General features: G+C 41.5%; 32 protein-coding genes and 2 CRISPR repeat arrays (1 of these 34 cut by a window edge). Of the genes, 21 read left to right on the top strand and 11 right to left on the bottom strand.

Annotated features, from left to right (window positions below; genetic code table 11):
• The 3 genes in view from OCI93_RS16440 to OCI93_RS16450 are tightly spaced (at most 9 nt apart) and all read right to left on the bottom strand, a layout consistent with a single transcriptional unit that may run on beyond the window.
• Positions 1-605, bottom strand: the start of a protein-coding gene (locus OCI93_RS16440) for an ABC transporter permease (RefSeq protein WP_261626839.1). The gene continues 1,831 nt to the left of window position 1, outside the view; 605 of the gene's 2,436 nt are visible here — the first part of the coding sequence; it begins with the start codon at positions 603-605; the stop codon falls past the left edge of the window.
• A gap of 9 nt (positions 606-614) precedes the next feature.
• Positions 615-1,343: an ABC transporter ATP-binding protein gene (locus OCI93_RS16445; protein WP_261594463.1), complete on the bottom strand. Its 729-nt coding sequence runs from the start codon at positions 1,341-1,343 to the stop codon at positions 615-617.
• A 9-nt stretch (positions 1,344-1,352) separates the two neighbouring features.
• Positions 1,353-2,603: an efflux RND transporter periplasmic adaptor subunit gene (locus OCI93_RS16450; RefSeq protein WP_261594462.1), complete on the bottom strand. Its 1,251-nt coding sequence runs from the start codon at positions 2,601-2,603 to the stop codon at positions 1,353-1,355.
• A gap of 802 nt (positions 2,604-3,405) precedes the next feature.
• Between OCI93_RS16450 and OCI93_RS16455 the strand changes: the two genes are divergently transcribed.
• The 5 genes from OCI93_RS16455 to sbnB are packed head-to-tail and all read left to right on the top strand — an operon-like array spanning position 3,406 to position 7,278.
• On the top strand, positions 3,406-4,236 hold the full coding sequence (locus OCI93_RS16455; RefSeq protein WP_261594461.1) for a formyltransferase family protein: 831 nt from the start codon (positions 3,406-3,408) through the stop codon (positions 4,234-4,236).
• Positions 4,223-4,843 carry a LysE family translocator gene (locus OCI93_RS16460; protein WP_261594460.1) on the top strand — a complete coding sequence of 207 codons (621 nt, stop codon included), beginning with the start codon at positions 4,223-4,225 and terminating at the stop codon, positions 4,841-4,843. The genes OCI93_RS16455 and OCI93_RS16460 overlap by 14 nt, the downstream gene beginning before the upstream one ends.
• A 42-nt stretch (positions 4,844-4,885) precedes the next feature.
• Positions 4,886-5,296 (top strand): ParB N-terminal domain-containing protein, encoded by a 411-nt coding sequence (locus OCI93_RS16465; RefSeq protein WP_261594459.1) that lies wholly within the window; start codon positions 4,886-4,888, stop codon positions 5,294-5,296.
• A complete protein-coding gene (sbnA, locus tag OCI93_RS16470; RefSeq protein WP_261594458.1) occupies positions 5,293-6,279 on the top strand; it encodes a 2,3-diaminopropionate biosynthesis protein SbnA in 987 nt (328 codons plus the stop codon). Before OCI93_RS16465 ends, sbnA begins: the two co-directional genes overlap by 4 nt.
• Before the next feature lie 3 nt (positions 6,280-6,282).
• A complete protein-coding gene (gene sbnB / locus OCI93_RS16475) occupies positions 6,283-7,278 on the top strand; it encodes a 2,3-diaminopropionate biosynthesis protein SbnB (protein WP_261594457.1) in 996 nt (331 codons plus the stop codon).
• A 125-nt stretch (positions 7,279-7,403) separates the two neighbouring features.
• Here sbnB and OCI93_RS16480 read toward each other — a convergent pair whose 3' ends face one another.
• The gene (locus tag OCI93_RS16480) at positions 7,404-7,835 is read right to left on the bottom strand and encodes a DoxX family protein (protein WP_261626840.1); all 432 of its coding nucleotides are present in this window, start codon (positions 7,833-7,835) and stop codon (positions 7,404-7,406) included.
• 213 nt (positions 7,836-8,048) lie between these two features.
• Between OCI93_RS16480 and OCI93_RS16485 the strand changes: the two genes are divergently transcribed.
• Positions 8,049-8,921 (top strand): AraC family transcriptional regulator, encoded by an 873-nt coding sequence (locus OCI93_RS16485; protein WP_261626841.1) that lies wholly within the window; start codon positions 8,049-8,051, stop codon positions 8,919-8,921.
• A 74-nt stretch (positions 8,922-8,995) separates the two neighbouring features.
• Entirely contained in the window at positions 8,996-9,946 is a 951-nt protein-coding gene (locus tag OCI93_RS16490; RefSeq protein WP_261626842.1) for an ABC transporter substrate-binding protein, read from the top strand.
• 743 nt (positions 9,947-10,689) lie between these two features.
• Here OCI93_RS16490 and OCI93_RS16495 read toward each other — a convergent pair.
• On the bottom strand, positions 10,690-11,631 hold the full coding sequence (locus OCI93_RS16495) for a hypothetical protein (protein ID WP_261594453.1): 942 nt from the start codon (positions 11,629-11,631) through the stop codon (positions 10,690-10,692).
• Positions 11,628-12,785, bottom strand: a complete 1,158-nt coding sequence (locus tag OCI93_RS16500) for a hypothetical protein (protein ID WP_261626843.1) — start codon at positions 12,783-12,785, stop codon at positions 11,628-11,630. The genes OCI93_RS16495 and OCI93_RS16500 overlap by 4 nt, the downstream gene beginning before the upstream one ends.
• Positions 12,786-13,560: 775 nt before the next feature.
• Between OCI93_RS16500 and cas1f the strand changes: the two genes are divergently transcribed.
• From cas1f to cas6f, 6 genes are read left to right on the top strand one after another with little or no spacing between them, the layout of a single operon-like run.
• The gene (gene cas1f, locus OCI93_RS16505) at positions 13,561-14,538 is read left to right on the top strand and encodes a type I-F CRISPR-associated endonuclease Cas1f (protein WP_261626844.1); all 978 of its coding nucleotides are present in this window, start codon (positions 13,561-13,563) and stop codon (positions 14,536-14,538) included.
• Positions 14,535-17,966 (top strand): type I-F CRISPR-associated helicase Cas3f, encoded by a 3,432-nt coding sequence (cas3f, locus tag OCI93_RS16510; RefSeq protein WP_261626845.1) that lies wholly within the window; start codon positions 14,535-14,537, stop codon positions 17,964-17,966. Before cas1f ends, cas3f begins: the two co-directional genes overlap by 4 nt.
• 46 nt (positions 17,967-18,012) lie before the next feature.
• Positions 18,013-19,302 carry a type I-F CRISPR-associated protein Csy1 gene (csy1, locus tag OCI93_RS16515; protein WP_261626846.1) on the top strand — a complete coding sequence of 430 codons (1,290 nt, stop codon included), beginning with the start codon at positions 18,013-18,015 and terminating at the stop codon, positions 19,300-19,302.
• Positions 19,299-20,249 (top strand): type I-F CRISPR-associated protein Csy2, encoded by a 951-nt coding sequence (gene csy2, locus OCI93_RS16520; RefSeq protein WP_261626847.1) that lies wholly within the window; start codon positions 19,299-19,301, stop codon positions 20,247-20,249. Before csy1 ends, csy2 begins: the two co-directional genes overlap by 4 nt.
• Positions 20,250-20,273: 24 nt before the next feature.
• Positions 20,274-21,308 (top strand): type I-F CRISPR-associated protein Csy3, encoded by a 1,035-nt coding sequence (csy3, locus tag OCI93_RS16525; RefSeq protein WP_261626848.1) that lies wholly within the window; start codon positions 20,274-20,276, stop codon positions 21,306-21,308.
• Positions 21,309-21,314: 6 nt separating this feature from the next.
• Entirely contained in the window at positions 21,315-21,974 is a 660-nt protein-coding gene (gene cas6f / locus OCI93_RS16530; protein WP_261626849.1) for a type I-F CRISPR-associated endoribonuclease Cas6/Csy4, read from the top strand.
• A 145-nt stretch (positions 21,975-22,119) separates the two neighbouring features.
• Positions 22,120-26,470: direct repeats of the CRISPR family, unit length 28 nt; unit sequence GTTCACCGCCACACAGGCGGCTCAGAAA.
• 131 nt (positions 26,471-26,601) lie between these two features.
• A CRISPR array of direct repeats spans positions 26,602-26,989; the repeat unit is 28 nt; unit sequence GTTCACCGCCACACAGGCGGCTCAGAAA.
• Between the two features lie 584 nt (positions 26,990-27,573).
• On the opposite strand, the gene OCI93_RS16535 is transcribed toward cas6f, so the two are convergent.
• The 3 genes from OCI93_RS16535 to OCI93_RS16545 form a co-directional block, all read right to left on the bottom strand.
• Complete coding sequence (locus OCI93_RS16535; protein WP_261626850.1) at positions 27,574-29,157, bottom strand: ATP-binding cassette domain-containing protein; 1,584 nt, start codon at positions 29,155-29,157, stop codon at positions 27,574-27,576.
• Between the two features lie 282 nt (positions 29,158-29,439).
• Positions 29,440-30,459 (bottom strand): DUF4097 domain-containing protein, encoded by a 1,020-nt coding sequence (locus tag OCI93_RS16540; protein WP_261626851.1) that lies wholly within the window; start codon positions 30,457-30,459, stop codon positions 29,440-29,442.
• Positions 30,460-30,725: 266 nt separating this feature from the next.
• Positions 30,726-31,115, bottom strand: coding sequence for a hypothetical protein (locus OCI93_RS16545; protein ID WP_261594443.1), 390 nt, complete (start codon positions 31,113-31,115; stop codon positions 30,726-30,728).
• A gap of 705 nt (positions 31,116-31,820) precedes the next feature.
• Here OCI93_RS16545 and OCI93_RS16550 point away from each other — a divergent pair.
• The 4 genes from OCI93_RS16550 to OCI93_RS16565 all read left to right on the top strand — a co-directional run bounded on the left by OCI93_RS16550 (position 31,821) and on the right by OCI93_RS16565 (position 37,434).
• Positions 31,821-34,214: an ATP-binding protein gene (locus OCI93_RS16550; protein ID WP_261626852.1), complete on the top strand. Its 2,394-nt coding sequence runs from the start codon at positions 31,821-31,823 to the stop codon at positions 34,212-34,214.
• A 98-nt stretch (positions 34,215-34,312) separates the two neighbouring features.
• Positions 34,313-35,032 (top strand): glycoside hydrolase family 25 protein, encoded by a 720-nt coding sequence (locus OCI93_RS16555; RefSeq protein ID WP_261626853.1) that lies wholly within the window; start codon positions 34,313-34,315, stop codon positions 35,030-35,032.
• Positions 35,020-35,946 (top strand): hypothetical protein, encoded by a 927-nt coding sequence (locus OCI93_RS16560; protein ID WP_261594440.1) that lies wholly within the window; start codon positions 35,020-35,022, stop codon positions 35,944-35,946. Before OCI93_RS16555 ends, OCI93_RS16560 begins: the two co-directional genes overlap by 13 nt.
• A gap of 372 nt (positions 35,947-36,318) precedes the next feature.
• Positions 36,319-37,434: a type 1 glutamine amidotransferase domain-containing protein gene (locus OCI93_RS16565; protein WP_261594439.1), complete on the top strand. Its 1,116-nt coding sequence runs from the start codon at positions 36,319-36,321 to the stop codon at positions 37,432-37,434.
• Positions 37,435-37,547: 113 nt separating this feature from the next.
• Here OCI93_RS16565 and OCI93_RS16570 read toward each other — a convergent pair whose 3' ends face one another.
• Complete coding sequence (locus OCI93_RS16570) at positions 37,548-38,327, bottom strand: thioesterase II family protein (protein WP_261594438.1); 780 nt, start codon at positions 38,325-38,327, stop codon at positions 37,548-37,550.
• A 237-nt stretch (positions 38,328-38,564) separates the two neighbouring features.
• On the opposite strand from OCI93_RS16570, the gene OCI93_RS16575 reads away from it, so the two are divergent.
• Both OCI93_RS16575 and OCI93_RS16580 read left to right on the top strand, forming a co-directional pair.
• On the top strand, positions 38,565-40,607 hold the full coding sequence (locus OCI93_RS16575) for a bifunctional 2',3'-cyclic-nucleotide 2'-phosphodiesterase/3'-nucleotidase (RefSeq protein WP_261594437.1): 2,043 nt from the start codon (positions 38,565-38,567) through the stop codon (positions 40,605-40,607).
• 118 nt (positions 40,608-40,725) lie between these two features.
• Positions 40,726-42,915: a DUF6359 domain-containing protein gene (locus tag OCI93_RS16580; protein WP_261594436.1), complete on the top strand. Its 2,190-nt coding sequence runs from the start codon at positions 40,726-40,728 to the stop codon at positions 42,913-42,915.
• Between the two features lie 40 nt (positions 42,916-42,955).
• Here the strand turns inward: OCI93_RS16580 and OCI93_RS16585 are convergent, their stop codons facing one another.
• Entirely contained in the window at positions 42,956-43,708 is a 753-nt protein-coding gene (locus tag OCI93_RS16585) for an alpha/beta hydrolase (RefSeq protein ID WP_261626854.1), read from the bottom strand.
• 193 nt (positions 43,709-43,901) lie between these two features.
• Here OCI93_RS16585 and OCI93_RS16590 point away from each other — a divergent pair, with 193 nt between their 5' ends.
• Both OCI93_RS16590 and OCI93_RS16595 read left to right on the top strand, forming a co-directional pair.
• The gene (locus tag OCI93_RS16590; protein ID WP_261626855.1) at positions 43,902-44,525 is read left to right on the top strand and encodes a LysE family translocator; all 624 of its coding nucleotides are present in this window, start codon (positions 43,902-43,904) and stop codon (positions 44,523-44,525) included.
• Between the two features lie 332 nt (positions 44,526-44,857).
• The gene (locus tag OCI93_RS16595) at positions 44,858-45,439 is read left to right on the top strand and encodes a nucleoside deaminase (RefSeq protein ID WP_261594433.1); all 582 of its coding nucleotides are present in this window, start codon (positions 44,858-44,860) and stop codon (positions 45,437-45,439) included.
• Positions 45,440-45,582: the final 143 nt, after the last annotated feature.

Genomic DNA, 45,582 nt, shown 5'->3' on the forward strand with positions numbered 1-45,582 from the left:
GTATTGTCACGTAGCGGACGCCACAATTGGGCACGGCGTGGGTAGTAATAACCCTCAGGCATTACGCCTATCACTTGGTAGTTTTGACCATTAATTTTTAGTGTTTTTGAAAGCACATCTGATTTGCCGCCAAAATGATTTTGCCATAAATCATAACCAATAACGGTCACGTTTTGCGCGCCCACTTTGTCTTCCTCTGGACTAAACGTGCGGCCTAATAGTGCGCTGGTGCGAGTAAGTGAAAACATATTAGCACGAGCATCGGTGGCACTGTATCGGCGAGCTCCATCTCTGCCAGCAATATTAACAACCGAGTTTCGGTAGCTACTAAACTCGCTTATGTTGCTTAAACTTGCTTTTACTTCTTCAAAATCATGGATGTTAAAATCACCAAAATTACGTTTGCCGTTCATTGAGGTGGAGAGTTCAATCAAGTGCTCGCCATCAGTAAAAGGCAGTGGTTTAAATAGCATGGTGTTCATAAATGAGAACAAATACACGCTTAAACCAATTCCTGTGGCCATAACAAATATCGTTAATGCACTAAAGCTGGGCTTTTTGGCTAACAAGCGTATGGCATATTTTATATCGCTGCGAATACTCATTATAGACCCCTATAAGTTTACAGCTTGCGCATTATCTGCATTTGCTGGTTGGCTTTTATGGTCGCTAACGATACGTCCATCAAGTACTTCGATGTTGCGCTGTGCGCGTTGTGCCGAACGGGGGTCGTGTGTAACCATACAGATAGTTGCGCCTTCTTGATGAAGTTGGTCTAGTAGCGCTAATACATCGTGGGCATTTTTTGAATCAAGGTTACCTGTAGGCTCATCGGCTAAGATTAAACTTGGCGCACCTGCTATTGCACGAGCAATGGCTACACGCTGTTGTTGCCCTCCGGATAGCTGTGAAGGGTAATGGTTGGTGCGATGGCTCATATTAACCTTTGCCAGAGCCTCAGCCGCCATTTGTTTCACTTGTGACTTAGTTAAGTCTGAACGATAGGTGAGGGGTAACTCGACATTTTCCATTACATCTAAATCACTGATCAAATTGAATGACTGAAAAATGAAGCCTATTTGCTTGTTTCTTATTTGCGCACGCTGCGGTTTAGTTAGGTTACTTACTTCATGCCCTGCTAACTGATAGCTACCTGATGTTGGTGTATCGAGTAGGCCAAGCAAAGAGAGCAAGGTTGACTTTCCAGAGCCAGATGGACCAGAGATGGCAATATATTCTTGCTTAAACACTTGTAATGATATGTTGTTAAGTGCATGCGTTTCTAAATCATCTGAGTAAAATACTTTACATAGGTTGTTGAGTTGTAATACACATTGAGTCATGGTGCTTTCCTAATCGATTCTAAATTGAGTGTAGCTTTCAAAGCGGCTTGGGTCGGACGTAATAATTTTATCGTCCGCTTTAAGCCCTTGAATGATTTGTACATAACTGACAGACCCTAACCCCAGTTTTACACCTGTGCGCTCAGCCATTAAACCATTTGAGCTTAGTTTGTAAACACTGGATTGGGTTTGACTTTGAGAAAATAATGGCCGCGACACGTACAGCGTATTGGTTAGTTCAGCGATGGTAATTTCACCATCTACGCTCAGTGCTGGACGTGCATCTTTTGGCAGTGGCTCAGAAAATGCGACATCTACCTGTACGTTACCTTGTACTACTTCTGGGTCTATGCGGGTTACATTGCCTAGCACTTCGCTATTTTGTGTACTTATGGTAACTTTTTGACCAACAATAATTTGTTGAATTTGAATTTCTGGCACTTGCAGCTCTGCAATTAACGCACTTTGATCAGCCAGTTTGGCTATGTTGCTACCCATACTGACATGCTGACCTACTTCGACAGGAAGCGCCAAAATAATACTGTTAATTGAAGCGCGAACTGTCAGTTCATCAACTTGGGTTTGAATACGTGATACGCGGTTTTTTAACTGGTTGAGCCTAGCAAAGCGGGCATGTTGCTGGGCCTGTAGGCTTTTACTCGACTTTGTCATTTGTAACTTGGCAGAACTGAGTGCTTGTTTAGCTTGGTCTTGCGTTATTTTCGCGCGTTGAAAGTCAAGCTTTGATACTGCGCCTGTTTCGATTAATTCTAAATGTGCTTGATATTCATGCTCTGCGCCGGCCAACGCCATTTGTGCGTTAAGCATGTCAGATCGTTGCTTTGCAATGGCTGCTTGCTCGGCTAAATCGTTTGCCTTGTGTTCAGCCTCTAATGCTGACAACTCCCATTGTGCTTCTGCAAGCTCTTGCTCTAAATGTGGGTTAGTAAGACGAACAATTGCGTCACCTTTTCGTACTTGCTGACCGGGTTTATATAGTAGGGCTTCTACTTTTGCATCGCCACTGGCCGATAACCACTGTACTTTCTCTGGTACCAGTACGCCGTTACCACGTACCGTTACGGTAAAGTCGCCTTTTTGTACTTTGCTTATAACTAATGAGTTAGCACTAAGTGTGAGTGCTGCTCGGCTAAACTGCCAAAGTTGATAAATACCCGTAAATAATATGGCGAGTACTATACTTGCGATAAAAAACTTGCGAACATGCGTTTTCTTTTTGGTTGACACTGCGATGTCCATTTAAGCTCCTAATAAAATTCAGTATGAATAAGTAGAAGAGTGCAGACACTGTGCCAAAATTTAAGGATTTGAATTTAAAGGGTTTTAATTGTTTTTTGAATTTGCAGTCCTAAATATGGGATTTGTATTGAGACAGATCCTAAAAGTGGGATCAGATGACAGTGAATAGGCTTTTTTGAAAAGAATATGCTTCACATCGTTGCTTGAGCTTAATCTAAGTAATTATCTCATGCTTTAAGTTGAGTGCTTTACTGCTTCACAGTTCATTGTGGAGCAGTAATGTATGCCTATTTTTGTATATATTATTTTCACTATTAGACTTAGATTTTATATGAATTTGTTAACTTTATTAGGTTTTTTTAGTATTTGTAATGCTATATTGGCTATGTTATTCACTGCAATATTGCTCTAACGCGATATCACTGTGAGCATAAAAGTAACTAATTGTTTATTAATTGTTTGTTTTTTGTTTTTATTTCCCCCTACTTTTTATTTCTTTTAAGCTAAAAAGTTAGAATCTAAAAAAACTAAATTTTAATTTAAGTCTTTGATATTTAGTTTCTTATTTACTTTTTTTATTGTGGTGTTGCTCATCTTGCATGCTGGGCTTTAATGGTTTTCACTCTTTACTTTATTTGAATTTTGTTTTTAGAAATATTATATAAACAACAATTAATTTAAAGTTATAATTTTATTAATAAATATTGACATGTCAGGTGGTTTACAACCACAATGCGTTAGGCATTTACTGTTATAGGTACAGTTTTGCCTGCTTTTAAATATAGAATTAAAGGACTGGTCTATGAAGACGCTATACGTGCTCACTGAAGCGCTTTTTCACACTGGCTATCTTGTTGAAAAGATGCATGACAACAATAGCTTCGATAATTTCATTTTTGTTGTTCGTGATCGAAACTCTTTAAGTCGGTTGAATCTCGATAAGTTACATACAACTTATGCAGGAAGGACATCACTTGATGAAAGTGAACTACAGAAGTTTCATCAGGCATATGGAGGTTTATCCTCAGCCGAACTTAGTATGATTAGTCAATTTGGGATCCCTGAAAAGCATTGTCTAAGTGCGACTAACACTGTTGTAGTTGAAGGCTTTAATTGCAATAAATTACAAGAAAGGGTGCAAGTTGATTCCTCTTTTAAATGTGCAGCCATATTTTTAGACTGTATTTTGAGTGACTGGTGGATTGACGTATTTGATGGTCGAATCATTAATGCGCATTCTGCGGTGTTGCCCTATGCGCGAGGTATGTATGCTATTGAGCAATTCTTATTGTGCGCAACTTCGGAGCAAGTTGAGCAAGCTGCTGGAGCGACAATTCATTATGTAAATAGTGGTATCGACAAAGGCAATATCATTGATACAACACAGTTGCAAGACTTATGGAGTATGGGGTCAATTTGGGCAGTTAAGGCTGCATCATATATGGCTGCATTTAGCCTTTTAGCTAATTACTGTAATAAAAATGACTGCTTTTCATTATTAGATGCTCAGGTTCAAAATAAGTATGGTCCATTATTTCTCGCAAAAAATTTTACTGAACAAAAACGTTTACTGGCAGAGCATGCCTTTTTAACAATTAAAAATATTGAAGGCATTCACTATGGAGCAGCTTAACCTTTGGCTTTTTCTTACAACGAGCTTAGTTATTAATGCTGTGCCAGGTCCTGATGTGCTCTATGTCATTAGTAATCACAAATACAAAGGATGGCCAGCTGCGCTCCCAAGTATTGCGGGACTATTTGCTGGCTATTTATTTCATGTATTGATCACTTACATAGGTGTGTCAGCAATTATTGCTGGCAATCCAATTTTATTTAGTGCTGTGAAATACCTAGGTTCGGCTTACCTCATATGGATGGGTGTAAATATAATAATAGAGGTATTAAAAAAGCATAAAAAAGTTACAGTTGATGATGAAATAGACGTTGATGTTAATAAAAGCACAGTAAAGTACTTTAGTAGAGGCTTTATTATTAGTGCATTGAACCCAAAGGTTAGTATATTCTTTTTGTCATTTTTGCCTCAATTTATACCAAAACAAGAAGCAGATAGTTACCTTATTATAATCTTGGGTTTGATTTTTTGTATTGGTGCCACATTATTCAATTTGTTGTACTGCATGTTAAGCAGCATTAATTACAAAGGAAAGGTTAAATATAAAATATTCGACTTTTTGCCAGGCATAATTTTGGCTTCTGTCGGTGTTTATACTGCATTCTAGAAAGTGATATCAACCAAGGAACTAGGAGTAAATGATATGAAGGTGCCAGAGCTAAAACTTGGCTTTAAAGCTTTAACATCACTATTACCATCTGAAGAACACTGCGCAACTCATGCGAGTTACTTAGCTGAAAAAATTGCAAAAAATAAAGTCTGGACTCATCCTCTTTTAGTTGACAAGCATACTAATGTAATTTTGGATGGTCACCACAGATATAGTGCAGCAAAAACGCTAAAATTCACAAAAATCCCGTGCTTAATGGTGGATTATAATAGTCCATTAATTAGAGTGACAAGCTGGGAAACCGGTGAAAATATGGATAAGTCAAAGGTAATATCTAAAGCACTTTCAGGCAAGCTTTTTATGAAAAAGTCAACCAGACATGAACTTAACTTTATGATCCCTATTGAGTATGAACTTCCGATTGAACTCTTATCGGGTGCTATATCATGATATATAAATCTCATTTAGATTTGGTGTTAGATGATGTTTTCGTAGAAGAACACACAATATTACCGCATGCTAATTTATATATGAAAATAGAAGGTCTCTCGATAGGTGGCTCTATTAAAATAAAGCCAGCTTTAAAAATGATTAGTAGGCTTGAGATTCAGGGTAAACTTAAACCTGGTAGTAAGATAATTGAAAGCTCTTCAGGAAATTTAGGTATAGCACTTAGTATTATTTGTGCAGCCAAAGGCTATGAATTTAATTGTGTTGTTGACCCCAATATATTACCTAGCTCAGAGCGTCTTATAAAATCATATGGTGCAAATATTATTAAAGTCACTCATAAAGACGAGAATGGGGGCTTTTTAAATAGCAGGATCAGAAAAATACGTGCAATGTGTCAACAAGATGAATCTTTAACTTGGCTCAATCAGTATGAGAATATTGACAATATCGAGGCACATTATTTAACCACAGCACAATCAATCGCTAATCATTTTCCTACATTAGACTTTGTTTTTGTGGGGGCCGGTACAACTGGAACTTTAGGTGGCATAAGTCATTTTTTCTCTCGTAATTTGCCTCATACTAAAATCATTGCGGTTGACTCTGTGGGCTCTATAACCTTCGGTGGAGTCAGTGGTAAACGCAAGATACCGGGACTTGGTGCAAGTAAAGAGCCGCCTATCAGTCGGTTATCTTCTTTTCATGACATAATACGTGTGGAAGAGCAAAAAACGTTGGCTATGTGCCATGCCTTTGCTAGAAAGGGAATGTTGATCGGAGGATCTACCGGCACGGTACTTTCTGGCGTACAGCAGTATTCAGATCAAATTCCCAAAGGTTCGACCGTTGTCGCAATTTCCCCTGATCTAGGGGAGCGTTATCTCAATACAATTTATTCACCTCAGTGGCTGAATGAACATTTTCCTGATGAAACATTCAAGCCCAATCAGCCGTTACATACAATAATTAAAGGAATATAATCAATGAAATCATTTAAGGTTATCGGTGCAAAAGCTATTACACAATGGTTAAATAATCATGGTGAAAAGTTGCTCGATAGTGTTGCTGATTGCTATTGCCAATTTGCTTCAGGGAAAACGATTTGCCCTGATAGCTACTTTTTACGTTACCCAGAGCAACCTCAAAATCGTATCATCGCATTGCCTGCCTCAATTGAGTCAGCGCAAGCTCCTGTATCTGGCATTAAATGGATTGCGAGTTTTCCAGGTAACTTAACAGAAGGTCTTGACCGAGCTTCTGCTGTTGTTATTTTGAATGATCGTCAAACGGGTTATCCTATTGCTTGTTTAGAAGGTGCGCAAATCTCTTCATTTAGGACAGCTGCTTCAGCAGTACTTGGTGCTAAATATCTGCATACCACACCGGGTAAGATTGAGCATTTGGCTATAGTAGGAAGTGGGCTTATATCACATACTATAGTGAGTTTGCTAGAGCAAACAGGTTGGCAGATAGACAAGATGACAGTCATTGACCTAGACCTGAAAAGAGCGAACCAGTTCTGTGAAAAATTTCCACACATAAACGGCATTGGTAGTGATGATGTCTCAGTAATTGCACGCACTGATATGGTTATTTTTGCAACTTCAGCAATCAGTCCATATGTAAGCGATCAAGCATTATTTGCACATAACCCTACAGTCATTCATATGTCTTTACGAGATATTGCGCCTGAGTTGATTATATTAGGGCAAAATTTTGCAGATGATGTCGAGCATGCGATTAAAGCAAATACTTCCTTGCAGCTTGCTGAGCAGCTTAGTGGAAACCGTGCGTTTATGGCTGGTAACATAGTCAATCTCATTAAGCAGGAAGTTAAACCTGATTTTAGTAAACCTAGAATATACTCACCATTTGGAATGGGAATTCTTGATGTGATGCTTGGGTATCAAATTTACAATGACACCTCTGCGGAAGATTTACTTGAAGTTGATGATTTCTTCCCACAGCCTTACAGTTAGAACTAGTTTATCAGTTGAATATGCCAGCCAAAAAATGTGCTGGCATATTGTTATGAAGAATTGTTTTATCTTCATTAAGCTAGGCATATACTCTATTGGGTAACCTCGCTTATCTAGAGTTGAAGCTATTTAGGTATGTTTTTATTATTGCTAAGTACCTGATCTATACTCCACTGGCCAGCACCATGCGCTGCGAGCATTAAAAATCCCCCTGCAATCGCAATGTTCTTAAAGAACATAATAAACTGTATTTGGTCTGCTAAGTTAGCATGAAACAGCACTGCACTTACAATGCTAAAACCTGCAAAGGCCAGTGCGGTTACTCGACTTAACAAACCACTCAAAATCAATAAGCCACCGACTAACTCAAAGGCGATTACTAATGGGAGTAATTCAGAAGGTAAACCAGCCGAAGCCATATACTGAGCATTACCCTCAAAATATTGAACTTTATTTAAACCGGCTAGAATAAAAATTGCAGACAAACCAAAACGTGCCAAAAGTACAGATGTATTTGCCAAGATAGTGTTGTTGGAAAATGGATTAAATATGTTCATGATAATTCCTCAAAAAGTGTAAATTGTTTAAGTCAGCAATGATTGACTGATACACAGAGTTTAAATTCTTTTTTATGAATTAAAATTATTATATTTAGAGATAATCATTCTTTTATAAAGAATGATTGCAGGCAATAAACAGCAACTTCAATCAAGACAAAGCGCATTGTTAAATTCATACTAAACAATTTAAACAACTGAGGCTTAAAGACAATGAGTAATGAGGACGCGTTAGAAAAGCGGATAAAAAGGGTATGTGACTATATTAATCACAACTTGGATCTGCAGCTAGATTTAACTCTCCTAAGTGAAGTGGCAGCACTATCTCGATACCATTTTCACCGGGTATTTTTAGCGTATACCGGTGTGAGTGTAGTTAAATTTTTGCAGTTAGCGCGTTTTAAGCGGGCGTCTTTTCAACTTGCATTTGAGCTTGATACTAAAATTACCGATATTGCTTTAGGTGCCCAGTTTGACAGCAGTGAAGCTTTCGCACGCGCATTTAAGCGCACCTTTAAACAAACGCCTAGTCAGTTTAGACAAACACCAAATTGGCCCAATTGGTATCGTGTATTTGAGTTTACTTTGCCAGCAGTAGAAGAAGACAGCGTAAAGGTGTTGACGGTAGCATTTGAACAAACACCCATCGCCTATTTAATGCATCAAGGAGACCCACAAAGAGTGTACGAAAGTGCCGCGAAGTTTGTTGCTTGGCGAAGACAAAGCCGACGTTCTGCTATTGCCAACAGCCGAACTTTTGGTATTCCAAACGGCGATCCTAATATTATGGAAGAGCAAGCGTTTAAGTTTAAAATATGCGGTTCGCTTCACCATGGCAGTACAAACATTACTGAAAACGAATTTGGCGTAAAGGAAGGTATTATTCCCGCTATGCGCTGTGCAAAAGCCACGCACTTTGGCAGTCATGACACTTTAGAAACAACAATTTACGCGCTATATCAACACTGGCTGCCAAAAAGTGGCGAGCAACTAGGTAGTCATCCATGCTTTTTTGAGTATTTAAACCTCATTCACGAAGTTGACGAATGCGACTTACGAACTGATGTATATTTGCCTTTAGCATAGCTAAAAAGTTAGGTCGCAAACTCATACAAGAGCAACTATAACTTATTTATACATAAATGATGAGTTACGTGATTATGCTCCAGCGCAAAAAGTTACTTTATTGTATAACAGCGATGCTGCTGAGTTTACCTCAAGCGCTCCATGCACAAACAGTTCGCATTATACTGAATGACTGGGCCAGCCAACATGTGATCTCACATATTTATAGCCAGTTATTAAGTAAAGTGAATATTGACTCAAAATTTGTACCCTTACCTACAGATGGACAATGGTACTACTTAAAATACAACTATGTAGATGTTCAAGTTGAAGTATGGCAAGGCACTATGGAAGATAAATTAGCGCAATTAATCGCTTCTAACGACCTGCAAGAGGCGGGCAGCTATCCCATAGAAACCAGAGAGGATTGGTGGTACCCAAGCTATGTGGAGCTTTTATGCCCTAAGCTGCCTGATTGGCAAGCATTAAATGACTGTGCACATCTATTTAGTAAAGGAGATGACCCTAGAGGTGTTTATTATACGGGCCCTTGGGAGAAAAACGACCATGCGAGAGTAAGGGCATTGGGGCTTAACTATCGTATTGAAAGCTTACCTGATGATGCCGCTTTGGTAACCATACTTAAACAGGCATACAAGTTAAATCAACCTGTTTTATTATTTAATTGGACCCCAAACTGGGTGGATGTGCAGTACCAAGGGCAATTTGTAGATTTTCCTGCTTATGCACCCGAGTGCGAGACTAAGCCAGAGTGGGGAATGAATAAGCAGTTTTTACATGATTGTGGTAACCCCGCTACTGGTTGGATTAAAAAAGTAGCTGCCAAGGAGTTTCCAAAAGCACTTCCATGTGCTTTTTCAATTTTAGAAAATATGACTTTTAATAGCTCAGATTTAGCACAGTTTGCATTACAAGTTAATCAGCAATCACAAAGCAGTGAGCAAGTAAGTATTGATTGGTTGCAACACAACCCTACACGCTGGCAGCATTGGTTAACTTCCCCCAGCTGTGATAATCGCAGGTAATAGAAAAACTAGAGTGTAAACCCCGTTTACACTCTAGCTGATATGAGTGTCTAAAGATTTAAAATAAAGCAAATCAAATATGGTGCATTGTGCAAGCACACGCATTGTCATCCTGGCGCAGGTTAGGACCTTGTAAGTTACTCACATTGTCATCCTGACGAAGGTCAGGAGCTTGTTTGGTTATTGCAGGATATAAAAAATAGGCTCTGAAACAAGTTCAGGATGACAAACTCGTGACATAAATCCACCATCGCAGAGTGACCAAAGCCGACTACTCACACACATTGTCATCCTGACGAAGGTCAGGATCTTATGGGCGATTACAGAATATAAAAAATAGGCCCTGAAACAAGTTCAGGGTGACATAAACCCACTATCGTAGAGTGACTAAAGCCGACTACTCACACGCATCGTCATCCTGACGAAGGTCAGGAGCTTGTTTGGTTATTGCAGAATATAAAGAATGGGCCCAGAAACAAGTTCAGGGTGACATAAATCCACCATCGTAGAGTGACTAAAGCCGACGACTCACACGCATTGTCATCCTGACGAAGGTCAGGAGCTTATGGCGATTACAGAATATAAAATATAGGCCCTGAAACAAGTTCAGGGTGACATAAATCCACCATCGTAGAGTGACCAAAGCCGACTACTCGCACGCATTGTCATCCTGACGAAGGTCAGGATCTTATGGCGATTGCAGAATATATGCCCTGAAACAAGTTCAGGGTGACATAAATCCATTAGTCACTTAAAGGCACATTTTGCAAGCGGTAGAGCAGTTGACTAACAGGAATTTGATAATCAAACGTTTTGTTCAAATCGCCTTTTTTTAAAGATGATACCGAGGTAACCGCTAAGGCGTAAGCTTGCGCATTATCAAACTCTCCGTATAGAGCTGCTATAGTGGTTGTGTGAGTTGAGATTAAATTAAGTGCGGCTAATGTCGCTGAAATATCAGGTGAATACAGATAGGCTTGCAAAAGCTGTGCGTTATCTAAACTCAATTGACATACCTGCCAGCTGATACTATCTCGTTCATACTGCAAAGCCCAAATACCATTGCTATCGTGTAGCATTTGTTGCGGGGCAGTGCAGGGCGCAGGGAGGGCTTGCAAAGTACTGTGTTGCCATCCACCCGCTAGGCTATTACACAAATATTGACCACTGTTTAGTTTTATAACTTCTGTGCTTAAACCGTGTTGGCAAGCATTTTGATTATTTAGCCAAGAAGGTGATGCATTATTATCAAACCTAACAAACCCCAGTGTTGACTCAGGGTTGTTATCGGTAATACCAATAAAATAGTAGCCATTTAGTTGCCAATGGTTGTAACTCAGGGTGAGATTTTTAGATGGTATTAAAGGCAAAGTGGCGTGCGTTTTTTTACCATTTAACGCACAAACTAAGGTTAAGTCTTCAGTGTGCAAATCACAATGTTCTGTTACCCAATTGTAGTTTAGTGGTGTTGCTGCATTTGCATAGCTAGGTTTTTTTGCTGTGCTAGTTAAACCTTTTACTTGGCGTAACTGGCTATTGGGTGACTGCAACGCCGCACAGTCAGCTTGCTCTTGCGATGGCACAAGCGCCACTTTTTCGTTAAGCCAAGCCAATTCACAAGCATTAACACAGGCGAAGACTAGGCCACACAATAGTGGCCCATATTTGTAAGCTTTATTGATCATTTAGGTGCTACAAAGTTTAAATTAAAGTCGGTGGTTTGCAGTGTTTTTACTTGAGGAATAAAGTGGCTGACCTCATACGAATTACTGTAATCGATTAAAGGTAACCCTTCATCATCTAATACGGTTTCATCTGTGCTTAACCAAGGCTCTAAAGGCTCTGTTAAAAAACTCACATGTAGATGGTTTTTGTGGTTGGCTTTAACGTCAGTAACGCCTTTTAAGTTATCGGCAAAAATAATTTTAGTAGCACCCATTTGTACCAAGGCGTTAACAATCGCTTGAGTTGCACCACGGTGATAATGCGCATCTCCCACACTGACCGGACCAGATTTAGTACCTATTGGCCGAATATCTAATGTACCACCAAATTTGTGTGTAAAATGTGGTGGATTAATGCCTCCCCAGCGCATAGTAGCCCCAGTTATCGTTAAATAATTTGGCATACCAGCGGGCTTTGATGATACGTTTTTCCATGCAGTGCCTAGATTTTGCATTGCAGTAAGTACAGCTGGGTTTATATGTCGACCTACTAACCCTGCGGTAGTTAAACCTTGGCTGGCTCTATCTGGAATGTTTACCAAGCCCGATACTGCACACTTTACCGTAACTTTTAACTGTTGGCCTGCAGCGTTTGCCGTTAATAAGTCAGCGCCGGGTTGGTTGCTGTTACCACAAGAGTGAAAGTTATTTATGGTCACTTTTACTTGGCCTTGGCTGTCAGTTACAGCACTGCTTGGAGAAAACGGTGCTTTAAGGCGAAAAATACCTTGGTCAATGCGCAATTTTACTTTGCTTTGCGAGCTACGTGGAAAACGTGCAGCCATGGCATTTTTGTGGCGCCAGCTAGGAGCCGTTAACCAAGATGGCTGAGCGGTTATATTTACATTAACGCCGGTGGCAGGTTTACCATTGCTGTAGCGTAAAGTTAGGGTCCAAGTCGCAGTATTACCATTTTTTGGGTATAGAGTTACTTCACTGGTATTACTGAACGATTGATAACCAAAGTAGCCACTACCATTGGGTTCGATAATAAGTCCGTTATAATCAAATTCAGAGGTCATTGTAAGTGGTGAATGTTTAGCTGGCATCGCATGTAATGCCAAGCTTATAGAGCTAAATAAAAGTGCACACAGCACCGATAGTAGGTATTTCATAAGTCTTTCCTTGTTTAGTGAGTTCCTAATAAAACCACCATCACTTTAGTGTAAATTTACAATAAATAAACAAATTAGAAGGTGAAATTAATTAAAGCTTGATGTTAGCAAAAGTATTAATCAAACAGGGATATTGACCGTCTAGTCAAATTGCACTCCGCACAACCTAGTGTATATAAAACAACCACGGTCAGATTTTTTTGGTATTCAATACACTCTCTATTCTTAGCTATAACGGTAAAATAAAGCAAAAAGTAGTGCCTAGTTTCTATGAATTAAGTTCAACATGTTGTTTCGCACTAATTAAAGTGTAAAGGGGGTTAACGTTAAGTTGTATTCCCCAAATATACTGTGCATATCAAAGGTTTCACTTTAGTAGTGCGGGTGGCTTAAAGTAACTAAAAAACTATCTGTATTTAAAAGCCAATAAATGCGCGGTGAGTGGATAGCGTTCGTGCAATACCATTAAACTTACTTACTTACTTACTTACTTACTTAAGTGAGTTATTGTTAGGCAATCAAACCTTGTAGATAGCACCGCTCTTGCACCCCGCAACCGCAAAAGCAATTACACTAATATAAGTTCGGCAGAGTTTTGCTATAAATTAAGAAATGTTTAACGCCAAGGGCTAGTAAGTGATCACTTAAATTTACTCTGACTTGTTTGTTCTATCTCAATAAATGTTGAGGAGCTAATCTCGAATTGTTGTATTTCAATCGATAAGTCTTTACTGTAAAAGTTAACACTTTGTAATTTTTAGGTACAGTGGCTTACATGGAAGATTTTAGCCCGTCAGATTTAAAAACTATTTTACACTCTAAACGTGCAAACATGTATTACTTAGAATATTGCCGCGTAATGCAAAAAGACGGTCGAGTGCTCTACCTCACAGAAGCTAAGCACGAGAATCAATATTTTAATATTCCGATAGCCAATACTACGGTATTGCTGCTTGGTAATGGCACGTCAATCACGCAAGCAGCCATGCGTATGTTGGCTCAAGCTGGTGTGTTAGTAGGGTTTTGTGGTGGAGGGAGTACGCCTTTACATATGTCGTGTGAAGTTGAATGGTTTACACCACAAAGTGAATATCGACCAACAGAGTATTTGCATGGTTGGTTAAAGTTTTGGTTTGATGATGAGCAGCGCTTAGCAGCTGCAAAAACATTTCAACAGGCGCGTATTCAGTTTTTAGAAAAAGTGTGGAACAAAGACCGAGAACTTAAACTCGAAGGGTTTGATTTTAATAATGATGCAATACAAACCGCACTGAGCACTTTTAATAAGCGTACTGGCGATGCCAAAAAGCAATCAGATTTGTTACTGACAGAAGCACAATTGACCAAGGTGTTGTATAGATTCGCGGCTAATAATACTGATATAAAAGACTTTACCCGCCAGCACCAAAGTACCGACAAAGCCAATGACTTTTTAAACCATGGTAATTATTTAGCTTATGGTTTGGCGGCAAGTTGTTTGTGGGTGCTAGGCATTCCTCATGGCTTTGCAGTACTACATGGAAAAACCCGAAGAGGGGCTTTGGTATTCGACGTAGCCGACTTAGTCAAAGATGCGTTAGTTTTACCTTGGGCATTTATATGCGCCAAAGAAAACGCCACAGAGCAAGAGTTTAGACAACAAGTACTGCGAGCATTTACTGATCATAAAGCGCTCGACTTTATGTTTGAAACAGTAAAACAAGTTGCGTTGCAACATTACACCGCCGAGGCTATCGAGGCACAAAACTTATGATGGTCACTTTTGTAAGTCAGTGCGAGAAAAACGCTTTAAAGAAAACTCGCCGAGTGTTAGATGCATTTGCTAACCGTATTGGTGATAACACATGGCAAACATTGATCACCGAAGATGGCTTACTCACTGTTAAAAAAATGCTACGTAAAACCGCTAGCCGCAGTACAGCCGTAAGTTGCCACTGGATCCGCTCTCGCGCAAGAAGCCAGTTGTTGTGGGTGGTGGGCAAGCGCAGTAAATTTGATGAGCAAGGTGTGGTGCCCGTTAATTATACGCGCAGAATACAACTTAATAGCGACGTAGCAAATGATTGGCACTTTTTGCCATTAATTAAAGCGCTGGTTGGCGTGTCGGCACTGTTTCATGATTGGGGCAAAGCTACCGTAGTATTTCAAGAAAAGTTGCAACCTAACAGCAGTAATAAATATAAAGGTGACCCCATTAGGCATGAATGGATCTCGCTATTATTACTACGAGCGTTTATAGACTCCATAGAGGGTGACACAGATCAAGCTTGGTTAAGTGCTTTGAGTCACGGGGAGCTTGATGAAACTAAAATGATGACGTTTGTCAGTCAAGATAAACCCAAGCCTATTGCGGGGCTGCCGCCCGTAGCTAAACTAGTTGCTTGGTTGATTGTATCGCACCACCGTTTGCCATTGCCTAAAACTGTAGAGGCGTGCCGAGGTTACAAGTCAGAATCTGCTCAGTCTTTAGATGATGTACTTAGAGCAATCAGTAAAGAGTGGGGTTATGAAAACCGTCACGATGACCCCGCATTTGCAAAACGCTTAACCGATTGCTTTAGGTTTCCACATGGGTTAATGAGTAATTCAAAACCATGGCTGAGCCAAGTAAAAAGGTGGTCATTACGCTTACTTGATAATGTAGCGCAAGCAAAGACAGTGATAGCAAATGATAGCTATCGAGTGGTCCTTACTCACGCAAGATTATGCCTTATGCTTGGCGATCATTATTACTCATCGCAACAGGCAGATAAAAAGTGGCAAAACAAAATAGGGTTGTTTGCAAACACCGACAGCGTAACGAGAGAGTTAAAGCAAAAACTGGATGAACATTTGGTAGGTGTTGCTCGTAATGCGATTAAAACCGCGCATATGCTACCTGCATTTGAACGTGAGCCTCCACAAGCTAAAGATTTAGATAATCTACGCAAACTAAGCCCTGAAGGCTACCAGTGGCAAGATAAAGCCGTGAGCAAAATTACTCAGTGGCGGCAAACTATCACTGAACAGCAAAAGCAGTTTGGCTTTTTTGCGGTAAATATGGCAAGCACAGGGTGCGGTAAAACGTTTGCCAATGCAAAAATTATGCGAGCACTCTCTGAGGATGCCAAAAGTTTAAGATATATATTAGCTTTAGGCTTACGCACGCTCACCTTGCAAACTGGCGATGAATACCGAGAGCGAGTTGGCTTAGATAGCACTGAGCTGGCAGTACTGATTGGTTCGCGTGCGGTTATGGAACTACATAACAAAAATAAAGTGGTTGAGTCGCAAGTGCCGTTTGAACATACAGGTTCAGAGTCGTTAGCGCCATTATTAAATGAAGACGTTGATTTTGAATGTGATATTCCTGAAGAGGGCTTAACTACCGTACTAAAAGATAAGCGAGACAAGCAGTTCTTATATGCGCCAGTGCTTGCTTGCACCATAGACCACATGATGGCGGCCACAGAAACTAAGCGTGGTGGACGTTATATTTTGCCAACATTGCGATTGATGTCGTCAGACTTAGTTATTGATGAAGTAGACGATTTTACAGGCGATGACTTAATCGCAATCGGGCGTTTAATTCATTTAGCAGGCATGTTAGGTCGCAAAGTGATGATCTCGTCAGCAACCATTCCGCCTTCATTGGCAGAGGGGTATTTTAAGGCGTATCGAGATGGTTGGCTGCTTTATGCCTCAGTACGCAGTACCAGTACGGCAATAGGTTGCGCATGGGCCGATGAGTTTTCAACGCAAGTGACGACCAATCATTACAGCGAAGATGATACCCCAAAATCAATTGGCATATACCGTCAAGAGCATCAGCAGTTTGTAAATAAAAGAGCCTCAAAATTGGCTGAGCAACCTGTTAGACGTAAGGCGAAAATAAGCCATTGCTATAACATTATTGAGCGACACCAAGGGCAAAACCATCATCAGCAGCAAGTTATTATAAGTAAGCAAGCTCAGTACTTTGATGTGGTGGCTCAAAGCGCCCGCGATAAACATTTAAACCATCACTTTGTTGATACACAAACGCAGCTCAAGGTGTCGTTTGGGGTAGTGCGGGTAGCTAACATAAAACCTTGTGTAGCGCTGACTCAGCACTTACTTGAATACGATAATTGGCCTGCTGACACGCAAGTAAGGGTGATGGCCTATCATTCTCAGCAAGTATTGCTGATGCGCTCAATACAAGAGCAGCACTTAGATCAAGTATTAAAGCGCAAGGAGGCACAAGGTGAGCAGCCTCAAGCGTTGAGCCACCCTGTGGTACGTACACACTTAAATCAAATTGCAAGAATAAAGCTAGAGACTCAACACGTTATGTTTGTGCTGGTGGCCACGCCAGTGGAAGAAGTAGGCCGCGATCATGACTTTGATTGGGCGGTGATTGAGCCGTCATCTTATCGTTCAATAATTCAGTTGGCAGGGCGTGTGCGAAGGCATAGAAAAGAGGCAATAACAACGCCTAACATTGCCTTGCTGCAATACAATTGGAGGGCGATTAAGCACTATCATGAAGAGGGTAATAAAGCCTATATCAAGCCGGGGTTTGAAAACTACTGCCGATTAATTACGCACGACTTAACGCAGCTAATAGAGGTAGGGCAGGTGGCAAAATGTTTAGATGCTATACCCAGAATTTGTAAACCTGAGCATATCAACGCTCAGTATGTGTTTCGTAACACACAAGCTCAAGACTTAGCAGAGCTTGAACATGCCGCCATTTTGAGTAGCTTGGCATATTACACCACCGCAAAAGAGAAAAAACCGCAAACAAGCCCCGCAACTATGCAGGGTTGGCTTAAACACCATTGGTTTTTAACGGCCCTGCCACAGTATTTGGCTCCATTTAGAAAAGGCACACCGACCTTAAAAGTATTTTTAGTGTTTGATCAGTATTCGCAGCAAAGCCGCTTTTGTGAAAAAGACGACCAAGGTCATGCCGTCGATAGAGAGGATATTTTAAGTATAAAACGCATTGAATTAAGCCCTCAGGCTACAGCAAGGTTGTGGCTAATACGAGACTATAATCAAGCTTGTATTGATATGGCTGAGCAATCGCACCATAGCAGCTTGCCACATAGCCAGCGGTTAATATCGCAAAAATATGGGGAGCTGAGTTTTACACATAATGAAAATAAACATTACGCCTATAACGATCAGCTAGGGTTAGTAGAATTGATCAATTGATGTGAACAAACAACACGCAGACCACAGAGGTGGTTAGGAGGGAACGATGATAGATGAAGCAGTTGATGCTTTTTTTGCAGACAGAAAAGCAGCGTGGTTAAAAAAGAATGTGAAAGCATCCATGTCTGAGGATGAAGTAAAGCAACAGCATATGGAGTGTGAAGCGGTATTTAGTTTACAAAACTGGCTACCCAATGCAGCAAAACGAGCTGGGCAGATTTCGATTTCGACTCACCCGTGTACTTTTAGCCACCCCAGTGCAAGAAAAAACAAAAATGGTTACGTGAGCTCAATTATCGCCAAAACGGCACACAGTAATGATGGCTTTTTACGCTCGGGTAATGTGGATGTGGTCGCCGATGCCTTGGGTAATGCGGCTGCGTTGGATGTATATAAGTTTCTTATGTTGGTTATGGCTGATGGGCAAACTTTGTTAAACCATCTAGAGCATGATAGCGACTTAGCCAAACAGTTGTTTAGAACCACCCCAAGCCATGAAGAGTCAGACTATGCAGCTTTAAAAGACGGGTTTATGGCAATGACATCTACAAGTGATGAGGTGATCACCAGCTCTAAAATAAAGCAAGTGTATTTTCCTTTATCAGAGCAAAGCCAAGCAACGCACTATCATCAACTCTCACTGCTTACAGGGTCTGGCATTGTATTTGAACTACGTAAACGACTAGACAATATGCGCTTTGGTGATGAAATTAAATTAGCCAGAGAACAGCGCAAAGCCAACTTAGAGCACCCAAACCACCAAGAAATAATCGACTTGACCACTATTGGTTACGGGGGCACAAAACCACAAAATATCAGTGTGTTAAATAATCAAAATGGCGGTAAAGCACATTTGCTATTGAGCATGCCGCCTAAGTTACAACGCCGAGATATTCATTTTCCAACCTCTGACTTTTTTGCGCAAGTGCTGCGCTACAACCATTGTAAAGTACAGTTTGAAGAGTTAGATAAGTTATACCGTTTACCGAACGAGCATTTTAACAATATGCACACCCGTGCGCAGCGCGATGAGTTATATCAAAGTGTGATTGATTATATTATCGAGAAAATGTTTTTGGTGAGGGAAGTGGCTACGCAGCAATTTATAGCAACCAGCAGTAAGTTACCCAAGTCTCAACAAATTTGGTTGTGCGAGCACAACAAACAAGAGCGACTGACTACCGACTCTTGGTTGGATGAAATTTATGATGGCATGGTGAACTTTGTGTTTCATGGTTATGAAAAAACCTTGGGGAAAAAAGCCATTATGTTTGGTCATGAAGAGTACCGGCATATGAAGCAAGTGGTTGAAAGCAATAAGGAGATTTTACGATGATAGATGAGGTTAAAAAGCTGCTGATCATTCCTCATATTGCAGTACACAATGCTAATGCGCTTTCAAGCCCTTTTACGATTGGCTTTCCTGCCATGACTGCTTGGTTAGGCGCGGTGCATGCCCTACAGCGTAAACTTAACAGCCAAGGCATAGATGTAAAGTTTAAAGCTGTTGGGGTAGTGAGCCACGATATAGACTTGCAAACTTATAAAGGCAGTAACGACTTTGTTCACTCTATTATTGGTACTGCCAACCCGCTTGATAAAACAGGGGCAAGATCGGCTTTTATTGAAGAAGCGCGTTGCCATTTAGAGGTGAGTTTAGTGATTGAATTTGACAACCTCACACTTGAGCAGCGCGAGCCACTAGTGCAACAAGTAACGCACTTATTACATGCCAAAATGAAGATAGCCAGCGGTGATGTAAAACGTTTTGCTACGCCGTTTTGTTTAAATGTAACTGAGGGCAATGACGAAGAATTTAAAAAGCTACAACGCCATTTAATGCCCGGTTATGCGTTAATTGAACGCCGCGATTTAATGCTAGATGCTATGAATGACAAACAAGACGCCCTACAAGCGTTGCTAGAGTACCTAACTATTCATCACAGTTATGAAACTGACGATAAAGGCAGCGTACGCTGGGTTAAGTATCGTAAACGTGTAAACAATAAACCCGCAGGTTGGATTGTACCCATCGCAACTGGGTTTTATGGCATTAGCGACCTTGCAACGGCTAAAAATCAGCGAGACCCAGATACATCACACCGCTTTGCAGAAAGCTTAGTAACACTGGGTGAATTTAAAATGCCGCACCGTTTACATTTTGTAGAAGACTTACTCTGGCACTACCAAAGCGAAGGCGATTATTACCTTTGCCAGCAAGCTAAATTTGCAAAACCTGAGTCACTTGACTCGGATGACACTTCAATAGAATCAGAATTTTAATCATTAAAGAAAAGGATAATCACCATGGCTAAAAAAGAAAACACAGCATCAGTATTAGCATTTGAAAAAAAGCTCGTAACCAGCGATGGTCACATGTACGGCACAACTTGGCAAAATCGCCTGTCTGAGGTTAAGCCACTGGCATTAAATGAAAAGTCTGTACGAGGCACTATTTCTAACCGCTTAAAAAAAGCCATTAAAGACGACCCTGCCAAACTGAACGCTGAAGTTGAAAAAGCCAATTTGCAACGGGTTGATGCGTGTGCGCTAACACCCGAGCAAGACACCTTGAACTTGAAATTTACCATCAAAGTACTGGGTGGCATTACCGAGCCTGCAGCCTGTAACAACGACTTATTTAAGCAAAGCTACCGCAATGCAGCGCGCACTTATATTGAAGTGCATAAATTTACTGAGCTTGCGCGTCGCTATGCCATTAATATTGCCAATGCGCGCTTTTTATGGCGCAACAGAGTTGGTGCAGAGCAAATAGAAGTGCAAGTGTCGGCTAAAAATAACCAAGTTGAAAAATCATGGACCTTCGATGCAGCGCAATACAACACCAAACATTTTGACCATCAAGACGAAAAAATTAATGAACTGGCAACTTTGATTGCTCAAGCACTGAGCAGTGACAATGACTTTTTAATGTTAGATATAAACTGTTACGCCCAAGTTGGCCGCGCGCAAGAAGTGTACCCAAGCGAGGAGTTGGTACTTGATAAGGGTAACGATAAAAATAAGAAAAGCAAAATACTTTATCAAGTGCAAGGTATTGCTGCCATGCACTCGCAAAAGCTGGGTAACGCGTTGCGCACAATTGATACTTGGTATCCAGAGTTTACCGACCCAGAAGCCAGTGCTGGCCCAATTGCCGTCGAACCTTATGGTGCTGTAACCAACCGGGGCAAGGCGTATAGAACACCCGCAGAAAAACAAGACTTTTATACCTTTTTTGATGCATGGGCGCGTGGTGAAAAGCTAGCAGAAGCAGCGCAAGAGCACTACGTAATGGCGACTTTGGTACGCGGTGGTGTATTTGGTGAAAGTGATAAATAAGGGGGTATGATGAACTATTACCTCGACATAACTTTATTACCCGATGCCGAAGCCAATTTGGGGTTTTTATGGCATAAGGTTTATCAACAAATACATCTATTGCTGGTGGAGCACAAAGTGGCTGATAAAGATTCAGCAATAGGCTTGTCGTTTCCCAAATATGGAGATAAACAGTTTCCGCTTGGTGATAAGCTCAGGTTACTGGCACAAACGGAACAACAACTCGTTAACCTTAAAGCAGAGCAATGGCTATCGCGTTTGTCTGACTATGTACACATTAAAGCAGTTAAAGCAGTGCCTAGTAACATTACCGAGTATGCTTATTTTAAGCGTTGGCGTTTTAAATCTCCCGATAAGTTACGTCAAAGCGTTGACATGCGTGCGCAAGCCATTGCCACAAAAAATAGTTATGGCGTAAGTGAAGTTAAAGCGCGGTTGCTCAGCTCAATTGATAAGTTAGATAATCAGTCTAAGTTACCGTTTATTAATCTACGCAGCTTATCAACAGAGAGGGCACTTAGCCCCGCTGAACGCAAAAAGTTTTTACTGTTTATTGAGCAGAAAATAGTAGAAAAACCAAGTGATAATAAATGGTTGTTTACTTGTTATGGCTTAAGTCGCCGTACCGATGAGCAGCAAATCGCAGTACCTTGGTTTGAGGGGTAAATAAAAAACAAAATACCCTTTATTTTCGCTCTTTAAAAAATAAACTTAAAAACAATAAGTTATAGTAAGTCGTTTTTAACAAGGTAAAAAAGCCATTTTTTACCTAACGACTTGTTGTAACTTATTTTTGTAATATAATTCTATTGTTCACCGCCACACAGGCGGCTCAGAAATTTTTCGTCACCATCAATTTGCATTGCGTACTGTTCACCGCCACACAGGCGGCTCAGAAATTTCGTGAATTGCATAAATTTCCTATGCTCAAGTTCACCGCCACACAGGCGGCTCAGAAAACTCTGGAGCTTCACCTGCTACCGCGTACACTGTTCACCGCCACACAGGCGGCTCAGAAATTACAAGAGAGCTCCTTAAACGTGAAACAAAAGTTCACCGCCACACAGGCGGCTCAGAAATTAAGAGTTATGCATCAAATTGCATCGGCAAAGTTCACCGCCACACAGGCGGCTCAGAAATGAAACTCCCGGTTAGATGAGGTTCCTGATATGTTCACCGCCACACAGGCGGCTCAGAAATGACGCGGACCGTGACGACAAGGTGTTGTCAAGTTCACCGCCACACAGGCGGCTCAGAAAGCACCAACCGCGGCGATTAATTGAAAACGATAGTTCACCGCCACACAGGCGGCTCAGAAATAAGAATAAAGATGACATTGCAGAGACTTGGTGTTCACCGCCACACAGGCGGCTCAGAAATAAAACTCCTAATCTCGGCGATATAACTACAGGTTCACCGCCACACAGGCGGCTCAGAAAGCGCTACGACCAAGCGATGTTGGTACAGCAAAGTTCACCGCCACACAGGCGGCTCAGAAAGCAGCAGTAGGTGTGCTAGATTGGGTTAATCTGTTCACCGCCACACAGGCGGCTCAGAAATACAGAAAGAACCCCTTGATAACCTGCATTTCGTTCACCGCCACACAGGCGGCTCAGAAATATACCCGCACTGTTAATAGAGGCGTTATCAAGTTCACCGCCACACAGGCGGCTCAGAAATCGCTGTTAAATAAGACGCACTCAAACATTAAGTTCACCGCCACACAGGCGGCTCAGAAAAGCCAAAAGAAAAAGGCCACAGAGGTTTTTGGTGTTCACCGCCACACAGGCGGCTCAGAAATAAAGCAGCTGTGACTGCAATACCAATTGGCCGTTCACCGCCACACAGGCGGCTCAGAAATAGTAACTGCGGCAAGCGCTTCCTCGTTCTCCGTTCACCGCCACACAGGCGGCTCAGAAAATCAAAGGCTAGCTGCTCGGCACTGCCTAAACGTTCACCGCCACACAGGCGGCTCAGAAATCAATCGTTGGTGTTGCTGCCATTGCTTTAGAGTTCACCGCCACACAGGCGGCTCAGAAAATGTAAAAGTTCAAGCTAAAAAAGACTTAGCTGTTCACCGCCACACAGGCGGCTCAGAAAGCGTTTAGAAGAGGTGTAACCGAGTACGTCAGGTTCACCGCCACACAGGCGGCTCAGAAAATTTGAAAAAACTCATAAATCACCATACTCTAGTTCACCGCCACACAGGCGGCTCAGAAAGCCTCTGGGTTTAATCCAGAACCAGATCTGGCGTTCACCGCCACACAGGCGGCTCAGAAAATTGGCGAGAACGATGTTTATAGTACTACCTGGTTCACCGCCACACAGGCGGCTCAGAAAATTAGGCACCTCGAAAGGAAACGTCGTGGAATGTTCACCGCCACACAGGCGGCTCAGAAAGCCGACCAATTCACCGTCATGCTCACACAACGGTTCACCGCCACACAGGCGGCTCAGAAAAATAGGAATGGCCACATGGGCAGCTTCTTTTTGTTCACCGCCACACAGGCGGCTCAGAAATTTGAGTGGCTCAAAATCAGAATAGTTAGAGCGTTCACCGCCACACAGGCGGCTCAGAAAAACGGAACCCGTGTCGTTGTCCAGAATAGAAGGTTCACCGCCACACAGGCGGCTCAGAAAAATAAACCTTTATCATAAAGCTTCATCTGCGTGTTCACCGCCACACAGGCGGCTCAGAAACATAATACGGGTAACGTTAAATAGTCCCATGGGTTCACCGCCACACAGGCGGCTCAGAAATGCAAATAAAATAAAGCTAATTGCCTAGGTGTGTTCACCGCCACACAGGCGGCTCAGAAACTTACTAGCGTAGTTACTGGTGCGCAGTCAGGGTTCACTGCCACACAGGCGGCTCAGAAATCAGCGCCCCGGACGCCGCGCTTACTGACGAAGTTCACCGCCACACAGGCGGCTCAGAAAAGACCCTACAGCTGCTATATTCTGGTTGAAAAGTTCACCGCCACACAGGCGGCTCAGAAAATTGATAATTGTTATCTTTGTTGCTTTGCCAAGTTCACCGCCACACAGGCGGCTCAGAAATAAACAAGTCGTGCGTAAAATCATTAAGCCATGTTCACCGCCACACAGGCGGCTCAGAAATTAGATAGGGATGAACCCCAGCCGCCTTCGTCGTTCACCGCCACACAGGCGGCTCAGAAATTGCTTAGTTAGCCTGTTTGCCTTCCCAGACGGTTCACCGCCACACAGGCGGCTCAGAAATTGGCGGTAGATTTTACACGGGTTTAAATGACGTTCACCGCCACACAGGCGGCTCAGAAATAGGGCGGTTCAGATATCCAGCTCCACAGGCTGTTCACCGCCACACAGGCGGCTCAGAAAAATTAAAGAGGCTGGTAAAATGTGATTAACAAGTTCACCGCCACACAGGCGGCTCAGAAATTGTAAGCGGTAGGTTATAGGTTCAAATCCTAGTTCACCGCCACACAGGCGGCTCAGAAAATTAGCTAAAAATGTATCTAGAGTGTAAATTAGTTCACCGCCACACCGGCGGCTCAGAAATTGCTAAACCCTGAAATTAACACGCCCGTCAATGTTCACCGCCACACAGGCGGCTCAGAAAGGTCAGAGTCCTTACACACCCTGTAGCACGTAGTTCACCGCCACACAGGCGGCTCAGAAAGTTATGGCAAGTGGGGAGATAATGAATTAGCCGTTCACCGCCACACAGGCGGCTCAGAAAGCCAATAAATTTATCTAGGTCTGGTGCAAAATGTTCACCGCCACACAGGCGGCTCAGAAAGAATCATATCAAGCACAACATTGGCGGAGCCAGTTCACCGCCACACAGGCGGCTCAGAAAATACCCGCTAAAAGTTTCTTCTCATTAGTCATGTTCACCGCCACACAGGCGGCTCAGAAATTGCTTTTAGCTGTATCTGATAAGAATGGATTGTTCACCGCCACACAGGCGGCTCAGAAATAAAGCGGTCAAGCCTGTGTGGCCTAGGGAGTGTTCACCGCCACACAGGCGGCTCAGAAAGCTTCATCCGGCATGACTTTACACGTCTTATGGTTCACCGCCACACAGGCGGCTCAGAAAAACAGGTTCAACGATTGATTGTAATAGCTGTTGTTCACCGCCACACAGGCGGCTCAGAAATAGCGTACCTGCGGAGTTAAAAGATGGTTCACGTTCACCGCCACACAGGCGGCTCAGAAAAACACACTGGCCCAAGCCATAAGTCAGTTGGGGTTCACCGCCACACAGGCGGCTCAGAAAATCGATGGCCGTAGTTTAACGCGTATACCAATGTTCACCGCCACACAGGCGGCTCAGAAAAATCCAACTTAATGCCTTTCATGCCTTTTGGTGTTCACCGCCACACAGGCGGCTCAGAAAACAAAGCAGCATAATCATTACAGAGAAACAATGTTCACCGCCACACAGGCGGCTCAGAAACACGCAGAAAGTCTAGACCATTAATGATAGGTGTTCACCGCCACACAGGCGGCTCAGAAATCTAATGCTGTCCAATACCAATGCCCCGTAGTGTTCACCGCCACACAGGCGGCTCAGAAAGGTCAGAGTCCTTACACACCCTGTAGCACGTAGTTCACCGCCACACAGGCGGCTCAGAAAGTTATGGCAAGTGGGGAGATAATGAATTAGCCGTTCACCGCCACACAGGCGGCTCAGAAATCTAGATTTAATCCGTATCCAATCGTCAATTTGTTCACCGCCACACAGGCGGCTCAGAAAAAACCGCTCCGTGCGTTTACGTAAAACAGACAGTTCACCGCCACACAGGCGGCTCAGAAATATACGGCTCAACATTCCCAATACCACCTTTCGTTCACCGCCACACAGGCGGCTCAGAAATATCGTTATTCGGTTTGGTCAATCGCCAACACGTTCACCGCCACACAGGCGGCTCAGAAAAATAAAGATGAGCGTACGCTCAGCGCGTGGCAGTTCACCGCCACACAGGCGGCTCAGAAAAAAATAAAGCGAAGAAAAGCAACGGTGAATTAGTTCACCGCCACACAGGCGGCTCAGAAAAGTGTATGCAACGGGAATCCCTGTTGTTGATGGTTCACCGCCACACAGGCGGCTCAGAAAAACTGGCAGCGTTTTGATCCCATTTTGCGCCAGTTCACCGCCACACAGGCGGCTTAGTAGATGAGTGACCGAAACGGAGTTTCGCAGCACGAAGAAATGAGGTCATGGATGACCGATGTGACCCAGCTCCATGGATGGATTATAGGGTGGGTTTGGTTAGGCCCTGAAACAAGTTCAGGGTGACGGGATTTAGTTCACCGCCACACAGGCGGCTCAGAAATGAAGCGAAAAGCCCGATTAACCCTGATTTGTGTTCACCGCCACACAGGCGGCTCAGAAATCTAGTCGTGAATGAATGTCACCACAAAACATGTTCACCGCCACACAGGCGGCTCAGAAAAGGTAAAATGAAATTCTCAGGTGATGCGTTCGGTTCACCGCCACACAGGCGGCTCAGAAAAGCGAATAAAATTACTGCCTAATTCTGCGGGCGTTCACCGGCACACAGGCGGCTCAGAAATTATGGAGGTGTTTTAGTGGCCATATATAATGGTTCACCGCCACACAGGCGGCTCAGAAAAAATAATTCAACAGGCCATGGAACAAAAAGCCGTTCACCGCCACACAGGCGGCTTAGTAGATGAGTGACCGAAACGGAGTTTCGCAGCACGAAGAAATGAGGTTATGGATGACCTATGTGACCCAGCACCATGGATGGATTATAGGGTGGGTTTGGTTAGGCCCTGAAACAAGTTCAGGGTGACGGGTTTCAGTTCACCGCCACACAGGCGGCTCATGGTAATAGTGGCAAAACTGAAGCTTGCAATTCACTAAAGTGTCTACCTGACGAAGGTCAGGATCTTGTTAGTTTTGGATGGGGTTTGGTTAGGCCCTGAAACAAGTTCAGGGTGACGGGTTTTAGTTCAGGGTGACGGGCTTTCGTTCACCGCCACACTGGTGGCTCATGGTAACAGTGGCAAAACTGAAGTTTGCAACTCACTAAAGTGTCTTCCTGACGAAGGTCAGGATCTTGTTAGTTTTGGATGGGGTTTGGTTAGGCCCTGAAACAAGTTCAGGGTGACAGGCTTTGGTTAAGTTTGACGGGTTTTGAGGCTGGTTTGACAGGTTTGTTCAGAGTTACCTGCTCGCTTTATAGATAATGACGTAAAGTAGGGGGTAATAGCAAATAAATATGCCGTAAACCCCCTTTACACTTTAACTCAGTTATGTTTTTAGTTTAAGCATGTGGGTTATGCCAATGTTATTTACAAAATAAGTGTCATGGCTTACAAGCAAAAAGCTGCCTTGGTATTGTGATAGTGCTTTAGCGAGTTGTAGTTTTGACTCTAGGTCTAAATGGTTATCGGGTTCATCAAGTAGCAACAGTGGTGTTGGCTGCTGTTGACTTGCACACAAAAGTGTTAGCTTCATTTTTTCTCCGCCACTGAGTGTCGTAATTGGCTGCTCAGTTTTGATTTTTGTTAAACCAATGCCTGCTAATAGCGTGTAGATATTACTCGTGCTTAGGTGGGGGCAATATTGATTGAGTGCTTGCACCGAATTTAATTGATGGCCGAGTTGACTAAAGTATTGGTCAACATAGCTCAGAGGTGTGTTTACAAATAACTCTCCCGATAGCGGTGCTAGTTGGTTTAATAGGGTTTTAAATAGGGTTGATTTACCACAACCATTACTGCCTTTAATATGCCATTTTTGCTGTGTGCATACTGTTAAATTTATAGGTGCTGAGGTGCCAAATGGTAGGTGTACGTTTAATAAAGTGACTAAGGTTTTTTTGTTTAATGCACTTTGGGTTGGGTCACTCAGGTAAAATTTTTCAACGGTGTTTTGTTGATGTTTTTGTTGTAGTAGTTGGGTTTTACTATGTAGTTTATGTTGGCGTTGTTGCTGGTTTTTTTGCTTACTCGCTAAGTTGCTGCCTGCGCGGTTTTTTTGGCTGTTAAGTAACATTTTGGGTTGGCTGCCTTGATTGCGCAGTTTTTTACCTTGAGCTGCTCTTTGTTGTGCCTTTTCTTTATTTGTTTGTGCTTGTAATTTTAGTTGTGCTTGTTGGCGTTTTACTTCGTGTAGCTGTTGAGTTACAGCACGTTGTTCACTGTGTTTTTGAGCCAAATAGTGTTCAATATTGCCACCATATTTTCTTAGCCCAATTTCGCTGAGTTCCCATGTTTGTGTAACGTGGCGTAGTAACTCATGGTTGTGACTAATGATTAAAGCATAGCCTGTAAATGTGTTAAGTTGTTCAATTAGCCATGCTTGTCCTTTTGCATCTAAATGGTTTGAAGGTTCATCTAAAATTAGTAACTGAGCGTCACTGTTAAACAACTGCCATAACCGCAACCTTGCCAATTGCCCGCCACTTAGCGTGTTACAAGGTAAATGCGGGTTATTGGGTAAACCAAGAGTGTTTAGTTGCGTTGATAATTGTTCAGGCAATTGCCATCGTTCAGCGACTAAATCAAATAAGTGTTGCTCGCATTGGCCTTGTGCAATCAAATCTAGAGCTTGTAGGGTTTTTTCGTATCCTAAAAATTGCGCTACAGTGATATCACTATTAATAAAATGCACAGGCTCTTGGCTAAACATGTCAGCCTGAGCCATAAGCTCCACAGAGCCTTGGCTAGGTTGCAATTGTTTGGCCAGTAGCTTAGCTAAAATAGACTTGCCTATTCCATTTTTGCCAACAATGCCTGTACGTTGGTGCGAAATGCTACAGCTTAAATTGTTAAATACTGTGTCGCCGTTACAAAGTTGATAACTTAAATTATGGGCGTGCAAAATGTGCATTATGCCTCCTAATAAACAGGGGGCGGCAAGCGGGCTGAGTGGTTAGTCAGCTAAAAAGCAAACAAAAATAATATAAAGAGGTATAAACGCAAAGCCACGCTCACTAACCCTGTAGATCCAAAAAATAAAATGATAAATGGATAACAGGCATTAGTTGTTCATGATGGCGTTTACTCCAATAATAATGAGGGTGATCAGTGTAGTGTGTTGTAACAAAAAAATAAAGAGGTAAACAATACCACTATTTACCTCTATCTGCTTTGGTATTATTAAGCTGAATACTTAGTCAATTTTTACGCCGTTTTTAATGTTATCAACGCGTAAGTTACCTGAGCTGTCGCTTTCAATAATAAGGTTAAGCGCACCATTAACATCAATATCACCTGCTTCGTCGTTGATAGTTACACTGCCAGTTACGTTATTAACCGACAAGTTGCCACTGCCATCATTTATGCTAACGTCGCCTTTGCTATTATTAATTTTCAAGTAGCCGGCATCATCTTTAATTGTAATGTTGTTACCCCCATCTACTAATATGTTGCCAGACTCATCCTCTATCGTAATATCACCAAGTATTTTGGCTAAGGTAATATCGCCAGCGTCGTCACGAATATTGAGCATTTGGCCACCAGTAATATTAATATCACCAGAGTCATCTTCAATGTTTATGTTTTTTTCAATGCCAGAGAGGTTAATGTCACCTGCGTCATCGGTTAGGGTAAGTTGTTTGCCACCAGTAATGTTAATATCACCAGAGCCATCTTCAATCATTAACATACCAGTGGCATTAATGAGCGAGATACTGCCCGAACTATCGTCGATGGTAACGTTTTTACCGCCATTAATATTGATATCTCCAGAGCCATCATCAATTAAAATATCTTCTTTTAAACCATTAATACTTATGCTGCCAGAGGAGTCGTCTAATTTTAAAGCAAGAGTTTCTGGCAGTGTGATTGTCATATCAATACGAGGGCTTGAGTTAACAAAGCCTACCATCACTTTTGAGTCTATTTCAGCAACCAATATGGCTTCGTTGCCTTGTTGCTCAAGGGTAAAAGTAAATTCATTTGGCTTTATGGTGTAAATGTCAGCATTGGCTGTAATTTCGGTTGCTGTTGCGCTGCCAATAATTTTTAAATCGCCTGCATTTGTGCGAGCAGATAAGGTTTTTAAATTGTGTGCAGATAGCTGTAATTGACGCTGCACATGTTCTTTTGCATCGGCTGATGCCGTATTTATGTGTACAACGCAACCGCTTAAAATAATGGCGGATACGATAGGAGTAATGAGTTTTAACATGAGATATCCCAATTTATTGTTATAGAGTTGCTCGAGAATAGCAAACAGAGTGCCAGTTTGTTACCTATTGTTTTATTTAAACTTTTTGCTTTTTTAATGCTAAGTGTTTTGCGACTTTAATCAAATTCGTAATTTATTAGTTAACTTAACCATTAATTGGACGTATGCGCTAACAAAAAGGTTGGAACTGAGGAAGTAATTTTAGTTGCAATAAATCAGATGGGTATATGAGGCGGTATTTCCACCTCATATTTTCACTTCAAAATTTAGTAAACCGTGAAGTAGCTTACATTTACATCACCTTCATGGTAAAGGTAATTGGTTTGATGATAATGAATATCGATGACTACACTGGCATAGTCTGTACGCAGCGACATATTGTTAGGGTCGGTAGGTATTGAGTAATAACACTGTGCTTGAGCAAACAAATACACCTGTTCACTGGGCTGTGCAAAATAATAAACGGGGTTCTGCTCACAACCTTGCAGCTCATATCCTGTATTACTTAGTTGTGCTTTAACCACTTGGTATGTGCGACCATATTCTAATACTTCTTGCGTAGAAAAATAGCCTGATGAAAGATCAGGTGCAGCTAAAGATACGAAGCTAGCAGATGAAATTAGACCTGCAATCGCGGTTAACAGTAATTTTTTCACAAAGAAATCCTTCTAGTTTAAAAGTAATAAATGCCCAAATGGCGGGTGTATCCTAACGCTAAAACTTAACTTTGCACGTTAAATTTCGATGACAGTTTAACGACGGTTTTATTTTTTAAAATTGATTTAAATCAATGATTAAATGGGTTTTTATGCTGTCAACATTAGGTTCCGACTGTAAAGTTTATGAGGGTTTTAAAGGAAGGAGTATATTAGTTTTTTCGGTGGAATTTATTATAATTTGATACTACTGTGTTAGGTTTTTTTATTTGTTTATTTTTGTTTTGTTGTATTATTTTTGCGCACTCTGTTGTGTTTTTTAATCTAATTAAAAAGTGCTAACTTTTGTTTCCTTCGGGAACTAAAACTTGCTTAATCTAGAGTGATGTAATCGCGATTTGAGGTTTGTAACTTCGTTTACTAACATCAGTTGTGGATAAGAGAGTTTATCCAGTAATGTTATTTTTTATTCTAGATGTTGATTTTACTTGGAACAGTAGGCAGCGACTGCAGTAATTGTTTTGATATTGAACACAAAATCATCATTGGATTGTAAGCCGTGCCAGTTAACAAAGAATTACTATTTCAAAGCCTGCACCTAAGCCCAAGCTCATTCATAAAATAAAGTAAGGGCATAATTTGCATCTAGTGCTTCTATTAGTCTTCGACTAAACTCAATGCACCGACACTATTATAAAAGCCAATATGCGTTTAAAAAGCCGTTTGATCAGTGTATTTTTATTTTGCTCATTACTGCCACTATTATTTGTCTTTGCTTTAACAATCAATCATACCAGCAGTCAAGCTAAGCAACTTAGCGTTAAAGCAATACAAGCGCAGGTACAAAATGGCGCAATGGTTTTTGACCGTTATTTCAGCCAGCGAAAAGCAGAGCTGGCTGTAATGGCCAGTGATTTGCGCGTACAAAGTATGCAATTTAGCCAAATGCAGGACTATTTAGCAGCCCATAAAGCGCGCAGTAATGGTGTATATGAAAAGTTCATTATTGGTGAGTTAGATGGCAGCTTTTATAATACTGAAGGCGGCAATCCAGCACAGGAACTACGCCGCACATTTGATGATAATGACCCAAATTCACCTAGAAAAAACATAATGCAGCGTGACTACTGGCAAACTACAGTAGCCAACAATACTGAACAAAAGCCGTTGATCTATGTTTCTGAACCAATGATCTCCTATACCACGGGTGTAAAACAAATGGTGATCAGCAGCAGTATTATTAACCAACAAAATAAGCTGGTGGGGTTACTTGCAGGTAGTATCCCATGGCGAGAAATTGACCGGCTTAGTCATGTTGTTAAGCAGCAAATAGAAGACTCTTTTACTGACCAAGCGCGTGTGATGATTATTTCAGCAAGTGGGGCTTATATTTATCACTGGGATGAGAGCAAAGTTATTCATTTAGAATCTAAAAATGGAGAATTTGTGATCAATGACTTGGGTGAGCGAGAAGCAAAAAAACAGTATATTTCTCAACATGAGAACCCGGCATTAAAAGCGATAGGTATTAGGATGCTCGCAGGCCACAACGGGTATGAAATACTACCAAAGGGGGTTGGGGGTCAAATGGAGCATGTGTTTTTTGCACCAATAAATGCCGCAGGTTATAGCATTGCGATGGTGCTGCCAGATGATGTGATGTTTGCACAAGTTCAGGCTTTATATGGGCAGCTTTGGCTAATATTTGTAGTGGTTTTGTTGGTGGTACTTTTAATTGCGCTGTGGTTATCAGCAAAGCTCTACACGCCTATTAAAGAACTGACTCGTGCGGCGCAACAGCTATCATCAGGTCAATATGATTACCCGCTAGGCTTTTATAATAATGATGAAATAGGAGACTTAACTCGGGCATTTAATCATATGCGCAAAGAGCTGCAACAGCGAGAGCACACGTTAGAAAAGCGAGTGCTTGCTCGTACTCAAAAACTAAAAAGCGCGCAGGAATTAGCACAGCAAGCACTACGTGTTAAAAGCCAATTTTTGGCTAATATGAGCCATGAAATTCGCACTCCTATGAATGGTATTCTAGGCACTTTAGAGCTATTAAAAGACAGTGATGAGTTAAATAAGGAGCAAACTCAGTTGTTAAGAGTATGCACTCAGTCAGGTCATCATTTGTTGGGCGTTATTAATAGTATTTTGGATTTATCTAAACTAGAAGAAGGTCAAGCTTGCGCACAATACAGCGACTTTTCATTTACTGAATTGGTTAACGATATTAAAAATATGCTCACTCCACTGGCTGATGAAAAACACCTTGATTTGCAAATGAGCGTTGCTGCTAACGTACCGTCTATGCTGGTAAGTGATTCTACTCGCTTGCGACAAGTGTTAATTAATGTGTTGGGCAATGCCATTAAATTTACACAACACGGTAGTGTTTTTTTAGCTTTTGAATATCAACTTAATAATAAACAAGAAAATGAACTACAGATAACAATATCCGATACCGGTATTGGCATTGCTGAAGATGATTTAAAACAGATATTTGAGCCATTTAGACAAGCACAAGGCAGCGCTACCAGTCAGTTTGAAGGAACGGGGCTTGGGCTTAGTTTATGTAAAGAACTGCTTACTTTGCTTGGAGGGGCAATTGATATTGAGTCTGAGGTTGGCAAAGGAACTCGGGTGTTTATTACGGTGCCTGTAAAAGAGAGTAATAAAGAAAAAGCACAAAATGAAAAGCATGATACTCGATTGCCTAATGAGTTAAGTGGACATGTGTTACTCGCTGAGGACAATGATATAAATATCATGGTGGTAACAGCCATGCTGGTAAAGTTGGGGCTTGAAGTGAGCACTGCTAAAGATGGTATGTTAGCACTTGAGTTGTTGGAAAAAGGAGAGTTTGATGTGGTGCTAATGGATGTATATATGCCAAATTTAAATGGCCTAGAGACAGCAAAGCGTATTAGGCAGAAGAATCAATTTCGACATTTGCCAATTATAGCCTGCTCAGCGAATATTTTTGAAGAAGATAAAAGTGCGTGTTTTAATGCCGGTATGGATGACTTTATTAGTAAACCTATCAATAAAGAAAAGCTCAAAGAGGTTTTGGCACGTTGGTTGCCGTGTTAAATTTTTGTTGTCAGCACTATACTTTTACTGGGTTATATATTTAAATGATTGAATAAATTACGATAACTGGTGTAAGCCAGAGGTTTCAAGGAATTGAGATGAATTATAAGCTGTTAACGCGGTTAGCTGTGCTATTTATCATTGTTATTATATGTATTAAAAGACCTATATTATTTGAGACGTTTTTATCATCAAGCCCAAAAACTGAATTTACCGATGGTATACACGGTATTGATGTGTCGCACGACCAAGGTCAGGTAAATTGGCATAAAGTGGCACAAAGTGGTATTCAGTTTGTATATTTAAAGGCTACTGATGGTATGACTTACACCGATCCTAAGTACTCTGATAATTTGCAAGGTATACAAGCAACGAACCTTGCGGTTGGGGCTTATCATTTTTTTGAAGCCGAAGATGACCCGCAAAAACAACTCGCCCACTTTCTAGCTCACATTAAAGGTAAGGGCCTTACCTTGACGCCTATGGTTGATGTTGAATTACTGCGCGCACAAAGTGCGGCTCAAATTAAAACGCGGCTCAATAGTTTTTTAACAGAGCTTGAGCAGCAAATTGGCTGTAAACCACTTATTTACAGCTATGGTAGTTTTTGGCAAGCCAATATTGGCACTGGGTTTAATGACTACCCATTTTGGTTTGCACAATATAACAAAACGATGCAGCCACCTGAAAAACTCAAAAACATTAAAATTTGGCAATACTCAGAGCGAGGATCTGTACCAGGTATTGATACACCCGTTGACTTAGACAAAGTGCTCGATACGGAGCAAGGGTTGGAGGCATTAAAATGCAATTACTAACTTCATTTGGTCAAGGCATACTCAAACATAAATGTCGTTTACTTGCTCTGTTGTGTGGCGTGTTAAGTGTGTGGTTACTGGTTGCTATTATTCAGGGGCAGTTTGCTGATAGTAACTTGATACAAGACAATAAAAAATTGTATCAGTCAAACCAGCATTATTTAGCACAAGTTGAACAACAAATACTCAAAGACTTAGCTGATGTTAATGTACTCAATGCTGCACTTAATGTGGCTAAAAGCAGTCAATTTGGTATCTCTTTTATTGTTGATTTTAATGTGGAAATTGGCAGTTTACTCACTGATTTATCAAACTTACTTGAAAAAAGCAGCCATTATTTATTTTGGTCAATGGCGTTAGTGGGTGCAATACAAGCTTTTACTTTTTTAGCTGAGCAGCTCTCTCCTTGGGTATTTCAAGCGATGTTGCTGTATGTGAGTGGCTGGGCTTTTTTGTGCGTGTGTCAGCCTAAGTTGCGTCATCGGCCTAGCTTACAATGGCTAGCAAAAGCAGTGGTAACGATATTTGTAATTTGCCATTTGATAATACCGTACAGTATTCATGTTAGCGCGCAGACATCTCATTTAGTGGCTGCTGAATTGGGTCATAAAGCTGACCTGAGTTACTTCAGCGATGTTGCTCAAGAGATGCATACTGGGTTATCAAGTACGGATCTTAAAGCGCATGCTAAGCACGGTGTAAAGGTACTACACAAAGCCTTAGCGATTAAGCTATCTGATAAGGTGTTAAAGGGCAATAGCGTGGTGACGCACAATTTAGCGCATAAGTTTATTGCGTTTGTATTGCTGCCACTCTTGTTTGCTTGGTTACTGTATTTGTTGATCAGACGTTGTTTACAGAGCTTATTACGGCCTACACGTCAAACGCCACTCGATACGCCATTAGTGTCATGATTTATATTGATTTTTATTAATAGTTGTCTAGGGCCTGTTGATCTTTGCTATGTGTTTTTGCAGCAGTCATTCGGGTATTTTAGCAAGGCAGAACCTGCGTCGCATAGTTATTCTATGTAAGTCAGGTGATAACGTAGAAAAAATGTTCGAATGGCGCTGCCCAAAGGCTTCCACTACTTTGTCATTCGCAACTGACATAAATTATTATGCTGCATTACTCATTTCGCGTAATGAAAGCCTTTGATTTGAACAAAATTTATACCTCAAAGATCAACAGACCCTAGAAATACGTATTTTATGCGTTTCTTCACAGTTGCTTCACATCACTTTCTTTAGCCTTGAGAGACACCTAAAAGTTAAAGGAAACAAGTTATGTTCAAAATGATCTTACCTATATTTTTAGCGGCGGCCAGCTTTACGGTTTATGCGGGCGATAATCCCAATGTAGTGATGGTACTCAGTAGCCATGGTCAATTGTCAGCAGATGGCGAACTTAGCCAGCCGGGCTATGAGTTTGATGAATTAGCAAAGGCATATCGTGTTTTTAAAGCAAATGGCTTAGATGTTACTTTTGCAAGCCCAGCGGGCGGCAAACCTGTTGCAGATAAATATGATAGTCAAAAACCTTACAACCAAGCTTTTTTGCAAGATACACATGCCGTCACGGCACTTAATACCACCTATAAAATTAGCGCAATAGATGCACAGAACGTTGATGCAGTGTTTGTTGTTGGCGGAAAAGGGCCGATGTTTGATTTATATAAGCACTCACCTTTGCAAACGCTCATTGCGAATGTTTATCAGCAGCAGGGTGTGATCTCAGCGGTATGTCATGGTCCAGCAGCTTTGGTTAATGTAAAACTCAGTAATGGGCAATACCTAGTGGCTAATAAACGAGTAAATGGGTTTACTAACCAAGAAGAAATAGCATTTGGTAAAAAATGGCGACCACATTTTGATTTCTTACTAGAGGATAAGCTTAAAGACCGAGGCGCTCAGTTTGAGCATGCAGGGATGATGTTGAGCCATGTTGAAAAAGATGGCAATCTTATAACCGGACAAAACCCTTTTTCAACTGCTCAAACCGCCACTGAAGTAGTTAAAGCACTGGGAATTAAGCCGGTTGATTTAACACCTAATAAAGACGATAAAACGATGGCGCTGGTGAAAAAAGTGATGGCAGGTGATAATCAAGCGGTATTGTCATACCAACAGCATGCGCAAGATTATGATGTTATGTTAATGGCTATGTCGGGGGTTTATCAGCTTAAGCATGCACAAGACGAAAAAGTTGTAAGTGGTGCCGTTGTGTTGCTAGAGCTGACTCAAAAGCAAGTTAATCATCCAATGCTTGATTTGAGCCTAGCGCAGGGTTACATCCAACAAGATAAGCCTCATCAAGCAAAAGCGCTTGTTGAAGGTGTGATTAAATCACACCCTGATAATCAACAAGCTCAGGTATTATTAAAGTCGATTGGTCAAATTTAGCCTAAAGTATATTAGTACTCACTTACGGTGTGGCGTTTAATAAAGTTGCACCGTGTTTAATAACTTCAGATCTAAAGCGATAAAATATCAATGAGATATGCACACTGTGATGGTTAGCTTACTTGAGTCAATAAATTGCCATTGTGTATTTGTGCAATGATATTATTTACGGCTTGACCAACTTGTTCGTTATGACTATCGATAAAGAAGTGGTCGCCTTCAAAATATTCAAATGAAAAGTTGCTCGAAAAGTAATTTTGCCAATCAAGCTGCGCCTGCTCGCTGATTTCATCTTTTTTACCCGCAAATACACTGATATTACATGATAATTGCTCTGGTCCTGTGTACCTGTAGGTGTCAGCAAGTTTAAAATCTGCGCGTAACACAGGCATGAATAGCGCCATCAATTCTTCATTTTCTAAAACAGCGGGAGGCGTACCATTAAGACTTTTTAACTCTTCAATAAAGTCGGCATCATTTAACAAATAAACGTTCTTGTCACTGCGGTCTTTGCCTGGGTTTGCACTGCCTGAGGCAATGAAATGACAGGGTCCTTGTAGGCCACGTTTTTTTATTTTTAACTGTATCTCAAAGGCAACTCTGGCGCCTAGGCTATGACCATAAAAAATGGTATCGGCGTTTAAATGTGGCGTTAATTCATCAAGGAGCGTGTTTGTTAAGATGTCCATACAATCTGCTGGTGGCTCGCTAAAGCGGCTGCCACGTCCGGGCATAGAGATCATAATTAGCTCTACATAATGCGGCAAGGTGTTTTGCCAATCGCTAAATGATCTTGCACTTCCTCCAGCATAAGGAAAGCAGATTAGTTTCAAAGTCGCTTGCGGATTGGGTTTTGGGATATATAACCACTGGCTTGGTGGTAAGTTGCTCATTTAAATATCCTTTTTTATTTCTGGTTTTTTTAATGAATATGCTCTGTAGTGTATCGCGTTCGGGAATAAAAAGAAATCCATAGCCAAATTTGTTGGTGTTTTATACTAAAGTTCACAATATTAATGTACCCAAAAGTCATATTAATGGCATTAATTTGCCATGAATAATTCGCTTAATTGTCTTTTTTTATCTCTATAGTACTTGCTCTATTTTAGATAAAAAAAAGAGCAAGGATCATGAAAACAAAGTTACTACCATTAGCAATATTGTGTGGCTCAAGCGCATTATTCACTGGCTGTTCAGACTCAGACAATAAACAGCAGTTTAAAAAAGTTGAAGTTCCCCAAGCAAAAGTAGTGAGTGACGGAACCAAAATAGAAGTTCGCTTGTTAGAGACCACAGATTTGCATGCCAATCTACTGAACTTTAACTACTTTGCAGATAAACAAGACGATAAAGTGGGTCTGGTAAAAACGGCTGCTTTGATCCGCCAAGCGCGCGAACAGGCAACCAACTCAGTATTGGTAGATAACGGAGATTTAATTCAAGGCAGCCCGTTGGGTGACTATATGGCTAAGATTAAAAACTTAGCGGATGGTGAAGTACATCCTGTTTATGCAGCAATGAATACATTGGATTATGATGTAGCGAATATTGGTAATCATGAATTTAACTTTGGGTTAGAGTTTTTAGATGAAGCAATTGATGATGCGAACTTTCCTTATATTTCGGCCAATGTATTTAAAGATGATGGCGATGATGACGCCAACAACGATGAGCCTTTATTTTCACCTTATGTGATCCAAGAAAAGACCTTTAAAGATACTGATGGTACGGAGCATACTATTAATGTTGGCTTTATTGGTTTTGTACCCCCACAAATTATGCAATGGGATAAAGCGAATCTTGAAGGCAAAGTGATTGCTAAAGATATAATTGAAATGGCCAATCACTATGTACCAAAGATGAAAGAAGAAGGCGCTGATTTAATTGTTGCTATTCCTCATTCTGGATTAGAAGTAAGCGCTAAAAAACCCTTAGCAGAAAACGCCAGTTATTACTTGTCTAAAGTTGAAGGCATTGATGCCATTATGTTTGGGCATGCTCATGCAAACTTCCCAGGCCCGCGCTATGAAGGTTTAGCAGAGCATGGTGTAGATGTTGAAAAGGGCACTGTGAATGGCGTAGCGGCAGTAATGCCTGGCTTTTGGGGCAATCACTTAGGTGTGATTGACCTAACTTTAGAGTACACATCAGGTAAGTGGCAGGTGAGCGACTCACAGTCAACTCTACAGGCCATTTATGAAACTGATGCAAACCGTGTAACCACTGCACTTGTAGAAAATGATGCGCAAGTAGAGTCGGCAGTTACACAAGCGCACCAAGAAACTCGCGACTGGGTTAATGCGCCATTTGCAAAAATCACAAGTCCAGTAAATAGCTATTTTGCTTTGGTGAATGACGACCCGTCTATTCAAATAGTGACTGATGCGCAAACTTGGTATACGCAAAAAATTGTTCAGGGTACTGAACTGGATGGCTTACCTATTTTATCCGCAGGCGCACCATTTAGAGCAGGCCGTGGTGGTGCTGATGACTATACCTCAATAGCAAAGGGGGATATTGCATATCGAAATGTTGCTGACTTATATATATACCCTAATGTATTAAAAGTATTGAAGCTATCCGGTGCTCAAGTAAAAGAGTGGCTAGAAATGTCTGCCGGTCAATTTATGCAAATTGATACTGCCAGTACAGACGTTCAAATGCTGATCAACCCTGATTTTCCGTCGTATAATTTTGATGTGCTAGATGGTGTGACATATAAAGTTGATGTCACTCAACCTGCAAGATACAACGCCAAAGGGGAAAAAGTATCTGATGGTCAGCGTATTATTGCATTGACCTATCAAGGTCAGCCAGTAAGTGCACAGCAGCAGTTTTTGGTTGCAACCAATAACTACCGTGCTTCTGGTGGCGGTAACTTCCCAGCTATTGGCGCAGATAAAATAGTGGTTGATTCACCAGATGAGAACCGCCAAGTTGTCGCTGATTATATTGCTCATCAAAGTAGTAAAAATAACGGCCAAGGCCTTAATCCAGCAGCCGATATGAACTGGTCATTCGCACCTGTTGCGAATGTACAAATTCAATTCACCAGTGCAAATAGTGATGATGCAAAAGCATATAGTGAGCAATTTAGTCATATTTTGCCGACCACAGAAGTTAACGAAGCAGGCTTTGCAATTTACCAACTGGATTTAACTCAACCTCAGTAATTTGTGCTTATCAGCGCATAAAAACAGCCCCATTGTTAGGGGCTGTTTAACCTAACCCTAGCTGTAGTCTTTGCTTTGCAAAGTGATAGGAACTTCAAACAATAACGGGAACTTTAGAATGAAACCTATGTATAGGAATAGCGCGCTTGCTTTGCTTATTGGCACAAGCATAGCCTGCGGCTCAGCATATGCTGCTGATGCTTACAGTTGGAACAATGTCGCACCAGTTAAAACGCCAACGGCGAGCAATAATAATGGTAAAACAGTTTATTTTGATGTATCGCACGGTGGTGTTGAAGGTAATGCTGATTGGGTAATTGATGGTGCATTTTCTGATTTTGCAGATGCTTTAGTACAAGAAGGTTATACGGTAAAAGAATACCGTGGTGTTGATTTAAACAATGATGGCCGCATTCGCTTTTTTGACGACCGTGTTAATGGCGCAAATCAAAATGAAGCAATCATTACTTATAACGCCATTAAAGATGCAGATGTGTTTGTATTGGCTGAAACTAACCGCCCTTTTACGTTAAGCGAACAAGCGGCGCTTGAGCAGTTTGTTGCTGCGGGTAAAGGTATTTTCTTTGTGGCAGATCACTATGATGCTGACCGTAACTTAAATACTTGGGATGCAACAGAAGTATTTAATGGCTATAACCGCTCAGATTTAAGTAAATACAACATGGGTGGCGCTTATGGTGATTGGCGTAACCCTAAAAGTGCTAATGCGGGCTGGTTAGTTGAAAACTTTGGTATTCGCTTTCGCTTTAACGGAGTAGATTACAAGCAAGGTGTGAGCGGCGTTGTTGCGAGCAATAAAACTGAAGGGATCACCCAAGGTGTGCAGCCAATTTTAATGGCGGCAGGTGCGACTTTAGCAGTTGTTGACCCACAAAAAGCAAAAGGCTTGGTGTACTTCTCTGAGTCTGACACCCCGGTAAAATGGCGACATGCAAAAGACCAAGGTTTATACTTTGGCGGTGCAGCAGAGGGCCCTTATGCCGCGATTGCAAAGTCGGGTGCAGGTAAAGCGGCATTCATTGGCGACTCATCACCCATTGAAGACGCAACCCCTAAATATCGCCGTCAAGATAATGCCAATACTAAAAAAACTTATCCTGGATGGACTGATTCGGGAAATGCTGCGGTTTTAGCGGTAAATATTATAAATTGGCTAGCAACACCTGAGAGTTACCAGTATTTTGACGGTACAAATGGCCGAGTGAGTGGGGTTGCAACGCCAACGCCAATGGCAGTTCAAGAATACACAGATCCTAACAATGGTCAGCCTTGGGGCACGCCTGCAAGTGGCTTTAATGCGTGGGATACAGATACCTATAAAAACAACTCGTTTAATGCACCATATGGTGATGGGCAAACTAACCCAGACCCTGATCCAGACCCTACACCAACACCGGGTAATACTGTCTCTGTAGAGCAAGCGTTAGCAGCATCACAAGGCACTGAGCTGGTGGTTATTGGTAAAGTAACTGCGGCGGTAAATGGCATTTATGGTTTAGACTTAACCGACTTAAATAACCCTTCGAGCCACATTTATGTCAAGCTTGAAAGCGCTCAGCGCAGTGACTTTAACCCACAGTTAAACCCTAGTATTTTAAACCAGAATATCATTGTTACTGGTAAGCGTAATAGCTATATGGGCGAGCCGGGTTTACGTTATGTAAGTGATATTCAAATTGCCCCTACGGCGCTTTCGGTAGAGCAAGCATTAGCAACCGCACAAGGCGAAAGTATTGAATTAACGGGACGTGTTAAATCTGCACTTAATAATATTTATGCATTGGTGTTAGAAGATAGCAATAACCCAAGTTTTACTATTAATGTGAAGCTTGAAAAATCTCAGCGCAGTGCATTTAGCCCACAATTAAACCCATCAATTTTAGATGCTCAGTTACTTATCAAAGGTGTTCGAGATAGTTACATGAGTGCACCGGGTGTACGTCAAGTAAACTCTATTGAAGTACTTGATGGCAGTGGAAGTACACAGCCAGACCCAAATGGCGATTTATCTGTCAGCGATGTATTGGCAATGAACAATGGCCAAGCCGTGGTTGTTGCTGGGGTTATCACCTCGGCAATTAACGGCAAATATGCATTAGTACTAAGTGATGATAATAATGGCTCTGATACGCTGTACATTAAGCTTGAGTCATCGCAACGAGGTGCATTTAGCCCGCAATTAAACCCAAGTGTTGTAGGTAAGCGTTTGCGTGTTGAAGGCATTAAGAATGATTATATGAGTCATGCTGGTGTGCGCAACGTAAGCAAATTAACTTTACTTGATTAACGGTTGAACTAGGAAAATTAAAGGGCCGGATGGCCCTTTTTTAGTTTATGGCTTTTAAGGTGCTACATGTTGCACCTTTAATATGCTTTTCAACTAACAATGTAATACGGCTTTTAAGCCAATCAGGGCCGTAATCACTCATATCGTTGTGTTTAGACTGAGCTATTTTTACCACGCAGCTGCCTTGGCTTTTTTGTTCTTGCTCGGTTGGTAAAACCCCCAAGTCAGCAGCAAAGTCGCTAGCACGAATAGACAGCACGCGAATGTTTTTGGCTCTAGGTAATGGTACTCTGCGGTGATCGAGGGTAATAATATCGCTGATAAAAGTAACGCCTTGGCTTGCTAGTAGTGATGATATGTCACCGCCATTAGAGTGTCCAAGTAGCATTAGCTTGTTAAAGTCGTAATTTGGATAGCGCTTTGCTAAATGCTCACGTACCACTTGAACTGTTTTTGCGCCGCGTTGCCAGTTTTCTTGTCGAGTTTCGAACAAGTTGCCAGAGATAGATAATGGTGGATCGCTGGGGAGTTCATGACCAATCGCGACACTTAGGTATCCTAGCTCATTAAGCTTATTAGAAATGAATTGGTACTTTGTATGTTCAACGCCATACCCTGCATTTATAAAAGCGACACTACACTGTTTACCGGTGGTACATGCTTGGTGTTTTATTGGTTGAGATACTGCGATGGGGATCTGACGTTGACGCTTGTCATCATTTATTGTGGTGATTGCAAAGCTATTCATACTTGCTGCCAGCAAAGCCAAGGCACTAACTAATGTGGTGCGCATATCGCTGCTTCTTTTTATTATTTTCATCAATTTTGGTCAGCAAGTATAATGAAAAAATGCCTTAATCTCAGGGTAATTGGTTGAAATGTATTTATCTTTTTCTCGACCTTAGCTTTTGTTTAACTTAACCTCAAGTTTGGATAAATGTTATATTTTGCAATATAAGCGCTGCATAACGAATAAGGAATTTACTGTGAGTCTCTCTACTTTACTACTTTTTATACCAGCCTGTTTTGCCTTGAATCTGGCTCCTGGACCAAACAATTTGTTAGCATTTAATAATGCGCAGCGTTATGGCTTTAGTAGTGCAATAGTTGGGGGCTTTGGGCGGCTACTGGCATTTGTGATTATGATAACGTTGGCTGCAAGTGGATTGGCTGTGGTGCTACTTACCTCACAATGGCTATTTTTTGCGATAAAATTATTAGGTGCTGGTTACTTATTTTGGCTGGCAATAAAGCTTTGGCGCGCGCCAGTTCACACCGCTTTATCAAGTCAATTTTTGCAGGCTTCTAAGTTTCAACTAGCCAAGCAAGAGTGTTTGCTTGCACTGGGTAATCCTAAAGCTATTTTGATATTTACGGCATTTTTACCGCAATTTATTGAGCCATCTAAAGCGGTGGGGGAGCAGTTTGTACAGTTAGGGGGCTTATTTTTATTACTAGAATTAATTGCCGTTAGTATGTATGCAGCAATGGGGGCATTTTTGCAAAATTGGTTTAAGCGCACCTCTGTTATGCAGTATTTTAATCGCGGTTGTGCAACGCTCATTGCAGCACTGGGCATTGGTATGTTACTTGATGCAAAAACGCGCTAACTATTTATTATAAAAGCTAAATTAGCACTTCTTGATATTTTTATCGTGACGATAAGAATATTTCCCAGCACCTTTGGGTACTATTTTGTACTCTACGCCTCTTTAATGTTTATTCGCTACGAGTCTAAGCCTGCGTAAAGCGAGGTCACACTGTGGCGCTTGCAACCGTAAACAATTTAACTGGGTTAACAGGTTTTGGTTTTCATATCGTGGAAGTTGGGCGAGAGTCGACCAAATCTCATAAGCATTACCACAAAGACGAGTGTGTATGTGCTTGAAGATCAAGCTATGCTGTTACCAATACATCCAAAACTAATTTAAAAGAACTGATCATGGCCATATTAACAAAACGTGCGCAAATTTGTGATGAGGCGCTAGAGGCAGTTGCTCATATGCCAACCCGCAGTTTGCCAACTTTAATGGGCGGGGAATTTGGTAGTAGTTTGAGTGATGCTGATTTTATGCGCATAGCGGTGCTACTGGCACAAAAAAGCTATCAAGAGGGAGGTTGCCCAATTGGCGCTGTGATAGTAGATAACTTAACAAAAAGCATTGTAGGTAAAGGCCACAATACCCTAGTACAAGAAGATCACCCTTATAACCATGGTGAAACCTCGGCCATTCGCGATGCTGGGCGAATCGACTTTAGTAAAACCACCTTGTATACCAGTTTAAGCCCCTGTGATGTATGCGCCACTTTGTTGTACATGCGCGGGTTTAGTAAAGTTGTGGTGGGGGATGTAACCAATGCCTCTGGCAACGAAAGCTTACTACAAGAAAAAGGTGTTGAGGTTGAGATACTTGAAGATTCAGTAGGAATTGCACAGTATGCCAAATTTAGAGAAGAAAAACCCGATCAAGACTTAGAAGATTGGCAAGGTGTGAGCGCGGTGAAAAATTCTAGGGTGCTTTAATAATTCACTGTCATAACTTTAAGTGTATTAGTTCAGACAAGATCTGACACATCAACTTGAAAAAGTGAGAGTTACCCGTTTTGATAAAAGGTGTCGAATCTTTAAATCAAAACATATAAGAGGTAACTCTCATGCTACATACT

The sequence above is a fragment of the Pseudoalteromonas holothuriae genome (assembly GCF_945859825.1).
Taxonomy (GTDB): Bacteria; Pseudomonadota; Gammaproteobacteria; order Enterobacterales; family Alteromonadaceae; genus Pseudoalteromonas; species Pseudoalteromonas holothuriae.

Bases quoted from the DNA above. Each gene is read 5' to 3' on its own strand.
- OCI93_RS16585 (WP_261626854.1), bottom strand. From the start codon at position 43,708: ATGCGCACCACATTAGTTAGTGCCTTGGCTTTGCTGGCAGCAAGTATG.
- OCI93_RS16575 (WP_261594437.1), top strand. From the start codon at position 38,565: ATGAAAACAAAGTTACTACCATTAGCAATATTGTGTGGCTCAAGCGCA.
- csy3 (WP_261626848.1), top strand. From the start codon at position 20,274: ATGGCTAAAAAAGAAAACACAGCATCAGTATTAGCATTTGAAAAAAAG.
- OCI93_RS16460 (WP_261594460.1), top strand. From the start codon at position 4,223: ATGGAGCAGCTTAACCTTTGGCTTTTTCTTACAACGAGCTTAGTTATT.
- OCI93_RS16485 (WP_261626841.1), top strand. From the start codon at position 8,049: ATGAGTAATGAGGACGCGTTAGAAAAGCGGATAAAAAGGGTATGTGAC.
- OCI93_RS16490 (WP_261626842.1), top strand. From the start codon at position 8,996: ATGCTCCAGCGCAAAAAGTTACTTTATTGTATAACAGCGATGCTGCTG.
- OCI93_RS16595 (WP_261594433.1), top strand. From the start codon at position 44,858: ATGGCCATATTAACAAAACGTGCGCAAATTTGTGATGAGGCGCTAGAG.
- csy2 (WP_261626847.1), top strand. From the start codon at position 19,299: ATGATAGATGAGGTTAAAAAGCTGCTGATCATTCCTCATATTGCAGTA.
- OCI93_RS16480 (WP_261626840.1), bottom strand. From the start codon at position 7,835: ATGAACATATTTAATCCATTTTCCAACAACACTATCTTGGCAAATACA.
- sbnB (WP_261594457.1), top strand. From the start codon at position 6,283: ATGAAATCATTTAAGGTTATCGGTGCAAAAGCTATTACACAATGGTTA.
- OCI93_RS16535 (WP_261626850.1), bottom strand. From the start codon at position 29,157: ATGCACATTTTGCACGCCCATAATTTAAGTTATCAACTTTGTAACGGC.
- OCI93_RS16555 (WP_261626853.1), top strand. From the start codon at position 34,313: ATGAATTATAAGCTGTTAACGCGGTTAGCTGTGCTATTTATCATTGTT.
- OCI93_RS16565 (WP_261594439.1), top strand. From the start codon at position 36,319: ATGTTCAAAATGATCTTACCTATATTTTTAGCGGCGGCCAGCTTTACG.
- OCI93_RS16550 (WP_261626852.1), top strand. From the start codon at position 31,821: ATGCGTTTAAAAAGCCGTTTGATCAGTGTATTTTTATTTTGCTCATTA.
- sbnA (WP_261594458.1), top strand. From the start codon at position 5,293: ATGATATATAAATCTCATTTAGATTTGGTGTTAGATGATGTTTTCGTA.
- OCI93_RS16540 (WP_261626851.1), bottom strand. From the start codon at position 30,459: ATGTTAAAACTCATTACTCCTATCGTATCCGCCATTATTTTAAGCGGT.
- cas6f (WP_261626849.1), top strand. From the start codon at position 21,315: ATGATGAACTATTACCTCGACATAACTTTATTACCCGATGCCGAAGCC.
- csy1 (WP_261626846.1), top strand. From the start codon at position 18,013: ATGATAGATGAAGCAGTTGATGCTTTTTTTGCAGACAGAAAAGCAGCG.
- OCI93_RS16495 (WP_261594453.1), bottom strand. From the start codon at position 11,631: ATGATCAATAAAGCTTACAAATATGGGCCACTATTGTGTGGCCTAGTC.
- OCI93_RS16500 (WP_261626843.1), bottom strand. From the start codon at position 12,785: ATGAAATACCTACTATCGGTGCTGTGTGCACTTTTATTTAGCTCTATA.
- OCI93_RS16560 (WP_261594440.1), top strand. From the start codon at position 35,020: ATGCAATTACTAACTTCATTTGGTCAAGGCATACTCAAACATAAATGT.
- cas1f (WP_261626844.1), top strand. From the start codon at position 13,561: ATGGAAGATTTTAGCCCGTCAGATTTAAAAACTATTTTACACTCTAAA.
- OCI93_RS16455 (WP_261594461.1), top strand. From the start codon at position 3,406: ATGAAGACGCTATACGTGCTCACTGAAGCGCTTTTTCACACTGGCTAT.
- OCI93_RS16445 (WP_261594463.1), bottom strand. From the start codon at position 1,343: ATGACTCAATGTGTATTACAACTCAACAACCTATGTAAAGTATTTTAC.
- OCI93_RS16580 (WP_261594436.1), top strand. From the start codon at position 40,726: ATGAAACCTATGTATAGGAATAGCGCGCTTGCTTTGCTTATTGGCACA.
- OCI93_RS16450 (WP_261594462.1), bottom strand. From the start codon at position 2,603: ATGGACATCGCAGTGTCAACCAAAAAGAAAACGCATGTTCGCAAGTTT.
- cas3f (WP_261626845.1), top strand. From the start codon at position 14,535: ATGATGGTCACTTTTGTAAGTCAGTGCGAGAAAAACGCTTTAAAGAAA.
- OCI93_RS16570 (WP_261594438.1), bottom strand. From the start codon at position 38,327: ATGAGCAACTTACCACCAAGCCAGTGGTTATATATCCCAAAACCCAAT.